Origin of the sequence: Sphingomonas sp. (genome assembly GCF_045810705.1) — a bacterium.
Classification (GTDB): Bacteria; Pseudomonadota; Alphaproteobacteria; order Sphingomonadales; family Sphingomonadaceae; genus Sphingomicrobium.
Genome location: NZ_JBJMVI010000012.1, coordinates 1 through 52,246 on the forward strand (window position 1 = coordinate 1; position 52,246 = coordinate 52,246).

Below are 52,246 nucleotides of genomic sequence, written 5' to 3' on the forward strand. Positions count from 1 at the left end.
GCACCTATTTCCGCATCAATGCCGAGAACACCGGCCAGTTCGAGCGCACCCTGATCGTCGCCGACAAGGGCAGCTACGTGTCCTACCTCGAAGGCTGCACCGCGCCGATGCGCGACGAGAACCAGCTCCATGCCGCCGTGGTCGAAATCTTCGCCCACGAGGATGCGGAGGTAAAATACTCGACCGTGCAGAACTGGTATCCGGGCGACGCTGAGGGCAAGGGCGGCATCTTCAATTTCGTCACCAAGCGCGCGCTCTGTTCGGGCGACCGCTCGAAGGTCAGCTGGACCCAGGTCGAGACCGGCAGCGCGATCACGTGGAAATATCCGAGCTGCATCCTGAAAGGGAACGGCAGCGTCGGCGAATTCTATTCGGTCGCGCTGACCAACAACCGCCAGCAGGCCGACACCGGCACCAAGATGATTCACATCGGCGCCAACACGCGCTCGACGATCGTCAGCAAGGGCATCAGCGCAGGCCGCAGCAACAACACCTATCGCGGGCTGGTCCGCGTGCTCCCCCGCGCCGAGAACGTGCGCAATTTCACCCAGTGCGATTCACTGCTGCTCGGCGACCAGTGCGGCGCGCACACCGTGCCCTACATCGAGGTCAAGAACCCCACCGCGCAGATCGAGCATGAGGCGACCACGTCGAAGATCAGCGAGGATCAATTGTTCTACGCGATGAGCCGCGGCCTCGATGCGGAAAGCGCGGTCGCGCTGATCGTCAACGGCTTCGCCCGCGAGGTGCTGAAGCAGCTGCCGATGGAGTTCGCGGTCGAGGCGCAGAAGCTGCTGGGGATTTCATTAGAAGGAAGCGTGGGATGACGCAGCAATCCTCAACGCCTCAATATCATATTTGGCGAGGGATCGTTGCAGGCGCGTTGGTCTGGCTTGCTTACTACATCTTCCTCGTGGCCGTCGCGGGTTGGTTCAAAGAAGGCGCCTTTGATGTGACCCTGTTCAAACTTCTTTTGGTGCCATTGGCTATCGCAACGGCGGCTGCGACCATCGTTGCCATCGTCGGTTCGAGACTACGCGCCCGTCAGCAACGTCAACGAGACTTAGACACGAATTGATGCTTGAGATCACTAACCTCCACGCGACCGTCGCCGACAAGCCGATCCTCAACGGCGTGTCGCTGACCGTTCCCGCGGGCGAAGTCCACGCGATCATGGGCCCGAACGGCTCGGGCAAGTCGACGCTCGCCTACGTGCTCGCGGGCCGGCCCGGCTATGTGGTGAGCGAGGGCGGCACGAGCTTCCTCGGGCGCGACTTGCTGGCGATGGAGCCGCACGAGCGGGCGGCGGCGGGGCTGTTCCTCGGCTTCCAATATCCGGTCGAGATCCCCGGCGTGTCCTACCTCCAGTTCCTCCGCGAGAGCCTCAATTCGCAGCGCCGTTCGCGCGGAGAGCCGGATCTGTCAGGCGCCGAATTCATCAAGCTCGCGAAAGCCCAGGCCGCGCTGCTCGGCATGGACGCCGAGATGCTCAAGCGCCCGGTCAACGTCGGCTTTTCCGGCGGCGAGAAGAAGCGCGCCGAGATGGTCCAGATGGGCATCATGAACCCGAAGTTCGCGATCCTCGACGAGACCGACAGCGGCCTCGACATCGACGCGCTGAAAAGCGTCGGCGCGGGCATCAACCGCATCATGCGCGCGCCCGACAAGGGCGTGCTCCTGATCACCCATTATCAGCGCCTGCTCGACTATGTGGAGCCCGACCGGGTTCACGTGCTGCAGGCCGGCCGCGTCGTCCGCAGCGGCGGCCCCGAGGTCGCGCGAGAACTCGAGCGCGAAGGCTATGCGGAGGCCGCGGCGTGACGGCTTTCGTCCTCGTCCTCGGCTGCATCGCCTTCATGTTCGTGATCGGAATGATTCGCGGGAACCCCGGGCGTGCCGTCGCCGACACGGCGCTGCTGGTCATCCTGATCGGTATCATCGCAATCGTCGACATCGTGCTCAGCCAGTTCATGGATACCGGCATTGCCGGCAGCGTGGTTGCCGTCGCTTGTGCTGCGGTCCTCGCGCTGGACGCACTCTACGGACTGATGGCGCCCGAGCGGCAGAAGCAGCGCGACAAGATGCTGCGGCGGCTGATGAAGAGGCGCGCATGACGGCGCCTTTCCCCACCCGCAAGCAGGAGGAGTGGCGCTACGCGGACCTCGACGCGCTACGACCGGTTTGGCAGCAGTTCGCCGAGGCGCTGACACTGACGGTTGGTCCGCACGAAGAATTTGAGAAAATCTGGCTGCCGACCAACGAGACGGTACAGGTGCGACAAGTTCAGGTCGCGCTCGAAGCCGGCGCAAACGCGCGGATATTCGTGCTCAACACCGCCTCGGAATATGGTCGGGCCGAGCTTGAAGTCAGCCTTGCCGAAGGCGCGGATTTCGAGCTGTTTGGCGCCAACATCGGCACCGGCCTGTCAACCAACGAGATCGTCACCACCGTCAAGCACGTCGGCGTCGGCGGCCGCTCGCGCCAGGTGATCCGCAGCGTGCTCAACGGCAACGCGGTCGGCTCCTACCTCGGCAAGGTCGAGGTCGCGCGCGGCGCCCAGCAGACCGACGCCGAACAGTCGGTGAAAGCCATGCTGCTCGGCCGCGGCGCCACCGCCAACTGCAAGCCCGAGCTCGAGATCTTCGCCGACGACGTGAAGTGCGCGCACGGCGCGACCGTCGGCGAGCTCGACGCGATGCAATTGTTCTATGCCCAAAGCCGCGGCCTCGACCCGGCGGGCGCCCGCGCCTTGCTGCTCGAAGGCTTCGTCATGGGCCTGTGGGACAGCGCGAAAGACGGCGACGCACTTTGCACCGCCGCGCGCGAAGCTTTGCGGAGAGTGGTGGCATGAACGCGCCCACCTGCATCAACTCCGCGCTCAACGTCCGCGACCAGTTCCCGGCGATTCTGAACTGGCATTATCTCGACAGCGCCGCGACTGCGCAGAAGCCGCAGGCGGTGATCGACGCGATTACCCAGGCCTATTCGCGCGATTACGCGACGGTGCACCGCGGCGTGTACGAACGCTCGGCGAGCATGACCGCGAGCTACGAGGCCGCGCGCGCTGCCGCTTCGAACCTCATCGGCGGACAGCCCAATGAGCTGGTCTTCACCCGCGGCGCGACCGAGGCGATCAACCTCGTCGCGCGCACGCTGCCCAGGAACGGCCGCAACCGCGTCCTCGTGTCGCAGCTCGAGCATCACAGCAACATCGTGCCGTGGCAGCTGGCAGGTTTTGAAGTCGACGCCGTGCCGTTGACCGGCGACGGCCGGATCGATCTCGACGCTGCCGAAGCGATGCTGACCGAAGAACATTGTATTGTAGGATTTGCCCACGTATCCAACGTCTTGGGCTCGGTCCTCGACGCGAAGCGCGCCGCGGACATCGCGCACTCCAAGGGCGCGCTGCTGCTGCTCGACGGCTGCCAGGCGGTGCCGCGCACGAGCGTGAACATTGGGAAGATTGGCGCGGATTTCTACGCCTTCTCAGGCCACAAATTGTACGGCCCGACCGGGATCGGCTGCCTGTGGGGCCGCGCAGAGCTGCTCGCCGGCCTGCCGCCGTGGCAGGGCGGCGGCGCGATGATCGAAAAGGTGACGTTCGAGGAAACCACCTTCCTCGACCCGCCGGCGCGGTTCGAGGCGGGCACGCCGCATATCGTCGGCGCGGTCGGGCTGCACGCCGCGGTCGACTGGGTCGAGAAGCTCAGCCTCGACGCGATCCACGCGCACGAATGCGCGCTTGTCGCCGAATGCCGTGATGCTCTTCACAGCATCGACGGCGTGACGCTTTACGGGCCCGAGGATAGTGCCGGGATCGTCAGCTTTAACGTCGATGGGGTGCATGCGCACGATACCGCCACCATATTAGACGATGCGGGCGTCGCGGTCCGCGCCGGGCACCATTGCGCACAGCCGTTGATGCGCTGGCTCGGCGTCGAGGCGACCGCCCGCGCGAGCTTCGCGGCGCACAGCGACAGCTCGGACATCGCGGCCCTGGTGCGCGGCATCGAGCAGGTGAAGCGGATCTTTTCGAGATGAATCGCGAGCGCAAGATCGAGACCGAGGAGGTGGAGTCGGTGACTCCGCCCGCTCGTGCGCGCGTCACGCCGGAATTCGAGCGCAAGCGCGACTATCTGACCGGGTTCCTCGCGGGAGAGCAGCCGGAAGAGCCGGACGGCGGCGCCGGAAGCGACCTGCAGGCTTCCGTCGTCGAAGTGCTGAAGTCGATCTACGACCCCGAAATCCCGGTCGACATCTACGAGCTCGGCCTGATCTACGATGTCGCGATCAGCGAGGATGGCGACGCGACCGTCACCATGACGCTGACGACGCCGCATTGCCCGGTCGCCGAATCGCTGCCCAACGAGGTCGAGCTGCGCGTGCTGTCGGTCCCGGGCATCCGCGATGCCGTCGTCAACCTCGTCTGGGACCCGCCGTGGGATCCATCGAAGATGAGCGACGAGGCAAGATTAGAATTGGGAATGCTGTGAATAAAGAAACCAAGCTCCGCGCGCGCCCGGCCGCGATCACGCTGACCGACGCCGCGAACACGCGTATCGCCGAGCTGATGGGCCGCGCTCCCGAAGACGCGATCGGCGTCAAGCTCTCGACGCCGCGCCGCGGCTGCTCGGGCCTCGCTTATTCGGTCGATTACGTGACCGACGAACAGCCGTTCGACGAGAAGATCGAGACTCCAGGCGGCACCTTCTACGTCGATGGCGGATCCGTGCTCTACCTCGTCGGTTCGACCATGGACTGGCGCGAGGATGATTTCGCCGCCGGCTTCGTGTTCGACAACCCGAACGCCAAGGGCGCCTGCGGCTGCGGGGAAAGCTTCACCGTCTAGATCGAAAGTGCTATTTGCGGCGCGGAAGGGAGATCATCGATGCTCCTTGCTGTCATCATGTTCGCCGCTGTGTCGGCCGCACCGACCGGCGACATGCCAATCATCAATCCAAAAGCCGGTCAGCCGGCCAATTGCCCGGCGACCTCACGCTATGAAGCGAGCCGCCAGGGCAAAACGCCCAGGGCGCAGAAGCTGAACGAGCTTCCCGACGCCGACGTCTACCGCGCAGTCTATCGCCGCATCGGCAAGTGCGAAGCGCCGATAATCGTCAAGTTCGGGGTTGTCGGCCGCTAGTCTGCCGCGCCCTGCGATGATGGGGGAAATGCCATGACACGCACGCTCAGCTTGCTGTTTTCGATCGTCTGCTACGCCATCTTCTTCGCGACCTTCCTCTATCTGATTGCCTTCGTCGGCGACCTTCCCGTGCCCAAGACCGTCGATGCGCCGCTTACTTCGATGCCGCGCGAAGCGAAGATCATCATCGACGTCGCGCTGATCATCCTGTTCGGACTGCAGCACAGCGTAATGGCAAGGCCCGGCTTCAAGCGCGTCTGGACCCGGGTCGTTCCACCGGCGTCCGAACGCAGCGTTTACGTGCTCTTTGCGAGTGCCGCGCTGATCATCCTGTTCCTCTTGTGGCAGCCGCTCGGCCGCACGGTATGGCAGGTGGGGGCCGACATGGCCTGGTTCAGCACCATCCTTTGGGCGATGTTCTGGGGCGGTTTCGGGATCGTTCTGATCAGCACCTTCCTGATCAACCATTTCGAGCTGTTCGGGCTGCAGCAGGCGTGGCTGAACCTCCGCGGCACCCAAGCGGCCGAGCCGGAGCTTCGGCAGCCGCTGTTTTACCGCTGGGTCGCGCACCCACTCTATGCCGGCTTCTTCCTCGGCTTCTGGTCCACGCCGCACATGACGCGCGGACACCTGCTGCTCGCAGTGGGCGTGTCGATCTACATGCTCATCGCCATTCGCTACGAAGAGCGCGACCTCACCGGCTTGTTCGGCGACGATTATCGCAAGTATCGCTCGGGCGTCGGCGGCCTGGTTCCGCGGTTCAGACGGCGGAGCGCATAGGCTCCGCCGCCTGATCCCCTCCCCAAGGGAAGCCCCGTTAGAAGTTCAGCGCAAAGCGGACGGCCGCGCCCTTGTCGTCGGGCAGGCTCGCGATATGCCCCGGCTGCCGGCGATAAAAGAGATTGGCGCCGAGCCATCCATTGCCGCTGAGCAACGTCGAGCCGTAGCTCAGCTCGGCATCGACCTCGCGGCCGCTCGGGCTCAGCGAAAGCCGGCTCAAGGTGTCGGTCGCAGTGCCGGTCACGTAGTCGTACGACGTCGGCAGCATCATCGCAAAGCCGCCATGCTCGACCCGCAATGGCTGCGCCACGCGGAAGCCGAGCGAGTCGCGGTTCGACAGGATCCCGGCCTTGGAAAGATCGAAGGCATAAGCACCGGTCTGGAACTTACCGGCGGCGAAGTCGGTCCAGCCGCGGCGGGCGGTCAGCGTGGTGCTCCAGCCCGATCCGAGATTGCGGCGCGCCTCGGCATCGAGGAACAGGGTCGTCGCACCGCCGCCGCCAAGGACGTTCGACATGCGGCCGCCGAGCAGCGATTGCTTCTCATCGAGGCGGCTGATCCCGAGCGACAGCCAGTTCGACCCGAAGCCGCTGTCGGCGGTCACGCTGGTGAAGCGGTAGGGCGATCCCGTCGCGCTGGTCTTCACTTCCTGCCACACGTTGCCGGTCTCGCCGGCCATCGTCACGCCGATACTGCCGAACTGGTGGCGGACGGCGACACTGCCGTCGCGCCTGGCCGAGAAGCCGGGATTTCCAGCAATATCGCCGGCGATCAGGAATGAGCCCGCCTGCGCCCCGGTCAGGCGCCGCTCCATCGCCTTCGCGCCTTCGGCAAAGCCGAGCGCGACGGCCGTCTTGTTGTCGATCCGCTCGACCGCCGAACCGGCGACCAGCCGCGATTTGCGCATATCCTCTGGCCCTACGCCCAAGCGCTCGAGCGAGTAGCCGTCAGCGAGGTCGTGCCGCTGCGTGACGGTCATCGCAATGCTCACAGGACCCGCCTCGCCGCCGGCGACCTTCACATCGCCCTGGAGCGCGCGCGAAAGCGGATGGTCGACATCCCCACGGCGCAGCGTCTGCGCAAGGTTGAGAACGTAGGCGCGGTCGTAGCCGTCGAGGATGATCGCACCCATCGACTGGCCGCTCACCGCGTCACCCGCCGCGCCCGGCGTATCGCCGGTCGTCCCGGTCACCGGGGTCTTGCTGTCGGCAAGGCTGGTCGTGCCAATCGGCTGGAACGCGCGCTGGATGTTCAGCCGGCCGTGGCCATATATCGAATCGACGCCGGCCGCACCGAGATCATCCGCAGACTGGAACAGGATGCTGACGATCTGCTTGCCGGTGAGGTTGGGGAAGGCCTGCGCCATCAGCGCGACCGCGCCGCTGATCGTCGGCGCGGAGAAGCTGGTGCCCGACCACAGGAACTGCGTTCCGGTCTCGTCGGGTGCGCGATCATGGTAGCCGAGCGCCATCAGGTACCATGCTGCGCCCGAGCCGGCCCGATTCGAGAAGTCGGAGATGGTGTTGACGTCGGGGCTTCCACCGACGGAGCCGGCGATGATCACCGATCCGGGAAAGTCTTGCGCGGGGACCAGCGCGAAGGGATCGGCATTGGCGCCCTTGGTCGGATCGGCACCGTCATTGCCCGCGGAGATAACGAGCACGATGCCGGCGTTGGTGGCACGCTGCATCGCCGAGAGCAGCTGGTTGCCTGGCGGATCACCGCCCAGCGACATATTGATGACCTTGGCGCCGGCAAGGCGCGCCGCATCGATTCCCGCGCCAATCGCGCTGTCGAAGAATTGACAGCCGTCGGTGCCGCTGCAGGTTCCGGGCGAGTCGGCGCGCTCGCTGACGATGGTCGCGTCGAAAGCGACGCCCATCGCGCCGCTGCTGTTACGCGCTGCTGCTGCAACCGCGCTGACCGCGGTGCCGTGCCCGCCTTCGTCGCTGACCCCGCGATTACTGGCGACATCGCCGCTCGCCGGATCGATGCGCCCGGCAAATTCGCTCAGACCTGGATTGATGCCGCTGTCGACGATGCCGATCTTGATACCGCGGCCAGTGGCGCCGGCGTTGTAAGCGGTGATGGCGTTCGACACGACCGAATATTGCGACGCCTGATATTCGGCGGTGTTGTAGTTGGTCCCCGTCGGGGTCGGCGTCGGAGTGGGGGTAGGCGTCGGAGTGGGCGTCGGCGTGGGGGTTGGCGTCGGCGTGGGGGTCGGAGTCGGTGTCGGTGTGGGAATCGGCAGCACTCCCCCGCCCTCGCCGCAGGCGGTCAGTCCGAACGCCATGACAAGCATGCACGCGCCCGTTCCTAGAAGCCGCTTTTTCATCATCCCTCTCCGCTCAAGCCGTTGAAAATACACGGCTTCCCGATGCTTGTTATGGTTTATAAATCCTTTCAATTTGCTTAAGGCTTTCAACGCGCTACGGCGCCATGCCCTGATGGACACTCGCTTCGAACATATACGCGATTGGATCTTCGATCTCGACAATTGCTTGTATCCGGCATCTACCGGCCTGTTCGCGCTGATCGATGAGCGCATGACCGCCTATATCGAGCGCCTGCTCGGCTGCGGCGCCGAGGAGGCGCACCGGGTGCAGAAGCACCATTTCCACACGCACGGGACGACGCTTGCCGGTTTGATGAAAGAACATGCGGTCGATCCGCACGACTTCCTCGAGGACGTGCACGATGTTCCCCTCGACCGCGTGAAAGGCGACGATCGGCTCGCCCGATTGCTGCCGCGCCTGCCGGGACGGCGCTTCGTCTTCACCAATGGCGATGCGGTTTACGCGCGGCGTGTGCTGCACGCGATCGGGGTCCACGAGCATTTCGACGACCTCCACGACATCCATGCGAGCAGCTACCGCGCCAAGCCCGATCCGCACGGCTATGAGCTGTTGTGCGAGCGCTTCGGGATCGATCCCGCCCACGCGCTGCTGGCCGACGACATGGCCCGCAACCTGGTGCCGGCAAAAGCGCTCGGAATGACGACGGTTTGGGTCGACAACGGGTCAGAGCGCGGCGACGACGGTTATGACGCGGCGATCATCGACCATCGGATCACCGATGTCGCGGACTGGCTCGAATGCATTTTGGAGGCGCAGCCTTGAACGAACTCGAACCGCTGATCGACCGGCTGTGGGAAAGGCGCGCCGACCTCAGCCCGGAATCGGGCGGTGACAGCCGCCTGACCGTCGAGCGCGCGATTGCCATGCTCGACGCCGGAGTGGCCCGCGTTGCCGAGCCCGTCGACGGAGAGTGGCGGGTCAACCAGTGGCTCAAGAAGGCGGTGCTGCTGTCCTTCCGCATCAACTCGATGAAGATGATCCCGGGCGGTCCGGGGGGCGCGCACTGGTGGGACAAGGTCGCTTCCAAATTCGCCGGCTGGAGCGACAGGCAGTTCGCCGAGTGCCAGTTCCGCGCGGTGCCCGGCTCGATCGTCCGCCGCGGCGCCTATATCGCTCCAGGGGCCGTCCTGATGCCGAGCTTCGTCAACATCGGCGCCTATGTCGGCGAGAACACGATGGTCGACACCTGGGCGACTATCGGAAGCTGCGCGCAGATTGGGAAGAACGTGCATATCTCGGGCGGCGCCGGGATCGGCGGTGTGCTCGAGCCTTTACAGGCAGGCCCGGTAATCATCGAGGACGATTGCTTCATCGGCGCGCGGTCGGAAGTTGCCGAGGGCGTGATCGTCGAGCGCGGTTCGGTGCTGTCGATGGGCGTGTTCCTCGGCGCCTCGACCAAGATCGTCGACCGCGCAAGCGGGGAGGTCCATTACGGCCGCGTCCCCGCTTATTCGGTCGTGGTGCCGGGCAGCCTGCCCGGCAAGGACGGAGGCCCCGGCCTCGCCTGCGCGGTGATCGTCAAGCGCGTCGACGAGCGCACGCGGTCGAAAACGTCGATTAATGAGCTGCTGAGAGACTAGATAAGTCCAGCTTATCGACCCGAGGCGGCCATTTGTTGGCGTCGGGCGGCGCGAATTCGTACCTGAATCCTCATGAAACCCGTCCAGCCTTCAGAGTTCGAGCGCAATTGCGCGGACGCGTCGGGCGCGCCCGATGTCTACGCCGCGCCAATGATCCGCACGCAAATGAACGGCCGCGACTGGCTGATCCTCGGCAGCCTCGCTTTGATCTGGGGCGGCGCCTTCTTCTTCATTGGAGTCGCCGTCCGCCACGTGCCGCCGCTGACCTATGTCTGGCTGCGCCTGAGCATTGCTGCGGCCGCGATGTGGCTGTTCCTGCGCTTCAAGGGCCAGAGCGTCGATTTGCCGCGGTCGGCGTGGGGCTCGATCGTCCTGCTGGCGCTGCTCAACAACGCTGTGCCGTTCGCCCTGTTCGGCTGGGGCCAGACGCACATCGCCAGCGGCCTCGCCTCGATCCTCAACGCCACGACTCCGATCTGGGGCGTGGTCGTCGCCCATTTCCTCACCCACGACGAACGAATGAGCCCGCGCAAGATCGCCGGCGTGCTCCTCGGATTCGGCGGGGTCGCGGTGATGATCGGCCCGTCCTTGCTCTCGAGCCTCGGCTCGAGCGCGCTCGCACAGCTCGCCTGCGTCACCGCCTCGCTGAGCTATGCGCTGGCCGCGGTCTGGGCGCGCCGCTTCCGCAAGATGGGGGTGTCGCCGATGAGCGTCACCACCGGCCAGCTGACGGCGGGCGCGGCGATGATGCTGCCGGTCGCGCTCCTGGTCGACCGTCCGTGGACCCACGCGTTCCCGCCGCTCACCGCCTGGGGCGCGATTATCGCTCTGGCGCTGCTGTGCACGGCGTTCGGCTACGTGCTCTATTTCAGGCTGATCGAGACGTCGGGCGCGACCAACGCGCTGCTCGTCACCTTGCTCGTGCCGCCGGTCGCGATCCTGCTCGGCGGCCTGTTCCTCGGCGAAAAGCTGGCGCCGCAGGATTTCGCCGGCCTCGGCCTGATTGCGCTCGGCCTTGCCGCCATCGACGGGCGGCTGCTCAGCCTTTTGCCGGGGCGGCGCCGGCTTCGGCAAGCAGCTTAGCCGCCTCCGGGCTCGTCCAGTCGAGGTCGCCGACGTAGCGCCAAACCTCCTTGCCGTTCGCGTCGTAGAGGATCGAGGTCGGCAATACAGTGTCGGGCCCAAGGGCCGCGGAAAGTGCCATCTTCGGATCGCGATAGATCGGAAGGTCGAGCTTGTGGTCGGCGAGGAACGCTTCGACCGAGGCGCGCGGCGCCGTGTCCTGGTTGATCGTTGCGACGTAGAGGTTCGTCGAGGCCTGCTTTTGCAGCGCCTGCAGCGTCGGAAGCTCCTTGACGCACGGAGCGCACCAGGTCGCCCACAGATTGACCAGGGTCGGCGTGCCGAGCAGCGGTCCGTAGCCCATTGGCTTGTCCTCCTCGTCGAGGAAGCTGATCTTCGGAAACGCCTCGCCCCTGTGGCTTCGATCGACGCTTTTGTGCAGCCCCGCCTCGGCAGCCGGCATTTCCCTGCCGTCCGGATCCTCCGCCGGCTTGTGACAGGCAGCGAGTGCGAGCACGGCCGCGCAAATGACGATGAGGCGCATGCTGCGCCGCTAGCGGAAGCCACGGCGAACGGCTAGTCGGGCGGCATGAAGCGCTTGCGCCTCGTGATTTTCACTGTTGCCTTGGCGCTCGCAGGCTGCGGTCGCGTTGCGGAGCTCAAGCCTGCACCGGGACATGCGCTTCCGGTCAAGCCGGCGATGGCCCGCGCCACGCCGACCGTCGAGCAGCTGCTGACGGCGCCGACCTACGCCCGTCCCGACCGTGTCGACGAGCTGGTCAAGCGCTCCCAGCCTCGCGCCGCCGATCCGTTCGACCCGCCGCCGCCAAGCGGCGGGGACGCGCCGCAACTGCCGGCAGGCATCAGTCCGTCGACCGTGCCGGCGACCACCTCCACGACCGCCACGCCAGGAGGGTAAGTCCGATGCCCACTCGCGTCCGCAAGGCGGTGTTCCCCGTCGCCGGCCTCGGCACCCGCCTGCTGCCTGCGACCAAGACCATCCCCAAGGAGATGATCACGATCGTCGACCGGCCGCTGATCCAGTATGCGGTCGACGAGGCGCGCGAGGCGGGGATCGAACAGCTGATCTTCGTCACCGGACGCGGCAAGTCGGCGCTGGTCGATTATTTCGACGTTGGGTTCGAGCTCGAAGCGACGCTGCGCGACAAGGGCAAGAGCCTCGACGTGCTCGATCCGTCCAACGCCCGCTTCGGCGAGGTCGTCAGCGTCCGCCAGCAGGTGCCGCTCGGCCTCGGCCACGCGGTGTGGTGCGCGCGGGACATCGTCGGCGACGAACCGTTCGCGGTGTTGCTCCCCGACGAGCTGATGTTCGGCCAGCCGGGTTGCCTCGCGCAGATGGTCGAGGCCTATGACAAGGTCGGCGGCAACCTCGTCGCCGCGCTGGAAGTCCCGGAGAGCGAGACCCACAAATATGGCGTGATCGACCCCGGCGCGAGCGACGGCCGCCTGACCGAGATCAAGGGCCTGGTCGAAAAGCCGGCGCCGGGTACGGCCCCGTCCAACCTGATGCTTCCCGGCCGCTACATCCTCCAGCCCGAGGTGATGCGCGCGCTCGACGCACAGGAGAAGGGCGCCGGGGGCGAGATCCAGCTCACCGACGCCATGGCCAAGCTGATCGGCCAACAGCCGTTGCATGCCTTCCGCTTCGAGGGCGAGCGCTACGATTGCGGCGGCGCCGACGGGTTCGTTATCGCCAATATCGCGATGGCGCTTAAGCGGCAGGATGTTGGACCCGCCGTCAAGGCATTCCTGTCGACGGCTAAAGCGCGTGGGGCCGTCTGATCCGCTCTACCTTCAGCTGATCGCGCAGCTCGCCGATCTGGATGGCCCGTTCGACCACCCGCGCGTCGAGCGCGGCATTGTCGTCGCGCAGCTGTTGCACGAAACGCGCGCGATCGATGCGGCGCGAAATGCGCGCGATCAGCACCTCGAAGTGGAACGGCTTCAGGATCACGTCGTCGGCACCCGCTCCGTAGGCGCGCACGGCGTCGGCGGGCTTTGATTTGCCGGTGATCAGCATGATCGGGATGTCGTTCCACTGAACCTCGCCGCGGATCGCCCGCGCGAGCTCGGCGCCGCTCATCCGCGGCATGTTGAGTTCGGCGAGCACGAGGTCGATCGAATGGCGGTAAAGCTCGGCGATCGCCGCCGCGCCGCTGTCGGCGGTCGTGATCCGATAACCGGCCTCGGACAGCCGCCGAGCCATGACACCGAGGTTGCTGCGGTTGGGCTCGATGACGAGGATTCGCGGGCGCTCTTCGGGCGCTGCTGGGTAGCGGATGTCCATGCTGCCAGCGCTACGCGAAGATGGTTAACGCGGCGATAAGAAGATCCTGCACGCCAAGTGCGGCGGGCGGCTAGACGAAGAGCAATCCGGCCCTTCCGGGGAGCGACCAGCGAACGCTCGCGACGTTGGGCTGAAAAGCGGGAATTTCGAGCTCCACGACTTCGCCGATCGGCAGCATCTGGAGACAACGAATCTTACAGCCCGTACGGGTTACGTCGAGGATCGTGACCGGTAGCAGGCGGCCCGTGCTCAGGCGGACAATCGCGCCAATGGAGACACTCTTTCGATCTAATCTTGAAATCCATCCAGCCAAGCGAGGCATTTGAAATCACTCTCTTTGTTGAGCGTGACTTACCTAAAGTTAGGTTAGGGAACGGTTGCCAAGGGCTCCGCTTTGGATGGACTCCGCTCCTTTGTTGCTCGGCTTCGCTTACGGCAGCAACTCGACATCCCAGTAGAGATAATCGCGCCAGCTTTCATGGAGGTAGTTCGGCGGAAACGCGCGCCCATGCTCCTGAAGCTGCCAGCTGGTCGGGCGGATCGGATCGCGCTGGATATGCATGTGCGCCTGGTTCGGCGTGCGCCCGCCTTTCTTGAGATTGCACGGCGCGCAGGCGGTCGCGACATTCTCCCACATCGTCCGCCCGCCGTGCGCACGGGGAATCACATGGTCGAAGGTCAGCTCCTTGCCCGAGCCGCAATAGACGCAGCGGAAGCGGTCGCGAAGGAACAGGTTGAACCGCGTGAACGCCGGATATTCGTTGGGCCGGACGAACTGGCGGAGCGCGATCACGCTCGGCAGCTTCAGCGCGATGCTTGGGCTATGCACCTCGCGGTCGTAGTGGGCGACGACATCAACGCGCTCGAGGAACATCGCCTTGATCGCGGTCTGCCACGGCCATAGCGACAGCGGGTAATAGGACAGCGGCGTGTAGTCGGCGTTGAGCACCAGCGACGGGCAGCTTTCGGGATGGCGGATGAGTTCAGGGTGATACATGCGAGCGACAACAGCCTTTCGTTCGGTTCGGATCCGAACTGCTGCTCCCCGGCCCCGTCGCACTCAAGGAGGAGAGGGCGGCGCGGCCCATCTTCCCTTGTTGCCCACCGGATGCCAAGCCGGCGTGACAGAAGTATGAATCGGAAATTGCAGAGTCCGCGTCAAGAGGGAGAAGCTCCTCCGCCGGATCCGGGAGGATTTAAGTGACCGTCACCCGGTTCGCCCCCAGCCCCAGCGGGCGGCTGCACCTCGGGCACGCGTTCAGCGCGGCGCTGGGGCATCATCGGGCACGCGACGCCGGCGGCAAGTTCCGCCTGAGGATCGAGGATCTCGACCCAAGCCGGTGCAAGCCGGAGTTCGTTGAGGGCATCTACGAGGACCTGGCGTGGCTTGGCCTCGATTGGGATGAGCCGGTGCTGGTCCAGTCGCGGCGGACGCCCGCCTACCAGGCCGCGCTCGACAGCTTGAAGGCGCGCGGCCTGGCCTACGCCTGCTTCTGCACGCGGGCCGACATCGCGCAGTCGCTGACCGCGCCGCACGGCGATGCCGCCACCTCCTATCCCGGCACCTGCCGTGGCCTGCCTGACGACCCGGCGCGGCGGGCAAGCACGCCGCACAGCTGGCGGCTCGACTCCGCCAGGGCGCTCGAGTTCGCCGGCCTCCCGTCGTGGACGGAGGAGGACGGCCGAACATTCGCCGCGAAGGCGAGCGACATCGGCGACGCGATCCTTGCCCGCAAGGACGCGCCCGCTTCCTATCATCTCTCGTGCGTGATCGATGATGCGGCCAGCGGCGTGACGATGGTCGTGCGCGGCGGCGACCTGCGTCCCTCGACTCCGATCCAGCGCCTGCTGCAGGCGCTCCTCGGCCTGCCCGAACCGGCCTATCTCCATCACGCGCTCATCGCCCACGAGGACGGCCGCCGCCTCGCCAAGCGCGACCTCGCGCCGACGCTTGCGGCGATGCGCGAAGCCGGCGCCGACGGGCCTGCGCTCGCCGCCGACGTCCTCGCAGGCAAGCTTCCGCTTGGTTTCGGCTTTTCGGACGCTTAAGGCGGCAGGCCATGCGGATCCTTCTGCTCGTCCTCCTGCTGCTGGCCATGGCCGCGACCGCCTATGTCCTCGTGCGCGGGGTGATCGCCATGGCCTCGGGCAAGGACGTGACCGGCGAGCAGCAACAGAATTACATGCGCAAGCGCGTGCTGTTCCAGGGGATTGCGATCGTCATCGTCATTCTCATCCTGGTCGTCGCCGGCCAGGCCGGCAAATAGCCGGGCCCCACACTCGCACGGTGGTCAAGCTCAACAAAATCTACACCCGCACCGGCGACGGCGGCAGCGCCGGGCTGGTCGACGGCAGCCGCGTGAGCAAGTCGAGCCTGCGCATGGCCGCGATCGGCGAGGTGGACGAGGCCAATGCCGCGATCGGCGTCGCCATTGCGGCGATTGGCGAGGGTGAAGTGGCCGACGCGCTGCTGCGCATCCAGAACGACCTGTTCGACCTCGGCGCCGACGTCGCGACTCCGGGCGAAGTCGACGGCGCGCTGCGCATCGTTGCAAGCCAGGTCGAGCGGCTCGAGCGCGAGATTGACGCGATGAACGCAAGCCTGGAGCCGCTGACCAGCTTCATCCTGCCGAGCGGCTCGGCCGGCGTGTCGGCGCTCCACCTCGCCCGCGCCATCGTCCGCCGCGCCGAGCGGGCCGCGGTGGCGTTGAACGAGGCCGAGCCGCTCAACGCGCAGCTGCTCGCTTACATCAACCGCCTGTCCGATCATTTGTTCGTTGCCGCCCGCTACGTCGCCGCGCGGGAAGGCGGCGACGTGCTGTGGAAGCCGGGCGGAACGCGCGGCGAATAGCTGCGATCTGGAACATATAGTGAACTTCTGACTATACCGGCGCGCCGATTCGTGGCAGGGGAGCCCGCGCATGGCCCGGGAAGACTCGTCTTCGAACCCCGAAGGGACGGCAGCTTCGATTGGCGAAAGGCTCTTCGCCACCCGCAAGCTGACGCTCGGCCTGGCTGCCCCCCTCAGCGACGCCGACGCGACCATCCAGCCGTTTCCCGATGCCTCGCCGGCCAAGTGGCACCTCGCCCACACGACCTGGTTCTTCGAGACCTTCGTGCTGCGCGACCATGTGCTCGGCTACACCCCGTTCGACGAGCGCTACGCTTTCCTGTTCAACAGCTATTACGAAGCCGAAGGCCCCCGCCACGCGCGCCCGCGCCGTGGGATGCTGAGCCGCCCGTCGCTCGACGAGGTCCGCAGCTATCGCGCGCATGTCGATGAGGCGCTGGAGCGCGCGCTGCCGCACATGTCACCGGCCGCGCTCGATCTCATTGAGCTCGGCATCAACCACGAGCAGCAGCACCAGGAACTGTTTCTCACCGACATCCTTGCGACGCTCGCCGAGAACCCGCTGGAGCCGGCCTATGGCGAGCTTCCGCCGCCCGCCTGCTTCGCCGTCGAACCATTGAGCTGGCATCGCGGCCGCGGGGGCGTGGTCGAAATCGGGGCCGGTCCTGACGGTTTTGCGTTCGACGCCGAACGGCCGCGCCACCACACCTTCCTCCCGGATCACGCCATCGCTAACCGGCGCGTGACCAGCCGCGAATGGTCCGAGTTCATCGAGGGCGCCGGCTACTCGACGCCGAAATTGTGGCTCAGCGAAGGCTGGGACTGGGTCCAGCGCGAGGCGATCGCGGCGCCGCTCTATTGGCGCGAGGACGGGACCGAGTTCACGCTCGGCGGGCGGCGCGAGATCGACGCGGCCGCGCCAGTCGCCCACGTCAGCTATTTCGAGGCCGACGCCTTCGCCCGCTGGGCCGGGGCGCGGCTGCCGACCGAGGCCGAGTGGGAGGATTTCGCTTCCTCCGCCGACCCCCTGACCGGCAACCAGCTGGACGACGCCGGAGCGGTCGCGCCGGGCGCCGGGGGCGGCGTCTTCGGCGATGTGTGGGAATGGACCCAAAGCGCCTTCACTTCTTACCCCGGTTTCGCGCCCGCGGCCGGCGCGGTCGGCGAATATAATGGCAAGTTCATGAGCGGGCAGTTGGTACTCAGGGGCGCGAGCTGCGCGACGCCGCGCGGGCACAGCCGTGCGTCCTACCGCAACTTCTTCCCGCCCGCCGCGCGCTGGCAGTTCACGGGGATGCGCCTTGCTCGCGACGCTTGATGCCCGGGAAATCGCGTTTCGCGACGACGTGCTCGCCGGGCTCTCGGCGCCCATCCCCGCGCTTCCCGCGCGCTGGCTCTACGACCGCCGCGGCTCGGAGCTGTTCGACGAGATCACACGTCTGTCGTCTTATTATCCGACGAAGACCGAGACGCAGCTGTTGCGCGACATCATGCCCGATGTCGCGGCGCGCGTGCCCAAGGGCCTGGCCGTCGTCGAGTTCGGCGCCGGCTCGGCCACCAAGACGCCCCTGCTGCTCGAAGCGATCGCCCCAGCCGCCTATGTGCCCGTCGACATTTCCGGCGACTATCTCGAGCAAAGCGCGGCCGAGCTTCAGCAGCGCTTTTCCAGGCTCGACGTGATCCCGGTCGTTGCCGACTTCGCGCGGCCGTTCACGCTGCCCGGCGGGATCGAGCATCTTCCGCAGCTCGGCTTCTTCCCGGGCTCGACCATCGGTAATTTCGTACCCTCCAGCGCAACCGACCTGCTGCGCCAGTTCCGCGCCCTGCTCGGTCCGGGCGCGCGGTTGCTGATCGGCATGGACAGGGTGAAGCCGGTCGAGCGTTTGATCGCCGCCTATGACGACCCCGAGGGCGTGACGGCGCAATTCACGCTCAACATCCTGACCCGCATCAACCGCGAGCTCGACGGCGACATTCCGATCGACGCTTTTCGCCACGAGGCGCGGTGGAACGACATCTTGTCGCGCATCGAAATCCATCTCGTCGCGACGCGCGACGCCCGCTTCAGCGTCGCGGGATCGAGCTTCGAGGTCCCGGCAGGCTCCTCGATCCACGTCGAGAACAGCCACAAATACGGACCGCGCGGAGCGCGCCTGCTGCTGCTCGCCGGCGGCTGGACCCCGATTGCCGAGTGGAGCGACGCGAGCCAGGATTTCTCGATCGTCCTCGCCGAGGCGCAGCCGGAGAGGTTTGCGCCCTAACGGCCGTACCGCTAAGCGCGTCGCCATGGTTCACGCTCTCGTCGATATCGCCGACCTGCTGCTCAGCATCGTCACCTGGATCATCATCGGTCAGGTGATCCTCAGCTGGCTGTTCGCGTTCAATGTCCTCAACACCAGCTCGCATGGCGTTCGCACCCTCGCGGTCGCGATCGACCGGATCACCGCGCCACTCTATCGGCCGATCCGCCGCATCCTGCCCGATTTCGGCGGGATCGACTTCTCGCCTTTGGTCATCCTGATCCTGATCCAGGTGCTCAAGAGGCTGCTCGCCGGCGCCGAAGCCCAGTATTATCTCGGCGGATGACGGCCAGGCGGATCGACGGAAAGGCCGCCGCTTTGGCGATCCGCGAACGGGTCGCCGCGTTCGTGCCGGCATTCGTCGGCAAGGCTGGCCGAGCGCCGGGCCTCGCCACCGTGCTGGTCGGCGAGGATGCCGCGAGCGCCGTCTATGTCCGCTCGAAGAACCGCGCCACCGCCGAGACCGGCATGGTCAGCTTCGCGCATAACCTGCCCGACACGACCAGCGAGGATCAGCTGCTCCAGCTGGTGACCGACCTCAATGCCGACGCTCAGGTCGACGGCATCCTCGTCCAGCTGCCGCTTCCGCCGCAGGTCAATGCGACGCGGGTGATCGAGACGATCGACCCGGCCAAGGACGTCGACGGCTTTCACCCGATCAACGCGGGCCGGCTCGCCAGCGGCCTCCCGGCGCTGGTGCCATGCACGCCTTTGGGCTGCCTCCATCTCCTCAAGCAGGAGCTGGGTGACCTCACCGGACTGGAGGCGGTGGTGATCGGCCGCTCCAACATCGTCGGCAAGCCGATGGCGCAGCTGCTGTTGGCCGAGAACGCGACCGTCACCGTTGCCCATTCGCGTACGCGCGACCTGCCCGCGGTCGTTCGCCGCGCCGACATCATCATCGCCGCCGTCGGCCGGCCGGAAATGGTCCGCGGCGACTGGATCAAGCCCGGCGCTGTCGTCGTCGACGTCGGCATCAACCGCATTCCGACCGACGACGGCAAGGGCCGGCTGGTGGGGGACGTCGCTTATGACGAGGCCGCCGACGTCGCGGCCGCGATCACCCCGGTCCCCGGCGGCGTGGGACCAATGACCATCGCCATGCTAATGCGCAACACGCTTGTGGCCGCGCACCGCCGCGCCGGCCTCGCAGACCCGGAGGGACTATGATCTTCGCTCTTCTTCTCGCGTCGGCGACGTTGCCGACAGCCGTCGATGCCGAGCGCGCCTTTGCCCACGACGCGCAAAAACTCGGACAATGGACCGCGTTCCGCAATTATGCCGACAAGGATGCGGTCATGTTCACCCCGCAAGCGGTGTGGGTGCAACAGTTCCTCAAGGACCGCAAAGACCCGCCGAAGGCGGTCCGCTGGGCGCCCGCGCACAGCTTCGTTTCGTGCGACGGCCGAACCGCGGTCAACACCGGGCCGTGGTGGGGCGCGGATGGGGTCCATCACGGCTACTTCACGACCGTCTGGCAGCGCCTCAACCGCGAATGGCGCTGGGTCTATGACGGCGGGGATGGGCAGACCGGCCCGCTACCGCCGCCCCCAGCCGTCAAGGTTCACCGCGCATCGTGCCGGACCAAGGCCCCGGGCGCGCCGATCATCCCGCCGCCGCCGCTGACTCCCAAGCAAGCGCGGACCACGCCTGAGGACAATGGCCGCGGGCAATCGGCCGACAAGACTCTCGGCTGGGACTGGAAGGTCGAAAAAGACGGCGCGCGGCACTTGCGTGTCTACCAGTGGAACGGGTTGCGCTACGCCCAGGTGCTGGTCAACGATATCCCGGCGCCGCCGGCGCAATGATCGAACTGTTCGGCTCGGCGCTGGTCACCTTCCTGGTGATCATCGATCCGCCGGGCTGCGTGCCGATCTTCGCCGGCCTGACGCGCGGGACGCCGCCGGCCCACCGCCGGGCAATGGCGTTCCGATCCTCGCTGATCGCGTGGATCATCCTGATGTTCTTCGCGCTTCTCGGGCGGCCGATGCTGCACGCGCTCGGGATCAGCCTCGCGAGCTTCCGCATCGCCGGCGGGATCCTCTTGTTCTACATCGCCGTCGACATGGTGTTCGAGAGGCGAACGGAGCGCCGCGAAAACCGCGCCCATTCGATCGAGGGAACGCCCGAGGCGGAGGATATCAGCGTCTTCCCGATGGCGATCCCGATGATCGCCGGCCCCGGATCGATCGCCAGCGCGATGCTGTGGGTGTCGCGCGCCGAAACGCCGGTCCATATCACCATCGTCCTCGCCGCGATCACCGTAGTGATGCTGGTGACGCTCGTCACCCTGCTCGCCTCGGAGCCGCTGATGCGGATGATGGGCGACAAGGTCGAGGCGATGATCACCCGCATTCTCGGCGTCATTCTTGCCGCGCTCGCCGCGCAGTTCGTGATCGACGGACTAAAGCAAAGCTTCCCGCACGTCCTCGGCTAAGCGACGACGCGCCACATCTTGTACGGCGAATCCTTGGGCAAGGGCACCGGCGTCAGCCAGGTCGGGAGCTGGCCCCGCTGAAGCTGGGTATAGAAGCCGCGCGGAGTCTCCGCGACGAAGATGGTTGTGGTCGAGCTGCCGGGGCAGCTCAGCACATAATTAGCGTGATATTTGGCGGCGATGCGGTGGGCCTGATCGGCCGAGCCCCGCCAGAAATTGAACACGTCGGCGATCTGCTGGCCGTTGCGATGATAAGGTCCGGCGATCGAATCATGGTGCGTCACCGCGATCAGCCGCGGCCCCAGGTCGACGAAGGTGAACACGATCCCCTTGGGCTGCAGGGCGACGGGCCTCAGGCCCCACAAGGACGCGCACAGATTGTTCGCACGGCCGATCTGCTTGTCGCGCGCGGTGGCCGGCGCTTCGGGGATGAAGTCGAGGACGAACGGGACGATCGCGCCGCAGCCGATCAGGAATGCGAGCGTGGTGCCGAGGACGCGGACCGGAGACTTCCGGCTGCTCCACGCCGCCGGAAGCGCGATCCAGACTAGCGCCGCGCCGCCCACGGTCGCCATCATCTGCGCGGCCGGCCCGGTTCGCGTCTGCCACAGCAGCAGGAGCGTCGCGGCAAGGCCGGGAAGCGCCGCTCCGATGACGCGCCGGCAGAGTTCCCGGTCGCGACGGCGGGTCCATGCGAGCACGCCCCAGCCGATCGCGCCGGTGATCGGCAACGCCACGATCAAGGTCGCGACGCGCCAGCCGTGCATATAGACCGGCCGCGCTTCCTTGACGTGGCTCAGCCACAGCCGCTCGACCTCGGGCGACACGCCCTCGAGGCGCTGCAGGCAATGCGGCCAGGTCAGCGCGTGGAATGCGGCGACGATGATCCCGGCGCCCGCGGCAAGCGCCAGCCGGCGCTTCCAGTCGGCGGGCGAGACCCATGCCAGCGCGAACATCAGCGCGCTGCCGATCAGCGCATCCGACAGCCAGACCGGGGACAACGCGTCGCACACCGCGTTCCAATTGTCGTTGGAGGCGAACACCAGGAACGCGAGCGCGGTGCCGCCGCCGAGCGACACGGCGTATGCGCGCAGCCGTTCGCGCTCCTCGGCATCGTCGACCCAGAACAGGACCGTGGCCGCGCCCGCGAGCGCGACATAGATCAGCATCTCCAGCCCGATGGCGAGCGAAAGCGCGCTCGACACCCCAAGCGTCAGCCCGCCGCGCAGGCGTTTGGGATCGGCAATCGCGGAAATGCTCAGCGCGAGCAGCGCGAGCTGCCAGCCATGGTGGTCGATCCGTTCGGGCATGAACATCCCGTTGGTCGACCCGGCGAAGAACAAGGCGATCAGCGCGAGCGGATAGGCCGCCGGCGCGATCAGCCGCCGCGCCGTCAGCGACAGCGAGAAGAGCAGCAGCAGATACGGCAGCAGCGGCGCGATCGCGACCGCCCAGCGCTCCGCCGCCGGTCCCCCGAGGAACGGACGAAGCCCGAGGATCAGGCCGGCGATCGGCAGGTCGACCAGCCGCGACCAGTGGATGTTGGCGCCGAACGGCGGGTTCAGGCGGTATTGGCGCAGGTCGTACCAGCCCTGGCCGTGAAGCCACGCGCGGACCTGCATGATCCGCATATTGTCGTCGGTGTCGCCGAGGCCGAACCAGCGGATGTCGTGCCATTTGTTGAAGATGAAACAGCCGCAGAATCCGAGCCAGGCGAGGAAGACGATCCACTTCCACTCGCGCTCGATCAGAGCGAAAGCGCGTGCCTCCCAACCCTCGTCCTTGCGCTCCGCCATTTTTCCGGCTGTAGCCGCACGACTTCAAACGGCAAGCAGCCGCGCATGGCCTCCAGATTAAACTTTCCTGACGGGACCTTCGGACAGCTGGTGCGCTTTGCCATCGTCGGCTTCGCGCTCGCCGCGCTCTATTCGGCGATCTACTGGTACCTTGCGACCTATGTGATGACGCCGATGCTCGCCGTGGTCGTCGCTTTCCTGGTCGCGGTGAGCATCGGCTTCGTGCTCCACAGCCGGTGGAGTTTCCGCGGCCACGGCGCGGCCGAGGACCACCGCCTCAAGGTCAAGTTCCTCGCGGTCCAGGCGTCGGGCTTCCTGCTCAACGAGCTCTTCACCTGGGCGCTTACGGGCCCGATGCACGGCCCGACCTGGTGGCCGCTCGTGCCCGCGATCTTCGTAACTCCGCTCGCCACCTTCGCGCTCAACAAGCGGCTGGTGTTCCGCTGATGGAGCGCCTCGTCTACCAGCAGATGGCCGAGCTCGACGACCGCCATTGGTGGTATCGCGCGCGCCGCCGAATCCTCGCCGAGCTGATCCGCCGCGAGGGCCATTTGCCGCGGCATGCGCACATCCTCGAGATCGGCTGCGGCACCGGGCACAATCTGGCCATGCTGGGCGAGTTCGGCCATGTCGACGCGCTCGAGCTGGACGACGAGGCGCGCGCGCTGTCGGAGAAACGGCTCGGGCGCAAGATCATGCGCTCGCCCCTGCCCGAGCTGTCGGAAGTCCGCGACCGCCATTACGACCTGATCGGCGCGTTCGACGTGATCGAACATATCGATGACGATGCTGCCGCCGTCGCCGCCATCGCGACCAAGCTCAAGCCCGGCGGCAAGTTGATGATCGCCGTTCCCGCGCACCGCTGGATGTGGACGGCGCACGATGTCGTGAACCACCATAAACGGCGTTACTCGAAGCGCGCGCTCAAGGCGTTGATCGACAACTCGCCGATGCGGCTGGACAAGATCGGCTATTTCAACAGCCTGCTGTTTCCGCTCGCCGTGGCCGAGCGCGCGGTCTCGAAGCTGCGCGGCCGCGACAGCGCCGACGTAAAGCTCCCGCCCGCGCCGCTCAACACCGCGCTGGAGCGCGTCTTCGCCGCGGAGCGCTATCTGGTCGGCCGCTTGCCCTTGCCGCCGGGCTTGTCCTTGTTCGCCGTCGCCTCGGCGAGATAGCCCAGGCGGGCGTGTTGCCCGTCGCCGCCGGCGATGTCCTGGACGATGTACAGCGGCCGGCGCTTCGCTTCATTGTAGAGCCGCCCGATATATTCGCCCATCAGCGCGAGGACGAACATCTGCACCGCGCCGAGCACGACCACGACCAGCATCAGCGAGGTCCAGCCCGGGATGCTGCGGCCGGCGATCCACGCAAAAGCGATGTACGCGATCAGCACGAGCGAGCCGGCCACCAGCCACAGGCCGGCGTGGCTCGCGAGCTTGAGCGGGGCCGAGGAGAAGCCCGTCAGCGCGTCGAGCGCGAAGCGGACCATCTTCCTGAACGGATATTTGGTCTCGCCCGCGAACCGCACCTGCCGATCATAGGGGAAGGGCAGCTGCCTGAACCCGATCCACGCGACCATGCCGCGGATGAAGCGCGCCTGCTCGGGCATGGCGAGCAGGGCATCGAGCGCGCGGCGGCTCATCAGCCGAAAGTCGCCGGCGTCGAGCGGGATGTCGACCTCGGTCGCGCGCGACAGCAGCCGGTAGAAGCCGTGCGCGGTCGCGCGCTTGAACGCCGTCTCGCCGGAGCGGCTGCGGCGCACGCCGTAGACGACGTCGGCGCCGCTCTCTCGCATCGCCTCCAGCATCGGCCCGAGCAGCTCGGGCGGATCCTGGAGGTCGGCGTCGATGATCAGGATGGTGTCGCCGCGGCACAGGTCGAGGCCCGCCGTCAGCGCAAGCTGATGCCCGTGGTTGCGCGACAGATTGACGGCGACGACGTGCCGGTCCTCTTCCGCCATCCGCTGCATCACCGGCCAGCTGCCGTCGCGCGAGCCGTCATTGACCAGCACGAGCTCGTAATCCTCGCCGACCGCCTCGCGCGCGGCGATACCCAGCCGCTGGTGCAGCTGCGCCAGGCATGCTTCCTCGTTGAAGCAGGGGATGACGATTGAAAGCCTCATGGATGCGTTTTGTAGAGGATCGAACCGGGCCCGCGCCAGACCATCTGCATGTCGGCCACGATTTGCGGATTGTAAGGCGGCGCGTCGATCAGCCAGACATAGTCGAAATCATTGCGCGGCAGGGTCGATAGCGAATCGTCGATCATCCGGTGCAGCCGGTCATGGCATTGGTTGGGGCGCACCAGTTGCGACGGGTCGGCGGCGAAATAACCGGCGGCGCGATATTTGAGATCGAGCAGGTTGACCCCTTCGAGCAGCCACTGATCGTTGGAGAAGCCCTCGCGGCGGACGATGACCATCGCGCCGAGATGCCCGTCGCGGAGCAGCGGCCAATATTCCTGGCAGGTCATGCCGACCAGGCTGATCACCCGTGCCCCGCGCGGCATCAGGTCGATCGCCTCGAGCTTGGCCGACTGGTCGTCAGCCGCCTTGGCGAGGCTGACCGTGTTGGCGACCGCCCTGGTCCCGAAGAACAAAAGCCCGAGCACCGCCAGCACCTGGGCCGTGGTCCGGTCGGGAGCGCCGCGGAAGCGGATCGCCAGCAACCCGACCGCGATCAGATAGGGGACGAGCCGCATGTCGGCATAGGCCGAGCCGAAGATGATGCGCGGGAGGATCGCAAACGACGCCGCGAGCACGATCGCCGAGAAGGCGAGGTTGCGTGACAGCTGCAGCTTGCGGCTGAAGACCGCGTACAGGAACACCAGCGCGGGCACGATCAGCGACCCGATGTCGAACCATTTCCAGCGATCGCGCAGCGCGGAATAGATCCAGCGCCATTTCACCTTCCAGTCGAACCAGTCGATGGTCTGGCCGCCATGCGTCTCGCCGCGCCACAGCAGCATGACGAGGATCGGCAGCGCCATCACCGAGGTGTGCAACGCGGCCTCGAGGCCGGCACGCCACCACGACCGGCCGCGGTCGTGAAGCCGCACCGCATCGGCCGAGAAGCACATCAGGCCGAGAAGGCCCCAGCCGTAGGTGTGGCAGAAGAAGACGATCAGCGAGATCGGCACGAACAGCCAGCTTCGCAGCCCGGTTCGCTCGAGTCGGCCAAGGCGCAGCCACAAGCCGAACGCCAGGAACGCGAGTGCCACCGACAAGGTGAAATTCACGAACCCGAACAGAAACGGATAGCCGGTGATGAACGGCAGTGCGAAGAACGCCGTCGGCGGCACGCGCCCGTGCACCTCGCGCGCGACCCAGAAAAACCCGGCGGCGGTGAGTGGCGGGATCAGCAGCACGATCAGCTTCACTGCCGGTTCGAGCCCCATCACCTTGCCGAGCGGGATGACCAATAGATCGACCCCGAGGTTGCCGATCGCCGCCCAATGATAGTCATAATATCGCTGGAGGAAGGCGGAGTGGTCCAGGTCGAGCTCGACCCGATACCGGCCCATGTGGCCGAGCAGGTCGACCAGCGGCGGGACGGATGGATAGATGAGCGGCAGCGCCGTCGCGAAGACGACAAGGCCGAGGCACAGCGCAGACTCCCACCACGGGCGCGGCTCACTCGGCACTTGCACCGCCGGAGCGGCTTCAACCCCCATTGTCACACGCCTGCAATGACTTGCCCGCGCGGGTCCTAGCGGGATCGGCCCGATTGTCCATGCGCCGAGCTGCCGCATGACGAGCAGTTCACTTGTCATCCATCCCGCGCGCCAGCGCGATGGCGACCGTTTCGCTTCCGTTCAATCGCCAGCAAGCTTGGATGATTTAGCTCGCTGTCAATGACCAGGAGGAGGCACGGAGTCATGACGAAACTGTTGATCGGCGGAGCGCTCGCCGTGCTCGCGATTGGATCGGTTGCAGCAGCTGCCCAGACGGCACCCCCGCCGCCGCCGGGCGTCGCGCAGGGCACGGCCTCGGCGCCGCTTCCAGCGCCGCCTCGTGCCCCGCAAATGCACATGACAATCATGTCCGATCGCGTGATGACCCGTGACGAGGTCGCGAGGCACGTCAGCCAGCTCTTCGCCAAGCTCGACTCCAATCGCGACGGTTTCATCACCAGGGACGAGGTCGACGCGCTCCATCACAAGATGATGGGCGCGATGGGCATGACGCACGGCATGGCGGGGCGCTTTTCCGAGGGCGCAATGCCAATGCCCGACCGCGGCGCGATGTTCGACCGGCTCGACGCCAACCATGACGGCAATATCAGCCGCCAGGAGTTCATGGCCGCCAAACCGCGGGTCCGTGAAGAGCGCGTGATGATCATGCGCGGCGGGCCTTATGGTGCGCCTGGCGGTGCTGGGATGCACCGCATGGAGGGCATGCACATGCACGGGATGGGCATGGGGATGGGGATGGGCTTCGGCGGAAACCTGTTCGAGATGGCGGACGCCAATCACGACGGCCGCGTCTCGCAAGCCGAGGCGCAGTCCGCGGCGCTCGCCCATTTCGACAGGGCCGACGTCAATCACGATGGCAGGATCACGCCCGACGAACGCCACCAGGTTCGGCAAGAGGTCCGGATCGAGCGCCGGTCGAGCTAAGCGCCGCGGCTTCAGCAATTCAAAGGCCCGGCGCCGCCTGGGGCCGGGCCATTTCTTTTGCGAGCTTGCGGCACCCCCGCCGCAGTGCAACTAACCGCTCACAAAGAGATAGAAGGTGAGTGCTCCGATGCTGAAGTCGGTGCGATACCAGGTCGGCCATTGGACGTTCGTCCCGTCGGCGCACGAGCTGCGCTCAGGCCATGTCCGGGCACGGCTGCAGCAGCGCGCGTCGGCGACCCTGTCGCTGTTGTGCGAGCGCAGCGGCGAGGTCGTAAGCCACAAGGAGATCATCGACCGCGCGTGGGGACGCCAGCATCTCAGTCCGAACAGCGTCGCGATCGTCATCGGCGACCTGCGCCGGGCGTTGGGGCTCGATACCGGCGAGCCCGGATCGATCGAGACCGTCCCCAAGGCCGGCTACCGGCTGGTTGCGACAGAGTATGAGCCCGCTCGCGAACCCGATCGACAGCGGTGGCCGCTTGCCGCCGCCGCGGTTATCGCGGTTGCTGCGCTTGCCGCCGTTGCTGTCCCGTCGAAGCAAGCTCCGGCCGCCAAGCCGGAGGTGGCGCTCGGCGGAATCGACAATGCGACCGGCACGTCGCGCTATGCGCCGCTGATGAGCGCGTGCCGCGAGACCGCGCTCGTGGCGCTGGGCCGTCACTCGAACGAGTTCAGGATCGTCGAGGCGCCGGTCGCTCGCGCGGAACATCCCGACTATGTGCTCCAGCAAAGGTGGGTGTTGTGGAGCGGCGCACCCGAGCTCGTGCTGGTCGCCCGCGACAGGGCCGGCCAGACGGTGTGGAGCGGCGCCATCTACGGCGCGGAAAACGAGTTTCCGGCGAAAATCTCAGACAAGATCGGGCAATTTGCGGCTTTTGCGCGGAGCCGTTCCGGCCGCTCGTGACTTGGTGCGAGCTGGTGTCTCCGCAGCAGCGATCTCGCGGTAGCGCCGCTCGGTCTCGACCATATAATCGCGCGTGATCGGCACCGCGCGGCGGTCGCGCACGTACTGGACCTGGTAATTGCAGCCGGCGCCGCTCTCGAACATCACGATCCCGCCGGCGAGGTAGAATTCCCACATGCGGAAGAAGCGCGCGTCGTACAGTGCCTCGATCTCGGCCCGGACCTTGGTCACGCGCTCGAGCCAGTGCCGCAGCGTATAGCCATAATGCAGTCGCAGCGTCTCGACGTCGCTGGCGATCAGCCGCGCCTTCTCGCTGGCGTCGAGCATCTCGCTCAGTGACGGCAGGTGATAGCCGGGGAAGATATATTTGTCGGTGAACGGATCGGGGCCGCCGGCCGGCTCACCAAGCACGCCGATTGTGTGCAGCAGCATGACTCCGTCGGGCTTCAGCAGCTCGCGGCACTTGGCGAAGAATTCGTCATAATGCCTGGCGCCGACATGCTCGAACATGCCGACCGAGACGATGCGGTCGAACGGCTCGCGGACCAGTCGGTAATCGATCAATTCGAACTTCACGTGGTCGGACACGCCGGCGGCCGCGGCACGCTCGCGCGCGATCTTGAGCTGGTTCTCGGATAGCGTAATCCCGAGGACGTCGACGCCGGCGACCTTGTGCAGGTAGAGCGCCATGCCGCCCCAGCCGCAGCCGATGTCGAGCACGCGCTGCCCGGGCTTCAGGTAGAGCTTGGCTGCGATATGCGCCTTCTTGTCGGCCTGCGCTTGCTCGAGGCTGTTCGCGGGATCGGTGAAATAAGCGCAGCTGTATTGCTTGTCTTCGTCGAGGAAGAGTTCGTAGAGCTCGTCGCTGAGGTCGTAATGGTGGGCGACGTTGCGGCGTGCCCGGGTCGGGTTATTCCGCCGTAGCTTGCGCAGCAGCCGCTTCGTGCCGCGCGTCAGCGCCTTGGGCGTTTCGCCGTCCTCGAAGCGGTTGGAATCCTGGACCATCTCGAGCAGGTCGAGGATCGTCCCGTCCTCGATGATCAGCCGGCCGTCCATATAGGCTTCGCCGACCCCCAGGCTCGGGCTCTTCAGGATGCCGAACGGGACCTTACGATCGGTGATGCGGACGGTCAGGTGCCTGCCGCCACCGCGGCCATGGGTGCGCGGCGGCTTTCCGGGCATCAACAAGGTGATGCTGCCCGTGGTCAGCAGCTTGTCGATCAACCGTCCGATCAGCGACATTCAGGCTCCCTGTACGACCGCGGCCGACTTGCGCTTTCTTTCGGCCGCAGTCTTCAGCTGTCCGCACGCGGCGTCAATGTCGCGGCCGCGTGGCGTGCGCACCGGCGCCGAGATCCCGGCTTCGAAGACGATGTTGCTGAACGCCCTGATCCGCTCATCGCTCGAGCATTCGTAGGGCGCCCCGGGCCAAGGGTTGAACGGGATCAGATTGACCTTGGCCGGAAGGCGGTACTTGCGGATCAGCCGCACCAGCTCGCGCGCATGCTCGTCGCTGTCGTTCTTGTCCTTCAGCATCACATATTCGAACGTGATCCGCCGCGCGTTGTTCGCCCCCGGATAGGCCGCGCACGCCTCGAGCAATTGCTCGATCCCATACTTGCGGTTCAAGGGCACGATCTCGTCGCGGATCTCCTTGGTCACCGCGTGCAGCGATACGGCGAGATTGACTCCGATCTCCTCGCCCGCCCGCGCCATCATCGGCACGACGCCGCTGGTCGACAGCGTGATCCGGCGCCGCGACAGGCCAAGCCCGTCGCCGTTCATCACGATTTTCAGCGCGTCGCGGACATTGTCGAAATTATAGAGCGGCTCGCCCATGCCCATCATCACGATGTTGGTCAGCATGCGCCCCTCCGGCTGGGACGGCCATTCGCCGAGCGCGTCGCGGGCGAGCATGACCTGGCCGACGATCTCGCCCGGCTCGAGGTTGCGGACTAGCTGCATCGTCCCGGTGGCGCAGAAGCGGCAGTTGAGCGTGCACCCGACCTGGCTGGACACGCACAGGGTGCCACGGTCGGCGTCGGGGATGAACACCATCTCGAAATCATGACCGTCGTGGGTCTTCAAGAGCCATTTACGCGTGCCGTCGGACGAGACCTGCGCCTCGACGACTTCGGGCCGGGAGATCACGAAGCGTTCCGCAAACCAAGGGCGTTGCGGCTTGGCGATGTCGCTCATCGCCGCAAAGTCGCTGGCCCCGCGGTTGTAGATCCAATGCCACACCTGCTTGGCGCGGAGCTTGGCCTGCCTGGGCTCCAGCCCGGCGGCCTCGAATTCGGCGCGAATCTGGTCCTTCGAAAGTCCCACCAGCTCGATCCGCCCGTCGGCGCGCGGCTTCGCGCCCCGCGGGACGGGCACGGGATCGATCGCGCCCGGAATGGACATCAGGTTGGTGTCGGCACTCATTGGAAGGGCGCTATCTAGGTGCGATCACTGGACTTTGCCAGCGCCGCGGAGAGCGCAGCGCGCCGCCGCCGCATCGATCGCGGTCGGAGCGCCGTCGAGCAGGTAGGGATCGGAAAAGCGCACCCCCGCCGCATCCCGGCTCGCCACGCTCATGTTGGTCGCATCGCGCAGCGCGTCGATGATCGCCTGCGCCTGCGCCGGCCCCCGGCTCCACGCCCAGCCGCCGCGAGTCACCAGGAGGAACGGCTGATTTCCGATCTTGAGCATGACGCTCGCGTCGCCGCGGGGAATTCGGCTCAACCGCGCATGGAATTCGCCCCAGCGCCCGTGGTCAGGTGTGAAACTGATCCCGGCAATGGGCTGTACCTTGTCCCTCGGGACAACCTTCTGTGAGCGCGACAGCGCCTCGCAGATGCTGCCGCGGTCGATCGCCGCCCAGGCGCCGCCGGCAAAGACCACCGTGCCCCGGGCCGTGGCCGTGGCGCCGATGCCGACCATCACCAGGATGAGGGCGCGTTTCATCGATGCCACGCTAGTGTGGACGCCGGGGCCGCGCCACTGCGGCGTGAAACATCCTATTCGGCGCATTAACCAACCGAACTTGTTGGCGTTATTATACTTGCCAAACCCATCCTGACCCTTTATGAGAGGGGAACAGGAGACGAAAATGGCCTCGGTTCTTTCAGCCAAGCACTACCACAATGAGGATGCGGCGTTCGCATATGTCGAGCGGCATGTATGGCCGAACGGCCCGACTTGCCCGCATTGCGGCGGCGTTGATCGCATCTCCAAGATGGAAGGCAAGGCGACCCGCAAGGGCCTGCACAAGTGCTACCAGTGCCGCAAGCAATTCACCGTGCGGCAGGGGACCATTTTCGAGAGTTCGCACGTGCCGCTGCACATTTGGCTGCAAGCGATCTTCTTCGTCGCCGGTAGTAAGAAGGGCATCAGCTCTAACCAACTCGCGCGCACCCTTGGCCTGACCGTCAAAACCGCTTGGTTCATGTCGCATCGCATCCGCGAAGCAATGCGCTCCGGCGAGCTTGCGCCGCTCGGCGGCGAGGGTGGCGTTGTCGAGATTGACGAGACTTTCATCGGCACTCGCGAGGGCGCGGTGCGGACCCATGCGGCATGGCACAAGATGCCGGTCCTCTCACTGGTTCACCGCGAGAGCGGACAAAGCCGTTCGTTCGTCGTGGACAAGGCAACCCGCGAGTTCATCCTGCCGATCGTTCAGGCCAATGTGGACCGCGAAACCTACATCATGACCGACGAAAGCCGCATCTATACCGGCGCGCACTACCAGTTTCTCGGTCACGGCACCGTCAACCACCATGCGGGCGAATACGGTCGCGGGCGCATCCATACCAACACCGTTGAAGGCTATTTCAGCATCTTCAAACGCGGCATGAAGGGCGTCTATCAGTGGTGCGCCGAAAAGCATTTGCACCGCTACCTAGCGGAGTTCGATTTCCGCTATAACAACCGCGCCGCGCTCGGCTGCAATGACACCGAGCGCGCAGATGCTCTGTTGCGCGGTATCGTCGGCAAGCGTCTCACCTATCAAACAGCTTGTGCGAGGGCCTGATGCCAAAGAAGAAAAAGCAGGAGAGTCAGGAGACGCAGAGCGCCCGGTTCAAGCGGGACGCTCAAAAGCTAATCGACGCTGGCGAACTAAACCCCACCGACGCCGCAGCGGCGCTGGATAAGCTGCTGCGACGCTCGGCTGTGGATAAGTCACCTTAAATGACTCGACTCCGCTACAGTCGCGGAGTCAGAACCCGTCCGCTTGGTCGGGCCTAGCCTCACTAACAATCCTGAACGCTGCGTACACGGGCAGCTGCCAGGAAAGGAGGTGAGTGCACTATGGCTACGTTCAAGCGAGGACGGGATGACATCAACGGTCGTTTCCTAACCGTGCGGCAGGCTCAAATCCGCAAATCTACTGCGGACGTTGAAACCTACCACACGGGGAAGAAGGGACCACGCGACTAGTCCCCAATCCTCTAGCAACGAGGTGGTCGGGGTTCGCGAAAGCGGGCCTCGGCCACTGCCTATGAATCACACTCGGACTCGACGGTCAAGCGCTATTGACTCGGGAGTCAGCAGCTATCCTCCGTTAACCACACGCGGTTGCGCTAAAGCCAAAGTGGACTAAGTTTCGCCCGCCGAATCGTCCGCCAGTGGGAGAGCGGGCCTGTGAGTTACGTAAGAAGCATCCCGGTTGTGGATGCGAAGGGCGCTGGCCTTACCGTTTATGAGTATCGAGACCGGCGCTTTCTGACGAAGGCGCGGCGCTACGAGCTATGCACTGGCGAATCGGTTGAGCCTGCCGAGACCGACACGTTCCTTGTGGTCGCTACCGGCGAGGAACTGTTGCGCGTGTAGCAGCCAGCTCAGCCGAAAACCTGATTGAAAACCGTAGTCACATACGGCTTCAACGTCACTGTGATTACCACCCGCGCATCATTGTTGTTCACAGTCCCGTAAAGGGGCTGAAGCAACGTGTCCGCCTCGACCGAAAAGCGGGTGATCAGGCTGTCATCTTCAAGAAGGCAGAAGAATGGTTTCTCGTCATCCGACGGGGCATCATAGCCGCCCATCTCACCCTGACTACGGGGCATTTTGAGACCGTCAACGAGGGTCTTAACTCGGTTATCGATATCGCCCTTGTGGAGGATATTACCCGGAGCTTCGTTGCGCAGGAATAAGATGTCTAGGGCGCAATGGAGGCCTATCGCGCGCGTAACCAGCGGGACGAAATTGTAGCCGTTGCGCGGAAAGTTGGCTGCCAGATCGTCGATCTTGTGCGGGATCGCCTTGCTTTCCGTAATCAAGAAATTCGCGTCCGCTATATCACCCAACTCCTGACTCAAGATCGGATGAACCTGCCAGAGGCGGCGCAGTTGCGGGTGGAAGGCCTTGCGGATTTCCTGCTTGTGTTTCGCACGACCGGCAACCTTTTCGCCCTTGGTCGTGTCGGACAAAAGCGGCCCCTCATAAGTCAGGCGAAATTGCATCAGCTCGCTCTCCCAATCCACATACGGGTCATCAACAATGAGCTCCTTTCGGGCGCTATCCATATCACATTACCTAACAAGTTGGGTTTGGGAAGTATAATAACGCCAACTTGTTGTTCCCCCACGCTTATGCCATTTCCCATCCCGCTCGGTTGCACATGATTCGCCTTTGGGGAGGCAATATGGACCGTCCGAGCTCCACCAAATCCGCCGAACTCGTCTAGCCGCTCGCAGGCAGACGTTCGTGGCCATTGCCGAAATCTTCAGCCGCTTCGCGGCCGAGCTGGCGCTGTTCGCCGGCGTCGGCTTCCTGCTGTTCGCAATCAACGACCTTGCCGTCGACCTCATATATTTCGGCCGCAGCATCTGGCGTTCGCTGACGGTCTACACCCGCTACCCCCGCGCCTTCGCCAGCTATTTCGTGTTCAAGAAGGACCCGGGCCTGATCGCGATCCTGGTTCCCACGTGGGACGAGTCGGCGGTCATCGCATCCATGCTCAAGGCGACGGTCAACCGCCTCGACTATGACGATTACCGCGTCTTCGTCGGCCATTACCGCAACGATCCGGCGACCGCCGCGGCGATCGCCAGCGTCGCCGACCCGCGCATCGAGGCCGTCGAAGTGCCGGCGGACGGCCCGACGACCAAGGCCGATTGCCTCAACCATCTGTACGATGCGCTGATCGGCTTTGAGACCGCCCACGGCTGCGCGGCCAAGGCGGTCGTGCTCCATGATGCCGAGGATGTCGTGCACCGCTTCGAGCTTCGCATCTTCGACGCGCTGATCGGCCGCGCGGCGGTGATCCAGCTTCCCGTCCTGCCCCTCCCCGACCCGCATTCGCGCTGGATCAGCGGCCATTATTGCGACGAGTTCGCCGAGGCGCACGTCAAGGAGCTGGTGGTGCGCGAGGCGGTAGGCGCCGCGATCCCGCTCGCCGGCGTCGGCTGCGCGATCGAGCGGCGGGCGCTCGGCCGATTGGCTGCGATGCAAGACGGAAAGCCGTTCGCGGGCAACAGCATGACCGAGGATTATGAAGTCGGCCTGCGTCTCGGCGCGCTCGGCCTCAAGACCATGTTCGTGCGCATTCCCGCCCAGCCGGGCGAGCGCTCGATCGTCGCCAGCCGCGGCCACTTCCCAGCGACCTTGGGCTGCGCGGTACGTCAGAAGGCGCGCTGGCTCGGCGGGATCGCTCTGTCCGGTTGGGACCGGCTCGGCTGGAGCGGGGGCTTGGGCGAGCGCTGGATGCGGATGCGCGACCGGCGCGGTCCGCTCGCCGCGCTTCTGCTGCTGTCCGCGTACGGGGCCGCCTTGCTGTGGTCGCAGATCTGGCTCGCCGAGGCGCTCGGCGCGCCGATCAAGGCGCGGCTCTCACCCGGCCTGATCACTTTGCTGACGATCAATGGGTGGCTGCTTGGCTGGCGCGTTCTGATGCGCGCCGGCTTCACCACCGCCGCCTACGGCTGGGGGGAGGGATTGCGCTCGGTCCCGCGGCTGGTCGTCGGCAATGTCATCGCGATGCTCGCCGCGGCGCGCGCGGTGTCCTTGCATCTCGGCGGCGGGGCGAGCCGATGGGACAAGACGCGGCACATCTTCCCGGCGGTGCTGCCGCAATGAGGCCGTCGCTCCGCTTCCTCGCCATCGCGATCGTCGGCTGGGCCGGGATGCGCGCCGCGGCGCTCGGCGTTCTGCCAGGCGGCGAGCTGTTCCGGATCGAGCGCAGCGAAGCCAAGACTCCGCCGATCGTCCCGACCCAGTTCCCGCCGATCGAACCGGTGGCGCTGGCCCCGCCGGCAGCCGCGAGCGAGCAATATTATCCCGCCGCTTATGCGCAGCAGGCGGTGCGTCCGGTCATGGTCCCGGTCTATTACGCCGCGCCGGTCTCGACACCCGCCGCACCGCGCGCGACCCCCTATCTCGACAGCCTGTTGCCGCCGCCGCGCCGCTCTTTGTACAGCCCCGCTGCCGCGCCGGACGAATGGCCGATGTCGCGTCTCGCCGCCGCTGCGATGCCGCCGCGCACGAGGGTCTCCGAGCCGCCGCCGGCCCTGCCCGTCGCCCCACTCCGGCCGCGCCTCGACCGACTCCAGCTGACCAGCTGGGCGCTGTTGCGGAGCCAGCAAACCGGGCTCGCCGGGTCCCGGTCGCTCGCCAGCGGCGGCCAGCTCGGCGCCAGCCAGGCCGGCGCGCGCGTGCTCTACAATTTCAACCGGCTGTTCGCGCTTTCGGGGCGGATGAGCTCGGAGGTCGGGCGGCGCGGCGGCGAGGTCGCCGCGGGGGTCCGCGTCCACCCGCTGATCGGCCTTCCGGTCTGGCTCACCGCCGAGCGACGGCAGCGAATCGGCCGCTTCGGCGGCGGGCGCAGCGACTTCGCCTTGTTCGCCGAGGCCGGCGTGTACGATCGCCCGCTGCCGTGGGGCTTGACCCTTGATTCCTATCTGCAGGGCGGAGTCGTCGGCGTAAAAAGCCGCGACCTGTTTGTTGATGGGGCACTTGCCGTCACCCGGCCGGTGTATCGCAAATTCTCCGCCGGCTTCGGCATCTGGGGCGGAGCGCAGCCCGGCCTCTCCCGCCTCGACGCCGGACCGCGGTTGACCGTAAGAGTGCGCGGCAATTTGAAGGTGCACGCCGATTGGCGCCAGAAGCTCGCCGGCAACGCGCGGCCCGGTTCGGGACCGGCGCTGACGCTTGCGGGGGATTTCTAGTCCCACTTAACTTGGCCGCGGCCGCCGTTTGCGGCTAGGCAAGTGCGGCCCATGGACGTCTACCTCCCGATCGCCGGCCAGTCGGTCAACGCCTTGCTGATCGTCCTGCTCGGCTTCCTCGTCGGCGTGCTCTCGGGGATGTTCGGCGTCGGCGGCGGTTTCCTCACCACGCCGCTGCTGATCTTCTACGGCATCCCGCCGACCGTGGCCGTGGCGTCGGCGACGACGCAGATCACCGGGGCGAGCGTGTCCGGCGCGATGGTCCACATGCGGCGCGGCGGCGTCGATTTGAAGATGGGCGGCGTGATGATCGTCGGCGGACTGGCCGGATCGTTCGTCGGCGCGGCCCTGTTCCGCCTGCTCCAGTCGACCGGCCAGATCGATGTCGTGATCGGCTTCCTCTACGTGCTGATCCTCGGCTGGATCGGCATCCTGATGCTGCTCGATAGCCTGAAATCGCTCGGATACATCCGCGTCCCCGAACCCAACGCCAGGCGGCCGCGACACAATCGCTGGGTCGCGTCCCTGCCCTATCGCTGGCGGTTCCACTCGTCGGGCATCTACATCTCTCCGGTCGCGCCGCTCGCGCTCGGCTTCCTCGCCGGCATCCTCACCGTGTTCCTCGGCATCGGCGGCGGCTTCATTCTTATCCCCGCGATGATCTATTTGCTCGGCATGCCGGCGCGGGTGGTGATCGGGACCAGCCTGATCATGATCCTCGCGGTCAGCGCCGCGACGACGATGGTCCACGCCCTGACGACCCGCGCGGTCGACATCGTGCTCGCCGGCCTGCTGCTCGTCGGCGGCGTCGTCGGTGCGCAATATGGCGCTCTGCTGACGCTCAGGATCAAGCCCGATCTGCTGCGCCTCGCGCTCGGCATCATCATCCTGCTCGTCGCGCTGCGGATGCTCCTCGGCCTCGCCTGGCACCCGGACGAGATTTTCTCGATCGAATATCTGTGACCGCGCGCTCGGCTTCCTTGGCTCTGGCGGTGCTCGCGCCGCTGATGATGGCGGCGGACAAGCCGGTGCTCGTGCCCGACGTATCCGCCCGCCAGGTGCAGATCCGCTACAGCTTCAACGGGGCACAGCTGCTGCTGTTCGGCGCTGTCGTCTATCCCGGCGGGCGCCCGCCCGACCGCCAGGTCGACATTGCCGTCGTCCTCCGCGGTCCCGTCCAGCCGATTCTGGTGCGCGAGAAGGAGAAGATCGCCGGCGTGTGGATGAACGCCGATTCGAACCGATTCCGCTCTGCGCCCTCTTTCTACGCCGTCGCTTCGTCGCGGCCGATCAGGGACCTTCTCGATGAGCGGACGGCGGCGATCTACGAGCTCGGCCTCCACGAGCTCCAGCTTTCGCCGGGCGGCGGCGCGCTTCCCGAGAAGGAACGGCGCTTCGAGGCGGGCCTGCTCGATCTCAGGAGCCGCCAAGGCCTCTATTCGGAGAGCCCGCACGGCGTCGAGATCACCGGCGGCGTCCTCTATCGGGCGGTGATCACCATCCCCAGCCAGGTGCCGGTCGGCACCTACACCGCCGAGACCTTCCTCATCGACCGCCACAAGGTGATTGCAGCGGCGACCCGCGACATCCAGATCAACAAGTCGGGGTTCGAGCGTTACGTCGCCCTCGCCGCCCGCCGGCACCGGCTCGTTTACGGCCTGAGCTGCGTGCTATTGTCGCTCGGGCTTGGCTGGGCGGCGGCCGCGGCCTTCCGCCGCCGTTTCTAGGCGTTTCTCTAAGCCAATTTTAACCGCTTTTGCTTATCCCTTGTTCGAACCGAGCACCGGGAGTGAGCGAAGACATGGACGATCGGCCGAACCTGCGCGAATTCCTCAATGAAGTCAGCAGCTTCCAGGAGGAAGAAGCGGCCGCCGCGCCGGCCAAGGCGGCCGGGCCGGCGCCCGGTGCGATGGGCATTGTGGTCGAAATCGCCGGCTCGGGCAGCCAGGTCCGCCTCGACGCCGCGACCGTCGCCGCCCTCCAGTCGCACAAGGATGCCTCGATCTCCATGTCCGGCCAGGTCGGCAGCCAGGTCAAGACCATCGTCGGCAGCAGCTGGCTGATTGCCAACGTCCGCACCCTGCGCGCGGGCGACGCGGGCGAGCTCGTCGCCTACGTCGACTTCCTCGGCGAGGGCAACCGCGATTCCTCGGGCAAGATGAGCAATTTCCGCCGCGGCGTGACGCGCTACCCGATCCCCGGCGCCGAAGTCTTTCCGGTCAGCACCGAGGACATGCGCGCGATCTTTGCCGCCAGCGACGAGCCGCATATCGAGATCGGCACCGTCTACCCGACCGACGACATTCGCGGCGCGCTTTACGTCGACCCGATGCTCGGCAAGCATTTCGCGGTGCTCGGATCGACCGGTACCGGCAAGTCGACCGCGGTGTCGCTGATCCTTCACAGAATCTCGGAACTCAGTCCCGAGGGGCACATCGTGATGATCGACCCGCACGGCGAATATTCCGCCGCCTTCAAGGGCTGCGGCGAGCTGTTCAACGTCGACAACCTCCAGCTGCCCTATTGGCTGATGAATTTCGAGGAGCATTGCGAAGTGCTCCTGACCACGCAGGATGCCGAGCGTCAGCGCGACGCCGACATCCTCGCCAAGTGCCTGCTGGCCGCCCGCACCAAGGGCAAGGACATGAGCCAGTACGGCAAGGTCACGGTCGACAGCCCGATCCCCTATTTGCTGACCGATCTCAACGCGATCATCGTCAACGAAATGGGCAAGCTCGACCGGGCCGGCGATACGTTGCCGTTCCAGCGCATCAAGACCAAGCTCGACGAGCTCCGCGTCGACCCGCGCTACACCTTCATGTTCTCAGGGATGCTGGTGTCGGACTCGATGGGCAGTTTCGTCGCCAAATTGTTCCGACTTCCGGGCCAGGGCCGTCCGATTTCGATCGTCGATGTCTCGGGAGTGCCCTCGGAAGTCACATCGGTGGTGGTATCGGTGCTCGCGCGGATGGTGTTCGACTATGCGATCTGGTCGCGGACCGAGGCGCAGCGCCCGTTGCTCCTCGTCTGCGAAGAGGCGCACCGCTACGTTCCCAAGGATGAAACCACGGGCGGCCAGGCCGTCCGCAAGATCCTCGAGCGCATCGCCAAGGAAGGGCGCAAGTACGGCGTCTCGCTCGGCCTGATCACGCAGCGCCCGTCGGACCTTGCCGAAGGCGTGCTGTCGCAATGCGGCACGATCCTCTCGATGCGACTGAACAACGACCGCGACCAGGCCTGCGTCCGCGCGGCGATGCCCGAGGGCGCGCGCGGATTCCTCGACGCCATCCCGGCGCTCCGCAACCGCGAGTGCATCGTCTGCGGCGAAGGCGTCGCCATCCCGATCCGCGTCCGCTTCGACGACCTCGAGCCCGAGAAGCGCCCCGCTTCTTCCGACCCGAGCTTCGCCCGTCTGTGGCGCGAGACCGGCGACGAGGCCGGGATCATCAGCCGCACGATCAAGCGCTGGAGAGGCCACGGCCGCTAAAATTCCTCCCCCGGAATGGGATTCGTTGACTGGTTGGAGCTGAAGGGCCGCCAGCGGATGGCTCGCACATCGGGCGTCAAAAAAACAAATGGCCAGTTGTCTGGTTAACATATAGTTAACACGGGCGAGTCGTAAGTCGCGCCAAGAGCGGGAACGCTCTTGTCCGCCGACCTCTTCTGCGCTTGCGGCGTAATTCCGGGGGGAAGAGATCTAATGGTTTCCCGTACATTCCTCTGCCTGATGGCCGGTGCGGCACTTTGCACGGCATCGGCCGCAAGTGCCGCGGTCAATATCGATTTCGGATCCCAGACGGGCAATCTGGGCCCGACCGCGATCTACACCAGCGGCGGGCTTACAGTCACCGCCGCCGGATATTCTGACGGCTTCGATCATATTGCGGCGACACCCTTGTTCGGCAAGAATGACGCCGGTGACGAGAAGGGTGTCGGGCTCGCAGCCGATCCGTCCAATCAAAATGAAATCTATTGGGGATATTCCCACCTCGGAGCGTTCATCGAACTGGATGTGAGCGCCTTGTTCGGGCTGGTCCCCAGTGCTCAGTTCTTCATGGGCAGCACGACGGGTGGCGCGCCGAGCGGCGAGCAATGGGCCGTCTACGGCACCAATGTTGCCGCCTGCGGCTGGTTTTGTACCGATGTCCCGCCGCTGACCGGGTTCGATGAGGAGACGCACGATCTCTTCGGTTTCGGCACCTACAAATATTATGATTTCTATTCGCTTGGCACCGGCGGTAACGCGGCAGACGGCAATGTCCTTCTCGCGGGTCTGGTGCTGCCGTCGCCCGTTCCCGAGCCGGGCACTTGGGCGCTAATGCTGCTGGGCTTCGGTGCGATAGGTGCCGCCATGCGTCGCAACCGGAAAAAGCTGGCGCTGACCCAGCTCGTCTGAGTCATTCATCGCCGGTCTGGTCAATCGATCCTTCACCTGCGCACCCAGAGCGTGAACCCATCCACCTGCGCCGCCTGCCGGTAGCCCAGCGCCTTGGCCTGGGCCGCAAGCTGCGTCTCCAGGTCGGGCTGGCTATCGGGGTAGGTGCCGGTCACGATCGCGCCCGGCGGCCGCTCAGCGAGAATCGCCGTCTGGTCACGCGTGACGATCCGCCACTCGCGCGCCTGCTCGGGCGCAACGAACCCTCTTGTCCGGTACAGGAACGGCCCGGCGGCGAACCGCGGGTCGACCGAATAGCCGGTCGGGACATATTGGCCCGCCAGGGTCGCGATCGGACGATGAACATGCTGCGCACGCAGCGCATTCCCGAGTGCCTCTGACCTTCGCTCGGCATCGAGCGCGGGCGGCATGCCGTGGATCGCGGCGTGGACAAACCAGCCGGCCACCGGAACGAACCCCGCCGCGATGAACAGCGCCCACGCGCCCAGCCACCAGCGCCGGCGCGCCGCGCCTTCGCCAGAGACCAACGCGGTAAGCACGAACAAAGGCGGAAGCGCGGGCAAGAGGTAGAAGATCTGGAAAGGCTTGTTCAGGCCGGCACTAACCACGCCGCCGATTGCCGCCGCGATCATCGTCCGCCGCACGGAATCGCCCAGCCAGCGGCCCGGTTCCGCCCAGCTTCGGCGTGCGATTTCGACGCTCGCGATCAGGGCCGGACCGACCGCCGCGGCGATCAGGAGCTCGCCGAACCGAGCCGGCCCAAGCCGCCATGCCTTGCCGATCTCGGTATAATATTGCGCCGGCGCCCTCGCCGGGAAGATGATGGCCTCGGCCAGGAAAGCGCGTGGCGCGAGGGCCGCGAGAACGAACGTCGGCAGCAGGCCAATCGCCACGCCGCCCGCGAAGCACAGCTGCCGCCGGCGCTCGGCCGCATCGGCCGTCCACACGCCCGCGAGGAAGACCGCGGCCGCGGGCACCGCGTAACTGATCTTGGCGCTTGCAGCCAGGCCGAACGCCAGGCCCGCGCCGAGCCGCGTCCAGCCTCCGCCTCTGACGATCAGCCACAGCCCGAGGCTCAGCAGCGCCGCCGGAAGCAGGTCGTTGCGCGCGACGCCGACACACCAGGCGAACGACTCGCACGCGACCAGCATCGCCGATGCGGTGAGCGCCGAGCGCTCGCTCGCGCCCGCGCGCCGGGCAGCGCCGTAGACCAGCATGACCGTGACCAGCCCGAGCAGCGCATTTGCAATGCGCATGGCCAGCAGCAGGTGCCCGGCAAACAGCCATTGCAGGGGGGCGAAGACCAATGGCTGCAGCGGCGTTTGCAGATAGGCGAAGTCGCGGTACGGCAGCAGTCCCTCGGCGGCTAGCGCGGTCGAGGCGACATATTGGCTCTCGTCGACCGACAGCGGACGAACGAGGGCGATTGCCAGCAGCCACACGGCCAACGCTGCAAAGGTAAAAGCGGTGCGCCTCGGCACGGCCCGTGTCCCCGCCCTCATGGCCAAAAGCCTAGATGCGGCAGTCGAGATTACAAGTTCAGCTGCGCCCGCCGACCTTGAGCAATGCAGCGAGCCGTGCCTTGATCGCTTCGGCCAGATGGGTGTCCGCGACCGGCGCGCTGAGCAGGCGGACGCCGAGCGGGTTCACCGGCGTTCCCCCTTGGCGCACCTCGAAATGGAGATGCGGGCCGGTCGACAAACCGCTCGAGCCGACATAGCCGATCAGCTGGCCGGCGTGGACGAAGCTTCCCTGCTGGGCGACGATCTCGCTCATATGGCCGTAGAGGCTGACGATGCCGCCGCCGTGGCCGATTTGGACCTCGCGGCCATAGCCGCCTGCCCAGCCGGCGCCGAGCACCTGGCCGTCGGCCGCGGCGACGATCGGGCTGCCCCAGCCGGCGCCGATGTCGATCCCGGCGTGAAAGCGCGTGAAGTGGAGGATCGGGTGATAACGATAGCCGAAATAGGAGGTGACGGGCCCGTTGGCCGGCATCATCAGCCCGCTCGCGGACGGCGCCGGCCGCTGCGCATTGGCGGCGTCGATCCATTCGCTACGGCCGTTCGCATTCCAGCGCACCAGTTGCAGGCTCGACGCCGCAACGCGATTGAGGCCGGCGTAAAGCAGGTCGCGGTTGGCGCCCAGCACCATGTCGAAGCTGTCGCTTTGGCCGACCTCGCCGACGTCGATCTCGGTCGCCAGGGCGGCGAGATATTGGGCGGCGACCTGGGGCGAGGCTCCCGCGGCTCGGAGCGACCAGTAAAGCCCGTCGCCGACCCGGCCCCTGATCCGCAAGGGTTTCAAGGTCGGTGCCGGAACGGAGGCTACCGGGACCGCGACCGGCGCAGCGCGCTTGGGCACGAAATCGACGGTCTCGACGGCGTCGCTCGGCGCCATCGGCATGCCGGTCACGCCGCCACCCGACAGCGGCGCAACGCCCAGCGCCTGCCACTGCCGCTGCTGGTCGAGCGGCAACGCCTCGGGCCGTGGCAGCGACGCCCAGGCGACGCCGCTGCACAGCAAGGCGAGCATGCCCGCGCTCCGCCAGCCGGGCTGCGGCCAGCGGGTGGCGAGCGAGCGCCGCAACGGGTGCGCGTGATGTCGTGACGTCAGCACGCGCCCTTGATGCCCAATCAAGGTTAAGGCTGGCCTAAAATCCGCTCGTCGAAGGAACCTTGCGTTCGGCGCGCGCGCTGCCACATTCGTGATTGTGACGCGCCGTTCCGACGCTCCCGTGCGGGCCATCCTGGGCCCGACCAACACCGGCAAGACCTACTTGGCGATCGAGCGGATGTGCGGCCACAGTTCGGGCGTCATCGGCTTCCCGCTTCGCCTGCTCGCGCGCGAGGTCTACGACCGCGTCGTCGCCATGAAGGGCGAGAGGCAGGTCGCGCTGCTCACCGGCGAGGAACGGATCGTCCCGCCGACCGCGCGCTATTTCCTGTGCACCGCCGAGAGCATGCCCGTGCCCGGCGGCGACAGTCACCACGACGGCGACATGCACCGCGACTTCGCCTTCGCCGCGATCGACGAGGCCCAGCTCGGAATCGATCCCGAGCGCGGCCACGTCTTCACCGACCGGATGCTCCGCGCCCGTGGCCGCGAGGAGACCCTGATCCTCGGCTCCGACACGCTGCGGCCGATCATCCGAGAGCTCCTGCCCGACGCCGAGATCGTCAGCCGGCCGCGCTTCTCCACCCTGCGCTACTCGGGCAGCGTCAAGCTTTCCCGCCTCCCGCCGCGCTCGGCCGTCGTCGCCTTCTCGGCCGAGCAGGTCTACGCGCTCGCCGAGATGCTGCGGCGCTTCAAGGGCGGCGCCGCGGTCGTGATGGGCGCCCTGTCGCCAGCCACGCGCAATGCCCAGGTCGCGATGTTCCAGCGCGGAGAGGTCGATTATCTGGTCGCCACCGACGCGATCGGCATGGGCCTCAACATGGACGTCACCCATGTCGCGTTCGCCGGGCTGGAGAAGTTCGACGGCCGCCGCGACCGCCGGCTCTCGATCTCCGAAATGGCACAGATCGCCGGTCGCGCGGGGCGCCACCAGAAAGATGGCACCTTCGGCACGCTCGGCCTCAGCGAGGTGAGCGGTGGCTTCAGCGAGGAGGAAATCGAAGCGATCGAGGAGCACCGCTTCCGCCCGCTCGACTTCGTCCACTGGCGCAACGCGGACCTCGAATTCACCGATATCGGCCGGCTGATCCGCAGCCTCGAGACAAAAAGCGACGATCCGCTGCTTCGCGCCGCGCCCGAAGCGATCGACCTCGCGGTGCTCAAGGCCATCGCCGAGGACCCGGCGATTGCGGCTCTGCGCGGCTTGGCTGCGCGGCGGCTGTGGGCGGTGTGCGGCCTGCCCGACTTCCGCAAGGTCGGGCCGATGCATCACGCCCGCATGGTCCGTCGTCTCTATTCCTACATCGGCGAGGGCGGTCATATCCCGCACGAATGGTTCGCCGCCGAGGTCGCGCGGCTGGACAATGTCAGCGGCGACATCGAGGCGCTTGCCGACCGCCTCGCCGGCGTTCGCAGCTGGGCTTATATCGCCCACCGCGCCGACTGGCTGAAGGACCCGGCCAAATGGGCCGAGCGCACGCGCGACGTCGAAGCGCGGCTCAGCGACGCGCTCCACGAGCGCCTCACCCAGCGCTTCGTCGACCGCCGCACAGCGGTGCTCGTCCGCGACATCGGCGCGCGCGGCGCGGACGCGTTGCCCGTAACCGTCGCCGCCGACGGCGAGGTCAGCGTCGGCCCCGAGCCGATTGGGCACCTCACCGGCTTCGACTTCCGCGTCGATCCCAATGCGCGGCTCGCCGACAAGCGCTTGCTCCTTGCCGCCGCCGAACGCCGCCTCGGCGAGGAGCTCGACCGCCGGGCCAGGGCACTCGTCGGCGGGGCAGACGAAGCCTTCCAGCTCACCGCCGACGAGAAAGGCGAGCTCGCGGTTGCAGCTGACGGGCATATCCTCGCGCGGCTTGCCGCAGGCCGTTCGCTGCTCGAGCCGGCGCTGCGCACGGCGCGCGCGCTCGACCGCCTCTCGGCGCCAACCCGCGCCGCGCTGCGCGACCGGCTCGAACGCTGGGTCGACGCGCAGATCGACCGCCACCTGCGCCCGCTCAAGCGTCTCGCCGAGGCCGCGGCCGATCCGGCAAGCCCGCCCGGCGTCCGCGCCCTCGCCGCGATGCTGGCCGATGCCGGCGGCCTGCTCCCGCGCAAGGCCGCGCTCAGCGCCATTGCGCATCTCGAGCAAACCGACCGCCAGTCGCTGCACCGGCTTGCCGTCCGCCTCGGTCCGCTCGACGTCTTCCTTCCATTGCTGTTGAAGCCCGCCGCCCAGCGCTGGCGCGGCGCGCTGCTTGCGGTCAAGCAGGGGCAGCCGATGCCCGCGATGCCGGCGCCCGGCGCGGCCACGCTCGACGGCAATGCCGACCCGCGCGGCGCCGCGCCCGCCTACCGCCGCCTCGGCCGGACATGGATCCGCATCGATCTTGCCGACCGTCTGGCGAGCCATGCGCGGAAGGTCCGCTCGGCCGGCGGCGCCGATCCGGTCGACCGCCCGCTCGCCACGTCGATCGGCCTTGGCGAAGAGGCCGTCGCGCAGCTCATGAATGAGATCGGCTTCACCCGCGCTGGCGATGCGTGGCGCTGGCGCGGCCGCCGCGGCGCACGCGACGATCGCCGCGCACCAGCGTCCCACGCCTTCGCCGAACTGGCGAAACTCAGGAAGAAGTGAGGCTCGACCGCTTCCTCTTTTTCATCCGCCTGGTGAAGAGCCGGACCCTCGCCCAGGCGGTGATCGATGAAGGCCATGTGCGCATCGACGGCAAGCGCGTGGAGAAATCCGCGGAAGAGCTGCGCGTCGGCAGCGTGGTCGCTTTGCCGCTTCACGGCGAGGTCCGCATCCTGCGCGTGCTCAACCTTCCTGCCCGCCGCGGCCCAGCGGCAGAGGCCCGCGCCTGCTACGAGGAATTGACGGAGGCAGACCCGCGACCTAGCGATGCTGCCAGAGGAGCCGCGGACCAATGACCTACGTCGTCACCGACGCCTGCATCAAATGCAAGTATATGGACTGCGTCGAGGTCTGCCCGGTCGATTGCTTCTACGAGGGCGAGGTGATGCTGGTCATCAACCCCAACGAGTGCATCGACTGCGGCGTGTGCGAACCCGAATGCCCCGCCGAGGCGATCCTGCCCGACACCGAAAGCGGGCTCGAGAAATGGCTCGAGCTCAACACCAATTTCTCCGCCGATTGGCCCAATATCACGCGCAAGAAGGACAGTCCGGCCGACGCCGACGAGCATAAGGGCGAAGAGGGCAAGTACGACAAGTACTTCACGCCGGACGCGGGCGAGGGCGACTAGGCAATTACTGCGGCGCTCGGCGCCGGAACTTCGCCGCCGCTCGTCCGCTGTCGTACCGCGTGAACGTCAACAGGGGACATCCATGCGCGGTTTCGTTTGTGTTGCGCTCGCCGCCTGCTGCGCCGGCTCGCCCGCGCTGGCGCAGTCCACGCCCGGCGGCGCCGCGCTGCCCAGCGCCGAGGACCTTGCCAAGCGCGACAGTGTCACGGTCGGAATCGGCGCGGCGATCGTGCCCGACTACGAAGGCTCGAACGACTATCGCGTGATCCCTGCCGGCGCCATCCGCGGCAAGGTCAGTGGTATCTCGTTCACCAGCCGCGGCGCCTACCTCTACGTCGATGTCGTGCCGCATTCTGGCAAGCTCGAGTTCAACGCCGGCCCGGTCATCGGCGCGCGCTTCAACGGCCGGCGCCACATCAAGGACCCAATCGTCAAGCTTCTGCCGCGGACTAAGACGGCGATCGAAGCGGGCGGCTTCGTCGGGGTCAGCGCCCACGGCCTGACCAACCCCTATGACACGCTCGCACTGCGCTTCGACGTGCTCCACGACATCGCCGGCGCGCACCGATCGACGACCTTCAGTCCCAATGTGGAATTCTCGACCCCGCTGTCGCTCCGCACCTACGCCAGCGCGAACGTCGGCGCGGAGTTCGTGAGCAACAAATATGCCGATTATTATTACAGCATCACGCCCGCGGGTTCGCTCGCCAGCGGCCTGCCCGTGTTCAATGCCGGCGGCGGGATGAAGGACTGGAAAGCCGGGCTGATGCTCAACCAGTCGATCACCGGCGATCTTCTCCACGGCTTCTCGGTCTTCGGCTTCGGCCAATATTCGCGCCTGGTCGGCGACTTCAAACGCTCGCCGATCGTGTCGCAGCGCGGCAGCGCGAGCCAATGGCTCGGCGCATTGGGGCTGGCCTATACCTGGTAGCAACTAGCGCCGTTTCATCAGCTCCTCGACGATCAGCTCCGCGGCGGCGTCCGGCCCCATCGCCGTCGTGTCGATCCGGATCTCCGGCTGCTCCGGCGGTTCGTACGGGCTGTCGATCCCGGTGAAATTCTTGAGCTCGCCCGCGCGCGCCTTGGCGTAGAGGCCCTTGGTGTCGCGCTTCTCCGCTTCGGCGAGCGGCGTATCGACGAACACTTCGATGAACTCCCCGTCCGGGATCATCTTGCGCACCATCTCGCGCTCGGCGCGGAACGGCGAGATGAAGGCAGTCATGACGATCAACCCGGCATCCGCCATCAGCCGGGCAAGCTCGCCGACGCGGCGGATATTCTCGATCCGGTCGGCCTCGGTGAAGCCGAGGTCGCGGTTGAGGCCATGACGGACATTGTCGCCGTCGAGCAGGAAGGTGTGGCGCCCGCGCGCGACGAGCTTCTGTTCGACAAGATTGGCGATGGTCGACTTGCCCGCGCCCGACAGGCCGGTGAACCACAGTACCGCCGGCTTCTGCCCCTTCAGCGTCGCATGCGTCTCGCGGCTGACGTCGAGGTGCTGGCGGTGGATATTGTGCGCGCGGCGGAGCGCGAAATGCAGCATCCCGCAGGCGACCGTCGCATTGGTCAGCTTGTCGATCAAGATGAAGCCGCCGAGGACGCGGTTGGGGCTAGAGTCCCCGGTCGCATAGGGCTCGAACACGATCTCGCGGTCGGTCGCGATCTCGGCGACGCCGATGGCGTTGAGCCCGAGCGTCGAGGCGGCGAGATGCTCGAGCGTGTTGACGTTCACTTCGTACTTGGGGCGGTGGACCGTCGCGGTGACCGTCTGCGTCCCGAGCTTCAGCCAATAGCCGCGGCCCGGGATCAATTCGTGCTCGTCCATCCACACCATCGCCGCTTCGAACTGGTCGGCCACTTCGGCCGGGTCGGCGGCGGCCGCGATCACATCCCCGCGCGAACAATCGACCTCGTCGGCGAAGGTCAAAGTCACCGACTGGCCGGCGACCGCCTGATCGAGGTCGCCATCCCCCGTCACGATCCGCACGATCCGCGTCAGCCGGCCCGACGGGAGGATCCGCACATCGTCGCCGGCTGTTACGGTGCCGCTCGCAATCTGCCCGGTAAATCCGCGGAAATCCTGGTGGGGCCGGTTGACCCATTGCACCGGCATCCGCAGCGGTTTGGCGACGTCGGCCTCGGCATCGACCGGGACGGCCTCGAGATGGTCGAGCAGGCTTGGCCCGGAATACCACGGCACCGTCGGACTTCGGGCAGCGACATTGTCGCCGCTGAGCGCCGAGACCGGAATCGCGACCCATTCGTCGACGCCGATCGTCTCGGCAAACGCGCGATAGTCGGCGGCGATCGCCTCGAACGCGCCCTGGTCGAAATCGACGAGGTCCATCTTGTTCACGGCGAGCACGAAGCGGCGGATGCCGACCAGCTTGGCAAGGTAGGAATGCCGCCGCGTCTGGGTCAGCACGCCCTTGCGCGCATCGACCAGCAGCACCGCGAGGTCGGCGGTCGAGGCGCCGGTCACCATGTTGCGCGTGTACTGCTCGTGCCCGGGCGTGTCGGCGACGATGAACTTGCGCTTCTCGCTTGCAAAATAGCGGTAGGCGACGTCGATCGTGATGCCCTGCTCGCGCTCGGCGCTGAGCCCGTCGACGAGCAAAGCGAAGTCGATCGCCTCGCCCTGGGTGCCGTGCTTCCTGCTGTCCGCCTCGAGCGCGGCAAGCTGGTCGTCGAAAATCTGCCGCGTCTCGTAGAGCAGCCGGCCGATCAGCGTCGACTTGCCGTCATCGACGCTGCCGCAGGTGATGAAGCGCAGCAGCGCCTTGCGCTCCTGCGCGGCGAGCCAGGACTTGACGTCGGCAGGGCGGTTCAAAAGTAACCCTCCTGCTTCTTCTTCTCCATGCTCGCCGAGCCGGCATCGCGGTCGATCACGCGGCCCTCGCGCTCCGACGTCGACGAGGCGAGCATCTCGGCGATGATCTCCTCGACGGTTTCCGCGTCGCTCTCGATCGCGCCCGACAATGGGTAGCAGCCGAGCGTGCGGAAACGGACCTTGCGGCTGACGATCTGCTCACCCGGCTCGAGCCGCATGCGCTCGTCATCGGCCATGAGGATGAGGCCATCGCGGAGCACCGTTGGCCGCTCCGCCGCGAAGTACAGCGGCACGATCTCGATGCCCTCGCGCAGGATGTACTGCCACACGTCGAGCTCGGTCCAGTTGGACAGCGGGAACACCCGCATGCTCTCGCCCTTGTTCTTGCGGACGTTGTAGAGCGACCACAGTTCGGGCCGCTGGCGCTTCGGGTCCCAGCGGTGGTTCTTGTCGCGGAAGCTGAACACCCGCTCCTTGGCGCGGCTCTTTTCCTCGTCGCGCCGGGCGCCCCCGAACGCCGCGTCGAATCCGTAGGTGTCGAGGGCCTGCTTGAGCCCTTCGGTCTTCCACATGTCGGTATGCAGCGGCCCGTGATCGAACGGGTTGATCCCTTTGTCGAGCGCCTCGGGGTTTTTATAGACGATCAGCTCGATCCCGGGCTGCGCCGCGATCCGCTCGCGCTCGGCATACATGTCCGTGAATTTCCACGTCGTATCCACGTGGAGCAGGGGGAACGGCAGCGGTCCGGGGAAGAAGGCCTTCCGCGCCAGGTGCAGCATCACCGCCGAATCCTTGCCCATCGAATAGAGCATCGCCGGGCGCGCGCTTTCCGCCACCGTCTCGCGCAGGATGAAGATGCTTTCCGCCTCGAGCCGGTCGAGGTGGGTCAGTCGGCTGGTCATCGGCGAGCCGTTTGCCCGCTTAGCTGCAACTTGTCACTTGCGGTGCGGCGCCGGCGGCCTAGGCTGACGCCAACTTGCGTGGGAGATCGACCGTGACCCGTTTCCTGATCCTGGCCTGCGGCACGGCAGCGCTCGGCTCCGCAGCGACCGCCCAGACCGCACCCAAGCCGATCACGCGCGCCGATTACATCAAAATCGTCGACACGCGTTTCAATACTGTCGACGCCAACCACGACGGCAAGGTCACGCGCGACGAGCTGATCGCGCAGCAGCAACGTGAAATGGCGAACGGCAAAGCGGTCATCGCCAAGCGGCTGCAGGACCAGTTCAGACAGCTCGACACCAACAAGGACGGCAAGCTGACGATCGACGAGTTCGTCGCTGGAGCACCACCCATCCGCACTGCTGAAACCCCGGACCAGCTACTCAACGCGCTCGACACCAACCACGACGGCAAGATCTCCACCGACGAGTTCCGGGCGCCGAACCTGGCCAAGTTCAACAAGGTGGACGCCAATCACGATGGCGTCGCCACGGTCCAGGAACAGCAGGCCGCTGCCCGCAGCAAGTAGACGCGCAGGGCCGCGCTGGACTAAGGACGAGTCTTCCCTGGGGAGCCGCGCGACCTGTGGCTGAGAGTCGATGAAGCGCATCGAGACCCGTCGAACCTGATCCGGTTAGCACCGGTGGAGGGAGAGGAGTCCAAGATGGGCGACGCGCCTGCAAGAACCGAGCTTAAAGTCACCACCGGGCCGATCCGCGGCTCGCGCAAAATCCATGTCGGCGATTTGCGCGTCGCGATGCGCGCGGTCGACCTCGAACCGTCGTCCGGCGAGCCGCCGGTCGTGCTCTACGATACGAGCGGGCCGTACACCGACGCCGCGCAGCGCATCGACATCATGGCCGGCCTGCCCGAGTTCCGGGCGAAATGGATCCGCGGGCGCCGCGACGTCGAGGAGGTCGCCCAGCGCGCGGTCCGCCCGGAGGACAACGGCCAGCTTGGTCCGGACAGAAGCGGCGGCGTCCAGCCCTTCCCCAATGTCCGCAAGCGCGTGCTCCGCGCCAAGCCCGGCGCGAACGTCTCGCAAATGCATTACGCGCGGCGCGGAATCATCACGCCCGAGATGGAATATGTCGCCATCCGCGAGAACCTCGGCCGCGAAGCTGCGCTGAACGCCGCTCGCGACGGCGAGTCCTTCGGCGCATCGATCCCCGACTTCGTCACCCCCGAATTCGTCCGCGACGAGGTCGCCCGCGGCCGCGCGATCATCCCCAACAACATCAACCACCCCGAATCCGAGCCGATGGCGATCGGCCGCAACTTCCTCGTCAAGATCAACGCCAACATCGGCAATTCCGCCGTCGCCAGTGACGTCGCGGCCGAGGTCGACAAGATGGTCTGGGCGATCCGCTGGGGCGCCGACACGGTCATGGACCTCAGCACCGGCCGCAACATCCACGACACCCGCGAATGGATCGTCCGCAACTCGCCCGTGCCGATCGGCACCGTGCCCATCTACCAGGCGCTCGAGAAGGTCGGCGGCGTGGCCGAGGACCTCAGCTGGGACATCTACCGCGACACGTTGATCGAGCAGGCCGAGCAGGGCGTCGACTATTTCACCATCCACGCCGGCGTCCGCCTGCCCTACGTGCCCCTGACCGCCAAACGCGTCACCGGAATCGTCAGCCGCGGCGGCTCGATCATGGCCAAGTGGTGCCTCGCCCACCACCGCGAAAGCTTCCTCTACGAGCGCTTCGACGAGATCTGCGAAATCATGAAGGCCTACGACATCGCTTTCTCGCTCGGCGACGGCCTCCGTCCCGGCTCGACCGCCGACGCCAATGACGAAGCCCAGTTCGCCGAGCTCTATACGCTTGGCGAGCTGACCAAGACGGCTTGGGCCCACGACGTCCAGGTGATGATCGAGGGCCCCGGCCACGTGCCGATGCACAAGATCAAGGAGAATATGGA

At 66.3% G+C, this 52,246-nt stretch carries 56 protein-coding genes and 1 riboswitch; of the genes, 41 read left to right on the plus strand and 15 right to left on the minus strand.

All coding sequences use genetic code 11. The annotated features are described in order from the left end of the window. From sufB to mddA, 10 genes are all read left to right on the plus strand, one after another. On the plus strand, positions 1-827 hold an 827-nt coding region (gene sufB / locus ACJ8FR_RS06380; protein ID WP_407827789.1), incomplete at its 5' end, for a Fe-S cluster assembly protein SufB. Then, positions 824-1,078 carry a hypothetical protein gene (locus tag ACJ8FR_RS06385; RefSeq protein ID WP_407827790.1) on the plus strand — a complete coding sequence of 85 codons (255 nt, stop codon included), beginning with the start codon at positions 824-826 and terminating at the stop codon, positions 1,076-1,078. The genes sufB and ACJ8FR_RS06385, both read left to right, overlap by 4 nt. After that, positions 1,078-1,821 carry a Fe-S cluster assembly ATPase SufC gene (gene sufC, locus ACJ8FR_RS06390; protein WP_407827791.1) on the plus strand — a complete coding sequence of 248 codons (744 nt, stop codon included), beginning with the start codon at positions 1,078-1,080 and terminating at the stop codon, positions 1,819-1,821. The genes ACJ8FR_RS06385 and sufC overlap by 1 nt, the downstream gene beginning before the upstream one ends. Next, entirely contained in the window at positions 1,818-2,114 is a 297-nt protein-coding gene (locus ACJ8FR_RS06395; RefSeq protein WP_407827792.1) for a hypothetical protein, read from the plus strand. Before sufC ends, ACJ8FR_RS06395 begins: the two co-directional genes overlap by 4 nt. Continuing rightward, positions 2,111-2,851: a SufD family Fe-S cluster assembly protein gene (locus tag ACJ8FR_RS06400; RefSeq protein ID WP_407827793.1), complete on the plus strand. Its 741-nt coding sequence runs from the start codon at positions 2,111-2,113 to the stop codon at positions 2,849-2,851. The genes ACJ8FR_RS06395 and ACJ8FR_RS06400 overlap by 4 nt, the downstream gene beginning before the upstream one ends. Beyond that, complete coding sequence (locus ACJ8FR_RS06405) at positions 2,848-4,041, plus strand: cysteine desulfurase (protein ID WP_407827794.1); 1,194 nt, start codon at positions 2,848-2,850, stop codon at positions 4,039-4,041. The genes ACJ8FR_RS06400 and ACJ8FR_RS06405 overlap by 4 nt, the downstream gene beginning before the upstream one ends. Next, positions 4,038-4,493 (plus strand): SUF system Fe-S cluster assembly protein, encoded by a 456-nt coding sequence (locus ACJ8FR_RS06410; protein WP_407827795.1) that lies wholly within the window; start codon positions 4,038-4,040, stop codon positions 4,491-4,493. Before ACJ8FR_RS06405 ends, ACJ8FR_RS06410 begins: the two co-directional genes overlap by 4 nt. Next, positions 4,490-4,849 (plus strand): HesB/IscA family protein, encoded by a 360-nt coding sequence (locus ACJ8FR_RS06415; protein WP_407827796.1) that lies wholly within the window; start codon positions 4,490-4,492, stop codon positions 4,847-4,849. The genes ACJ8FR_RS06410 and ACJ8FR_RS06415 overlap by 4 nt, the downstream gene beginning before the upstream one ends. Positions 4,850-4,888: 39 nt before the next feature. After that, a complete protein-coding gene (locus ACJ8FR_RS06420) occupies positions 4,889-5,143 on the plus strand; it encodes a hypothetical protein (protein ID WP_407827797.1) in 255 nt (84 codons plus the stop codon). 33 nt (positions 5,144-5,176) lie between these two features. Then, a complete protein-coding gene (gene mddA, locus ACJ8FR_RS06425; protein WP_407827798.1) occupies positions 5,177-5,923 on the plus strand; it encodes a methanethiol S-methyltransferase in 747 nt (248 codons plus the stop codon). 37 nt (positions 5,924-5,960) lie between these two features. Here the strand turns inward: mddA and ACJ8FR_RS06430 are convergent, their stop codons facing one another. Next, the gene (locus ACJ8FR_RS06430) at positions 5,961-8,261 is read right to left on the minus strand and encodes a S8 family peptidase (RefSeq protein ID WP_407827799.1); all 2,301 of its coding nucleotides are present in this window, start codon (positions 8,259-8,261) and stop codon (positions 5,961-5,963) included. Between the two features lie 112 nt (positions 8,262-8,373). Between ACJ8FR_RS06430 and ACJ8FR_RS06435 the strand changes: the two genes are divergently transcribed. The 3 genes from ACJ8FR_RS06435 (at position 8,374) to ACJ8FR_RS06445 (ending at position 10,946) form a co-directional block, all read left to right on the plus strand. Then, complete coding sequence (locus ACJ8FR_RS06435) at positions 8,374-9,045, plus strand: pyrimidine 5'-nucleotidase (protein WP_407827800.1); 672 nt, start codon at positions 8,374-8,376, stop codon at positions 9,043-9,045. Then, positions 9,021-9,863: a 2,3,4,5-tetrahydropyridine-2,6-dicarboxylate N-succinyltransferase gene (gene dapD, locus ACJ8FR_RS06440; RefSeq protein ID WP_407827801.1), complete on the plus strand. Its 843-nt coding sequence runs from the start codon at positions 9,021-9,023 to the stop codon at positions 9,861-9,863. Before ACJ8FR_RS06435 ends, dapD begins: the two co-directional genes overlap by 25 nt. 72 nt (positions 9,864-9,935) lie before the next feature. Beyond that, positions 9,936-10,946 (plus strand): DMT family transporter, encoded by a 1,011-nt coding sequence (locus ACJ8FR_RS06445; protein WP_407827802.1) that lies wholly within the window; start codon positions 9,936-9,938, stop codon positions 10,944-10,946. Here the strand turns inward: ACJ8FR_RS06445 and ACJ8FR_RS06450 are convergent. Beyond that, positions 10,903-11,469 carry a TlpA family protein disulfide reductase gene (locus ACJ8FR_RS06450; protein WP_407827803.1) on the minus strand — a complete coding sequence of 189 codons (567 nt, stop codon included), beginning with the start codon at positions 11,467-11,469 and terminating at the stop codon, positions 10,903-10,905. The two genes, ACJ8FR_RS06445 and ACJ8FR_RS06450, sit on opposite strands and share 44 nt — an antisense overlap. A gap of 45 nt (positions 11,470-11,514) precedes the next feature. On the opposite strand from ACJ8FR_RS06450, the gene ACJ8FR_RS06455 reads away from it, so the two are divergent. Together ACJ8FR_RS06455 and ACJ8FR_RS06460 are read left to right on the plus strand one after the other, a co-directional pair. Then, positions 11,515-11,844, plus strand: coding sequence for a hypothetical protein (locus ACJ8FR_RS06455; protein WP_407827804.1), 330 nt, complete (start codon positions 11,515-11,517; stop codon positions 11,842-11,844). 5 nt (positions 11,845-11,849) lie between these two features. Continuing rightward, a complete protein-coding gene (locus ACJ8FR_RS06460; protein WP_407827805.1) occupies positions 11,850-12,728 on the plus strand; it encodes a UTP--glucose-1-phosphate uridylyltransferase in 879 nt (292 codons plus the stop codon). Here ACJ8FR_RS06460 and ACJ8FR_RS06465 read toward each other — a convergent pair. Then, the gene (locus ACJ8FR_RS06465) at positions 12,706-13,233 is read right to left on the minus strand and encodes a PleD family two-component system response regulator (RefSeq protein WP_407827806.1); all 528 of its coding nucleotides are present in this window, start codon (positions 13,231-13,233) and stop codon (positions 12,706-12,708) included. The two genes, ACJ8FR_RS06460 and ACJ8FR_RS06465, sit on opposite strands and share 23 nt — an antisense overlap. Before the next feature lie 430 nt (positions 13,234-13,663). Next, a complete protein-coding gene (locus ACJ8FR_RS06470) occupies positions 13,664-14,230 on the minus strand; it encodes an HNH endonuclease (RefSeq protein ID WP_407827807.1) in 567 nt (188 codons plus the stop codon). 203 nt (positions 14,231-14,433) lie between these two features. Between ACJ8FR_RS06470 and gluQRS the strand changes: the two genes are divergently transcribed. The 9 genes from gluQRS (at position 14,434) to ACJ8FR_RS06515 (ending at position 20,821) form a co-directional block, all read left to right on the plus strand. Then, positions 14,434-15,282: a tRNA glutamyl-Q(34) synthetase GluQRS gene (gene gluQRS / locus ACJ8FR_RS06475; protein WP_407827808.1), complete on the plus strand. Its 849-nt coding sequence runs from the start codon at positions 14,434-14,436 to the stop codon at positions 15,280-15,282. A gap of 11 nt (positions 15,283-15,293) precedes the next feature. Continuing rightward, complete coding sequence (locus ACJ8FR_RS06480) at positions 15,294-15,500, plus strand: HIG1 domain-containing protein (RefSeq protein WP_407827809.1); 207 nt, start codon at positions 15,294-15,296, stop codon at positions 15,498-15,500. Positions 15,501-15,520: 20 nt separating this feature from the next. After that, positions 15,521-16,084, plus strand: coding sequence for a cob(I)yrinic acid a,c-diamide adenosyltransferase (locus ACJ8FR_RS06485; protein WP_407827810.1), 564 nt, complete (start codon positions 15,521-15,523; stop codon positions 16,082-16,084). Positions 16,085-16,154: 70 nt separating this feature from the next. After that, complete coding sequence (gene egtB, locus ACJ8FR_RS06490) at positions 16,155-17,402, plus strand: ergothioneine biosynthesis protein EgtB (protein ID WP_407827811.1); 1,248 nt, start codon at positions 16,155-16,157, stop codon at positions 17,400-17,402. Next, entirely contained in the window at positions 17,386-18,345 is a 960-nt protein-coding gene (gene egtD / locus ACJ8FR_RS06495) for an L-histidine N(alpha)-methyltransferase (protein ID WP_407827812.1), read from the plus strand. Before egtB ends, egtD begins: the two co-directional genes overlap by 17 nt. Before the next feature lie 25 nt (positions 18,346-18,370). After that, the gene (locus ACJ8FR_RS06500; protein WP_407827813.1) at positions 18,371-18,670 is read left to right on the plus strand and encodes a YggT family protein; all 300 of its coding nucleotides are present in this window, start codon (positions 18,371-18,373) and stop codon (positions 18,668-18,670) included. Further along, a complete protein-coding gene (folD, locus tag ACJ8FR_RS06505) occupies positions 18,667-19,554 on the plus strand; it encodes a bifunctional methylenetetrahydrofolate dehydrogenase/methenyltetrahydrofolate cyclohydrolase FolD (RefSeq protein ID WP_407827814.1) in 888 nt (295 codons plus the stop codon). The genes ACJ8FR_RS06500 and folD overlap by 4 nt, the downstream gene beginning before the upstream one ends. Further along, a complete protein-coding gene (locus ACJ8FR_RS06510; protein ID WP_407827815.1) occupies positions 19,551-20,192 on the plus strand; it encodes a hypothetical protein in 642 nt (213 codons plus the stop codon). The genes folD and ACJ8FR_RS06510 overlap by 4 nt, the downstream gene beginning before the upstream one ends. Then, positions 20,189-20,821, plus strand: a complete 633-nt coding sequence (locus tag ACJ8FR_RS06515; protein WP_407827816.1) for a MarC family protein — start codon at positions 20,189-20,191, stop codon at positions 20,819-20,821. The genes ACJ8FR_RS06510 and ACJ8FR_RS06515 overlap by 4 nt, the downstream gene beginning before the upstream one ends. Here the strand turns inward: ACJ8FR_RS06515 and ACJ8FR_RS06520 are convergent. Further along, a complete protein-coding gene (locus tag ACJ8FR_RS06520; RefSeq protein WP_407827817.1) occupies positions 20,818-22,617 on the minus strand; it encodes an AcrB/AcrD/AcrF family protein in 1,800 nt (599 codons plus the stop codon). The genes ACJ8FR_RS06515 and ACJ8FR_RS06520 overlap by 4 nt on opposite strands. Positions 22,618-22,662: 45 nt before the next feature. Here ACJ8FR_RS06520 and ACJ8FR_RS06525 point away from each other — a divergent pair, with 45 nt between their 5' ends. Both ACJ8FR_RS06525 and ACJ8FR_RS06530 read left to right on the plus strand, forming a co-directional pair. Beyond that, the gene (locus ACJ8FR_RS06525; protein ID WP_407827818.1) at positions 22,663-23,064 is read left to right on the plus strand and encodes a GtrA family protein; all 402 of its coding nucleotides are present in this window, start codon (positions 22,663-22,665) and stop codon (positions 23,062-23,064) included. Beyond that, positions 23,064-23,792 (plus strand): class I SAM-dependent methyltransferase, encoded by a 729-nt coding sequence (locus ACJ8FR_RS06530; RefSeq protein ID WP_407827819.1) that lies wholly within the window; start codon positions 23,064-23,066, stop codon positions 23,790-23,792. The genes ACJ8FR_RS06525 and ACJ8FR_RS06530 overlap by 1 nt, the downstream gene beginning before the upstream one ends. Here the strand turns inward: ACJ8FR_RS06530 and ACJ8FR_RS06535 are convergent. Together ACJ8FR_RS06535 and ACJ8FR_RS06540 are read right to left on the minus strand one after the other, a co-directional pair. Next, positions 23,726-24,739 (minus strand): glycosyltransferase family 2 protein, encoded by a 1,014-nt coding sequence (locus ACJ8FR_RS06535; protein ID WP_407827820.1) that lies wholly within the window; start codon positions 24,737-24,739, stop codon positions 23,726-23,728. The two genes, ACJ8FR_RS06530 and ACJ8FR_RS06535, sit on opposite strands and share 67 nt — an antisense overlap. Further along, positions 24,736-26,289, minus strand: a complete 1,554-nt coding sequence (locus ACJ8FR_RS06540; RefSeq protein ID WP_407827821.1) for a hypothetical protein — start codon at positions 26,287-26,289, stop codon at positions 24,736-24,738. The genes ACJ8FR_RS06535 and ACJ8FR_RS06540 overlap by 4 nt, the downstream gene beginning before the upstream one ends. A gap of 204 nt (positions 26,290-26,493) precedes the next feature. Here ACJ8FR_RS06540 and ACJ8FR_RS06545 point away from each other — a divergent pair, with 204 nt between their 5' ends. Continuing rightward, the gene (locus ACJ8FR_RS06545) at positions 26,494-27,234 is read left to right on the plus strand and encodes an EF-hand domain-containing protein (protein ID WP_407827822.1); all 741 of its coding nucleotides are present in this window, start codon (positions 26,494-26,496) and stop codon (positions 27,232-27,234) included. 115 nt (positions 27,235-27,349) lie between these two features. Continuing rightward, a complete protein-coding gene (locus tag ACJ8FR_RS06550) occupies positions 27,350-28,138 on the plus strand; it encodes a transcriptional regulator (RefSeq protein ID WP_407827823.1) in 789 nt (262 codons plus the stop codon). On the opposite strand, the gene ACJ8FR_RS06555 is transcribed toward ACJ8FR_RS06550, so the two are convergent. From ACJ8FR_RS06555 to ACJ8FR_RS06565, 3 genes are read right to left on the minus strand one after another with little or no spacing between them, the layout of a single operon-like run. After that, positions 28,082-29,380, minus strand: a complete 1,299-nt coding sequence (locus ACJ8FR_RS06555) for a class I SAM-dependent methyltransferase (RefSeq protein WP_407827824.1) — start codon at positions 29,378-29,380, stop codon at positions 28,082-28,084. The two genes, ACJ8FR_RS06550 and ACJ8FR_RS06555, sit on opposite strands and share 57 nt — an antisense overlap. Then, complete coding sequence (rlmN, locus tag ACJ8FR_RS06560; RefSeq protein WP_407827825.1) at positions 29,381-30,565, minus strand: 23S rRNA (adenine(2503)-C(2))-methyltransferase RlmN; 1,185 nt, start codon at positions 30,563-30,565, stop codon at positions 29,381-29,383. Between the two features lie 24 nt (positions 30,566-30,589). Then, positions 30,590-31,087 (minus strand): hypothetical protein, encoded by a 498-nt coding sequence (locus ACJ8FR_RS06565; RefSeq protein ID WP_407827826.1) that lies wholly within the window; start codon positions 31,085-31,087, stop codon positions 30,590-30,592. Positions 31,088-31,232: 145 nt separating this feature from the next. Between ACJ8FR_RS06565 and ACJ8FR_RS06570 the strand changes: the two genes are divergently transcribed. Next, positions 31,233-32,153 (plus strand): IS1595 family transposase, encoded by a 921-nt coding sequence (locus tag ACJ8FR_RS06570; protein WP_407827827.1) that lies wholly within the window; start codon positions 31,233-31,235, stop codon positions 32,151-32,153. Between the two features lie 808 nt (positions 32,154-32,961). On the opposite strand, the gene ACJ8FR_RS06575 is transcribed toward ACJ8FR_RS06570, so the two are convergent. Beyond that, positions 32,962-33,648: a hypothetical protein gene (locus ACJ8FR_RS06575; RefSeq protein ID WP_407827828.1), complete on the minus strand. Its 687-nt coding sequence runs from the start codon at positions 33,646-33,648 to the stop codon at positions 32,962-32,964. A gap of 181 nt (positions 33,649-33,829) precedes the next feature. On the opposite strand from ACJ8FR_RS06575, the gene ACJ8FR_RS06580 reads away from it, so the two are divergent. The 6 genes from ACJ8FR_RS06580 (at position 33,830) to ACJ8FR_RS06605 (ending at position 40,684) form a co-directional block, all read left to right on the plus strand. Continuing rightward, the gene (locus ACJ8FR_RS06580) at positions 33,830-35,200 is read left to right on the plus strand and encodes a glycosyl transferase family protein (protein ID WP_407827829.1); all 1,371 of its coding nucleotides are present in this window, start codon (positions 33,830-33,832) and stop codon (positions 35,198-35,200) included. Continuing rightward, positions 35,197-36,288, plus strand: coding sequence for a hypothetical protein (locus ACJ8FR_RS06585; RefSeq protein ID WP_407827830.1), 1,092 nt, complete (start codon positions 35,197-35,199; stop codon positions 36,286-36,288). The genes ACJ8FR_RS06580 and ACJ8FR_RS06585 overlap by 4 nt, the downstream gene beginning before the upstream one ends. A 51-nt stretch (positions 36,289-36,339) precedes the next feature. Further along, positions 36,340-37,251, plus strand: coding sequence for a sulfite exporter TauE/SafE family protein (locus ACJ8FR_RS06590; protein ID WP_407827831.1), 912 nt, complete (start codon positions 36,340-36,342; stop codon positions 37,249-37,251). Positions 37,252-37,295: 44 nt separating this feature from the next. Next, positions 37,296-38,015 (plus strand): TIGR02186 family protein, encoded by a 720-nt coding sequence (locus ACJ8FR_RS06595; protein WP_407827843.1) that lies wholly within the window; start codon positions 37,296-37,298, stop codon positions 38,013-38,015. A gap of 182 nt (positions 38,016-38,197) precedes the next feature. Beyond that, entirely contained in the window at positions 38,198-39,775 is a 1,578-nt protein-coding gene (locus tag ACJ8FR_RS06600; protein WP_407827844.1) for an ATP-binding protein, read from the plus strand. A gap of 213 nt (positions 39,776-39,988) precedes the next feature. Next, positions 39,989-40,684, plus strand: a complete 696-nt coding sequence (locus tag ACJ8FR_RS06605; RefSeq protein ID WP_407827832.1) for a PEPxxWA-CTERM sorting domain-containing protein — start codon at positions 39,989-39,991, stop codon at positions 40,682-40,684. 32 nt (positions 40,685-40,716) lie between these two features. On the opposite strand, the gene ACJ8FR_RS06610 is transcribed toward ACJ8FR_RS06605, so the two are convergent. Together ACJ8FR_RS06610 and ACJ8FR_RS06615 are read right to left on the minus strand one after the other, a co-directional pair. Beyond that, complete coding sequence (locus ACJ8FR_RS06610) at positions 40,717-42,186, minus strand: ArnT family glycosyltransferase (RefSeq protein ID WP_407827833.1); 1,470 nt, start codon at positions 42,184-42,186, stop codon at positions 40,717-40,719. Between the two features lie 37 nt (positions 42,187-42,223). Further along, a complete protein-coding gene (locus tag ACJ8FR_RS06615; protein ID WP_407827834.1) occupies positions 42,224-43,300 on the minus strand; it encodes a M23 family metallopeptidase in 1,077 nt (358 codons plus the stop codon). Between the two features lie 94 nt (positions 43,301-43,394). Between ACJ8FR_RS06615 and ACJ8FR_RS06620 the strand changes: the two genes are divergently transcribed. From ACJ8FR_RS06620 to ACJ8FR_RS06635, 4 genes are all read left to right on the plus strand, one after another. Beyond that, positions 43,395-45,914, plus strand: a complete 2,520-nt coding sequence (locus tag ACJ8FR_RS06620) for a helicase-related protein (protein WP_407827835.1) — start codon at positions 43,395-43,397, stop codon at positions 45,912-45,914. Continuing rightward, positions 45,911-46,207, plus strand: a complete 297-nt coding sequence (locus tag ACJ8FR_RS06625) for an RNA-binding S4 domain-containing protein (RefSeq protein WP_407827836.1) — start codon at positions 45,911-45,913, stop codon at positions 46,205-46,207. The genes ACJ8FR_RS06620 and ACJ8FR_RS06625 overlap by 4 nt, the downstream gene beginning before the upstream one ends. Continuing rightward, entirely contained in the window at positions 46,204-46,542 is a 339-nt protein-coding gene (fdxA, locus tag ACJ8FR_RS06630; protein WP_407827837.1) for a ferredoxin FdxA, read from the plus strand. Before ACJ8FR_RS06625 ends, fdxA begins: the two co-directional genes overlap by 4 nt. Positions 46,543-46,624: 82 nt before the next feature. Then, a complete protein-coding gene (locus ACJ8FR_RS06635) occupies positions 46,625-47,473 on the plus strand; it encodes a MipA/OmpV family protein (RefSeq protein WP_407827838.1) in 849 nt (282 codons plus the stop codon). Positions 47,474-47,476: 3 nt separating this feature from the next. Here the strand turns inward: ACJ8FR_RS06635 and cysN are convergent, their stop codons facing one another. Both cysN and cysD read right to left on the minus strand, forming a co-directional pair. Continuing rightward, entirely contained in the window at positions 47,477-49,372 is a 1,896-nt protein-coding gene (cysN, locus tag ACJ8FR_RS06640) for a sulfate adenylyltransferase subunit CysN (protein WP_407827839.1), read from the minus strand. Further along, entirely contained in the window at positions 49,369-50,274 is a 906-nt protein-coding gene (gene cysD / locus ACJ8FR_RS06645; RefSeq protein WP_407827840.1) for a sulfate adenylyltransferase subunit CysD, read from the minus strand. The genes cysN and cysD overlap by 4 nt, the downstream gene beginning before the upstream one ends. Before the next feature lie 92 nt (positions 50,275-50,366). Here cysD and ACJ8FR_RS06650 point away from each other — a divergent pair, with 92 nt between their 5' ends. Both ACJ8FR_RS06650 and thiC read left to right on the plus strand, forming a co-directional pair. Next, complete coding sequence (locus ACJ8FR_RS06650) at positions 50,367-50,846, plus strand: EF-hand domain-containing protein (RefSeq protein ID WP_407827841.1); 480 nt, start codon at positions 50,367-50,369, stop codon at positions 50,844-50,846. A gap of 28 nt (positions 50,847-50,874) precedes the next feature. Beyond that, positions 50,875-50,986: riboswitch (TPP riboswitch) on the plus strand. Next, positions 50,982-52,246, plus strand: a 1,265-nt coding sequence (gene thiC / locus ACJ8FR_RS06655) for a phosphomethylpyrimidine synthase ThiC (RefSeq protein ID WP_407827842.1), incomplete at its 3' end; no start/stop codon positions are given. Its footprint overlaps the riboswitch before it by 5 nt.

Coding starts and splice junctions, on each gene's coding strand:
- ACJ8FR_RS06385 (WP_407827790.1), top strand. CDS start 824: ATGACGCAGCAATCCTCAACGCCTCAATATCATATTTGGCGAGGGATC.
- sufC (WP_407827791.1), top strand. CDS start 1,078: ATGCTTGAGATCACTAACCTCCACGCGACCGTCGCCGACAAGCCGATC.
- ACJ8FR_RS06400 (WP_407827793.1), top strand. CDS start 2,111: ATGACGGCGCCTTTCCCCACCCGCAAGCAGGAGGAGTGGCGCTACGCG.
- ACJ8FR_RS06405 (WP_407827794.1), top strand. CDS start 2,848: ATGAACGCGCCCACCTGCATCAACTCCGCGCTCAACGTCCGCGACCAG.
- ACJ8FR_RS06410 (WP_407827795.1), top strand. CDS start 4,038: ATGAATCGCGAGCGCAAGATCGAGACCGAGGAGGTGGAGTCGGTGACT.
- ACJ8FR_RS06420 (WP_407827797.1), top strand. CDS start 4,889: ATGCTCCTTGCTGTCATCATGTTCGCCGCTGTGTCGGCCGCACCGACC.
- mddA (WP_407827798.1), top strand. CDS start 5,177: ATGACACGCACGCTCAGCTTGCTGTTTTCGATCGTCTGCTACGCCATC.
- ACJ8FR_RS06430 (WP_407827799.1), bottom strand. CDS start 8,261: ATGAAAAAGCGGCTTCTAGGAACGGGCGCGTGCATGCTTGTCATGGCG.
- ACJ8FR_RS06435 (WP_407827800.1), top strand. CDS start 8,374: ATGGACACTCGCTTCGAACATATACGCGATTGGATCTTCGATCTCGAC.
- dapD (WP_407827801.1), top strand. CDS start 9,021: ATGCATTTTGGAGGCGCAGCCTTGAACGAACTCGAACCGCTGATCGAC.
- ACJ8FR_RS06445 (WP_407827802.1), top strand. CDS start 9,936: ATGAAACCCGTCCAGCCTTCAGAGTTCGAGCGCAATTGCGCGGACGCG.
- ACJ8FR_RS06450 (WP_407827803.1), bottom strand. CDS start 11,469: ATGCGCCTCATCGTCATTTGCGCGGCCGTGCTCGCACTCGCTGCCTGT.
- ACJ8FR_RS06455 (WP_407827804.1), top strand. CDS start 11,515: ATGAAGCGCTTGCGCCTCGTGATTTTCACTGTTGCCTTGGCGCTCGCA.
- ACJ8FR_RS06460 (WP_407827805.1), top strand. CDS start 11,850: ATGCCCACTCGCGTCCGCAAGGCGGTGTTCCCCGTCGCCGGCCTCGGC.
- ACJ8FR_RS06465 (WP_407827806.1), bottom strand. CDS start 13,233: ATGGACATCCGCTACCCAGCAGCGCCCGAAGAGCGCCCGCGAATCCTC.
- ACJ8FR_RS06470 (WP_407827807.1), bottom strand. CDS start 14,230: ATGTATCACCCTGAACTCATCCGCCATCCCGAAAGCTGCCCGTCGCTG.
- ACJ8FR_RS06480 (WP_407827809.1), top strand. CDS start 15,294: ATGCGGATCCTTCTGCTCGTCCTCCTGCTGCTGGCCATGGCCGCGACC.
- egtB (WP_407827811.1), top strand. CDS start 16,155: ATGGCCCGGGAAGACTCGTCTTCGAACCCCGAAGGGACGGCAGCTTCG.
- ACJ8FR_RS06500 (WP_407827813.1), top strand. CDS start 18,371: ATGGTTCACGCTCTCGTCGATATCGCCGACCTGCTGCTCAGCATCGTC.
- folD (WP_407827814.1), top strand. CDS start 18,667: ATGACGGCCAGGCGGATCGACGGAAAGGCCGCCGCTTTGGCGATCCGC.
- ACJ8FR_RS06510 (WP_407827815.1), top strand. CDS start 19,551: ATGATCTTCGCTCTTCTTCTCGCGTCGGCGACGTTGCCGACAGCCGTC.
- ACJ8FR_RS06515 (WP_407827816.1), top strand. CDS start 20,189: ATGATCGAACTGTTCGGCTCGGCGCTGGTCACCTTCCTGGTGATCATC.
- ACJ8FR_RS06520 (WP_407827817.1), bottom strand. CDS start 22,617: ATGGCGGAGCGCAAGGACGAGGGTTGGGAGGCACGCGCTTTCGCTCTG.
- ACJ8FR_RS06525 (WP_407827818.1), top strand. CDS start 22,663: ATGGCCTCCAGATTAAACTTTCCTGACGGGACCTTCGGACAGCTGGTG.
- ACJ8FR_RS06530 (WP_407827819.1), top strand. CDS start 23,064: ATGGAGCGCCTCGTCTACCAGCAGATGGCCGAGCTCGACGACCGCCAT.
- ACJ8FR_RS06535 (WP_407827820.1), bottom strand. CDS start 24,739: ATGAGGCTTTCAATCGTCATCCCCTGCTTCAACGAGGAAGCATGCCTG.
- ACJ8FR_RS06540 (WP_407827821.1), bottom strand. CDS start 26,289: ATGGGGGTTGAAGCCGCTCCGGCGGTGCAAGTGCCGAGTGAGCCGCGC.
- ACJ8FR_RS06545 (WP_407827822.1), top strand. CDS start 26,494: ATGACGAAACTGTTGATCGGCGGAGCGCTCGCCGTGCTCGCGATTGGA.
- ACJ8FR_RS06555 (WP_407827824.1), bottom strand. CDS start 29,380: ATGTCGCTGATCGGACGGTTGATCGACAAGCTGCTGACCACGGGCAGC.
- rlmN (WP_407827825.1), bottom strand. CDS start 30,565: ATGAGTGCCGACACCAACCTGATGTCCATTCCGGGCGCGATCGATCCC.
- ACJ8FR_RS06565 (WP_407827826.1), bottom strand. CDS start 31,087: ATGAAACGCGCCCTCATCCTGGTGATGGTCGGCATCGGCGCCACGGCC.
- ACJ8FR_RS06570 (WP_407827827.1), top strand. CDS start 31,233: ATGGCCTCGGTTCTTTCAGCCAAGCACTACCACAATGAGGATGCGGCG.
- ACJ8FR_RS06575 (WP_407827828.1), bottom strand. CDS start 33,648: ATGGATAGCGCCCGAAAGGAGCTCATTGTTGATGACCCGTATGTGGAT.
- ACJ8FR_RS06585 (WP_407827830.1), top strand. CDS start 35,197: ATGAGGCCGTCGCTCCGCTTCCTCGCCATCGCGATCGTCGGCTGGGCC.
- ACJ8FR_RS06590 (WP_407827831.1), top strand. CDS start 36,340: ATGGACGTCTACCTCCCGATCGCCGGCCAGTCGGTCAACGCCTTGCTG.
- ACJ8FR_RS06595 (WP_407827843.1), top strand. CDS start 37,296: ATGATGGCGGCGGACAAGCCGGTGCTCGTGCCCGACGTATCCGCCCGC.
- ACJ8FR_RS06600 (WP_407827844.1), top strand. CDS start 38,198: ATGGGCATTGTGGTCGAAATCGCCGGCTCGGGCAGCCAGGTCCGCCTC.
- ACJ8FR_RS06605 (WP_407827832.1), top strand. CDS start 39,989: ATGGTTTCCCGTACATTCCTCTGCCTGATGGCCGGTGCGGCACTTTGC.
- ACJ8FR_RS06610 (WP_407827833.1), bottom strand. CDS start 42,186: ATGAGGGCGGGGACACGGGCCGTGCCGAGGCGCACCGCTTTTACCTTT.
- fdxA (WP_407827837.1), top strand. CDS start 46,204: ATGACCTACGTCGTCACCGACGCCTGCATCAAATGCAAGTATATGGAC.
- ACJ8FR_RS06635 (WP_407827838.1), top strand. CDS start 46,625: ATGCGCGGTTTCGTTTGTGTTGCGCTCGCCGCCTGCTGCGCCGGCTCG.
- cysD (WP_407827840.1), bottom strand. CDS start 50,274: ATGACCAGCCGACTGACCCACCTCGACCGGCTCGAGGCGGAAAGCATC.